The organism is Achromobacter veterisilvae (assembly GCF_037619525.1).
In the GTDB taxonomy this organism is placed as follows: domain Bacteria; phylum Pseudomonadota; class Gammaproteobacteria; order Burkholderiales; family Burkholderiaceae_B; genus Achromobacter; species Achromobacter veterisilvae.
Map to the genome: position 1 here is coordinate 5,255,655 of NZ_CP148753.1, position 54,502 is coordinate 5,310,156.

A 54,502-nucleotide genomic window follows, 5' to 3' on the forward strand; every position below is an offset into this window, starting at 1 on the left:
CCGCTGGCGTACAGCCGTTGCGTGATTTCGTAGCTGCGTTTCTGGATCGCCGCATTGGCGCGGGCGATCCGCAGCCGCGCCTCGGCGGTGCGCAGCGTGAAGTAAGTGTCGGCCACCTGGGCATGCAGCAGCACTAGTACGTCTTCACGATTTGCCTGGGCCTCGAAATACGCCGCGTCGGCCGACTCGATGGCGCGGCTGAATCGTCCCCAGAAATCCAGCTCCCATCCGATGTCGAAACCCGCGCTGTACTGCCAGAAGCTGCCCGGCCGCGGATTGCCTTCAGCCGAACGCGAGGACCGGCGCATGTACAAGGCGTCGGCGCCGGCCACCTGGACCTGCGGATAGCGGCCGCTGCGGGCGATGCCCAACTGGGCGCGGGCTTCCATGATGCGCAGGCCGGCGATCCGCAGCCCGCCGTTGCCGGCGTCGGCCTGGGCGATCAGGTATTCGAGGACCGGATCGTCGAAGATCCGCCACCACTGGCGGGCATCCGGCTGCATGGCCGCGCGGCTGGCTTGCTGGAGCGCCGGCGTGTTCCAGTTTTGCGTCCAGGCTTCGCGCTGGGGCTCGAAGTCGGGCCCGAGTTGCACGCAACCGCTGAGGCAGAGAACGCCGATCAGCGGCAGCCGATTCGAACAAGTCCGCAGCGACATCGGGTATCCGGTCGGTCGAGAGCCTAACCGCTACGGTCCAGGCCGCGTCCCGGCCATGGCCGGGCACGCCGCGAGGACGCCTGTGGACCCGGGCCGGCGCCATCCGGCAGGGACTGCCGGCCGCGCGCAAGCCCCGGGCGGTCGAAATCGAAAGAGGCCTGTTCTCCTTGGCGCAATGCCGCCGCTGCATGATGGAAGTCCCGTGCCAACCGATTCTATTGAGCTTTCCTGCTTCTCGCCAGAGGGGCTTGCGCGAAGCCCCCATGTACAACGCCGGCCGCTTGGCGCTACAGTCGGAATCACGCCACGACACGCAGGTTTCCCAAGATTCCCCGCAGTGCATTCTGGAGTGCCATCATGAACGCTCGGAAGAAGGCAGCAGGACAGGAAAAGCAGCCGGCGCAAACCAAGCTGTCGGCCAAGGCATACGAAAAAGAACTGGCGCGCCTGCACGTCGAGCTGGTCAAGCTGCAGGAATGGGTGGTGCGGACAGGCGCCAAGGTCTGCATCCTGTTCGAAGGCCGCGACGGCGCGGGAAAAGGCGGCACGATCAAGGCGATCACGGAACGCGTGAGCCCCCGCGTGTTCCGCGTGATCGCCCTGCCCGCGCCGTCGGACCGCGAGAAAACACAGATGTACATGCAGCGTTATCTTCCGCACCTGCCCGCGGCCGGCGAGATCGTGATCTTCGATCGTAGCTGGTACAACCGCGCGGGGGTCGAGCGCGTGATGGGGTTCTGCACCAAGGAAGAGGCCAAGGTCTTCCTCCGGGCCGTTCCGCTCATGGAGCGCGCCATCATCGGTTCCGGGGTCCTGCTGCTGAAGTACTGGCTGGAAGTCAGCGAAGAGGAACAGGCCCGCCGGCTGCAGGCCCGCATCAACGACGAGCGCAAGGTCTGGAAACTCTCCAGGCTGGACCTGGATTCGTACAGCCGCTGGTACGACTACTCCCGCGCGCGCGACGATATGTTCCTGGCGTCCGACACCGACCTGTCGCCGTGGTACGTGGCGCAGTCCGACGACAAGAAGCGGGTGCGCCTGAACATCATCAGCCATTTGCTCGCGAGCATTCCATACGAGCCCCTGCCCCGTGCCAAGGTCAAGCTGCCGAAACGGCAGAAGGCGGGGGATTACCGCGAGCCCAACCGTCCGCTGCGGCACGTTCCCGAGCTGTTCTGAACGGAACCGCGCGCGCCATGGCCTGGCCGCCATTACCTAGGAGATACGATCATGGCTGAACTACTCATCAACCATGTGGAGGAAAGCACCACCGACGAAGAGATCAGGAGCTTCCTCATCAAGTACGGCTTTCCTTCGTTCGACCGCATCGAACGCGTTCCCGGCACCGGCGAGCGCCCGGCCGTCCTGGTGGTCTTCCACGATTGCAGCGCCGCGGCGCTGCGCACCCTGCTGCCCCGCATCCATCAGGTCTTCTGGAAGAACCACACGATTTCGGCGCTGGTCATGCGGGACCCGATACCCTGAAGCCGCGCGGCGTCCGCGCCGCCTCCATAACCATGAACGCAGCGCCAGTACTCGCGGGTCCGGCGCCCGCCCTGCCTAGAATGAAAAGAAAACGCGCGGGGCAGACGCCGCCTGGACAGGCCGCGCAACGCGTTGCGCTTCCTTGTTCTTTTCGGCGGGATACCTATGCTCGAAGCCATCGAGACGTTCCATTGGGGCGCCATATTCCAGATCGTCCTCATCGACATCCTGCTCGGCGGCGATAACGCCGTCGTGATCGCGCTGGCCTGCCGCAATCTGCCGGCCCGGCAGCGGATCCGCGGCATACTCTGGGGCACCGCGGGCGCGGTCCTGCTCCGGGTGCTGCTGATCGCCTTCGCGCTCGTGCTGCTGGACATCCCCTTCCTGAAGGCCCTGGGCTGCCTCCTGCTGGTATGGATCGGCATCAAGCTGCTGGCGCCGGAAGAAGACGCGCACGGCAACGTCGCCGGAGGCGCCACCGTGCTGTCGGCCATCAAGACCATCATCCTGGCCGATTTCGCGATGAGCCTGGACAACGTCATCGCCATCGCGGGCGCCGCCCAGAACACCCAGGCCGACCATCAGCTTTACTACGTCATCTTCGGCCTGTGCGTGAGTGTGCCCATCATCGTGTGGGGCAGCACCCTGGTCCTGAAGCTGATCGACCGCTTCCCCGTGGCCGTCACGTTCGGCGCGGGGCTGCTGGGCTGGATCGCGGGCGGCATGCTGATCACCGACATCTTCATCGTCGAGCGCTGGGGCCAGCCCGCCCCCATGCTCAAGATGGGCGTCGAACTGGCGGGCGCCCTGCTGGTCATCGCCGCGGGCAAGTGGCTGGCGGCGCGCCGGCGGCGCAACCGCCCGGCCGATGGAGAGCCGGCGTCGACTTCGTAACGGGATGTGCATATCGAGGGTTTTCCCCGAGACCGGGCGTGTCGATTTCCGGTCCACTGGTACGTCGTGTCAGTACGCACAACTTCCCGAAAGGCGGACTCACCATGACTACCGGCACTGTCAATCTCCATCGCGTCATGCGCGCGGCGCCCGAGCGCATCTACCGGGCATTCCTGGAACCCGACGCGATCGCGCGCTGGCTTCCTCCCTATGGCTACACCTGCCTGGTCCATCAACTGGATGCGAAGGTCGGCGGCCTGCACAAGATGTCGTTCCGCAACTTCGGCACCGGCCACAGCCACGACTTCGGCGGCGAATACCTGGAACTCGTCCCGAACGAGAAAATCCGCTATTCGGACCAGTTCGACGATCCGGGCCTGCCCGGCCAGATGCAGACGACCGTCACCTTGCGGCAGGTCTCCTGCGGAACGGAAATCAGCATCCGGCAGGAAGGCATCCCCGAGACGATTCCCGCCGAGATGTGCTACCTGGGCTGGCAGGATTCGCTGGAACAATTGAAGCGCCTGGTCGAACCCGAGATCCCGGACTGAACGCGCGGCATGCCTGCGGGGCGAGACGCTAGCGCCGGCGCGGCTTCTTCGCGGGCGCGGCCGCCCCGGCCAGCAGTTCCTGCACCAGTTCGATCACGCGCTCGGCGGTCGGCGACAGCGTGCGGCGGGCCCGGTGGATGATGCTGTGGGTGAGCGGGCCGGTGGCCGGATACGCCAGCGGCAGCGGCACGAGCAGGCCCTGCGCCAGTTCGGCCGCGATGGCCTCGCGCGTGCAGAAGAGCACGACGTCGCTGCCCAGGGCCACGTCCCGCAGCGCGGCGACGCTGTCGCATTCGAAGGCGATGGGCAATTCGTCGTGCCGCGCCACCTGGTAGAGGCGGGCCAGGTATTCGCGCGCCCGCGGCGGCAGGTCGGTGGCGGCCAGGCGGTATTGCCCGAGCGCGGCGCGCAGCCTGGGCTTGGCCACGCCCTGCAGCGGATGGCCCGCGCGCGTGAACAGGCCGCCATGCTGGGGCGGCAGGGGCCGGACCGCGAAGTCGTCCGGCGGCGGCAGGCTGTGGGTGACCGCCACCGCGAAATCCAGCTTGTCCTGCAGCAGCTTGTCGAGCAGGCGCTGCCAACTCTCCACTTCCACGTGCACGCTCAACCCCGGATGCTCGCGCGCGATGCGCACCAGCAGCGGCGACAGGAACCCGGCCGCCGGAAACACGCCCACCCCCAGGTTCACGCGGCCGGTGTCATGGCCTCGGATCAGTTCGGCTTCGCGGCGCAGGTCGCGGGTTTCCCCCAGGATGCGCTGCGCGCGCTCCAGCACCGTGCGCCCGGCCTGCGTGGGCGCGACGCCGGTGGACGCCCGGTCGACCAGCACCAGGCCCAGGGAGTCCTCCAGCGCCTGGATGCTGCGCGTCAGCGCGGACTGCGTCAGGTGCAGCCGCTGCGCCGCGCGCGAAAAGTGTTTTTCCTCCACGAGCACCGCGAAGTGCTGGAGCGACCGGATCGAGAGGCTCATGCATTTTTCTCATCAAGATTCGGCTAAATATGCATTTGATTCCGATCAATGGCAAGACTAAAACAGCTTGCCAGGACGGGAAATCCCTCCGCCGCGCAGGTTGCGCGGCAAGAAAAACACCGCCCGATGGCGCACCCCGACCAGAGCAATGCGCGACATTGCCTACCCCCAGGAGGAGACAACATGGACCGCAAGTCGTTTTTAAGGTTGTTGGGCAAAGGCGGGGCTGCGATGCTGGGCGCCCTGGCCTGTCTTTCGGCGGGCGCCGCGCCCGCCACGCAGGCCCCGCCGTGGCCCGGCGGCGGCAAGCCCATCCGGATGGTGGTGCCGTTTCCAGCCGGGTCCGGTTCGGACGCGCTGGCGCGCATGCTGGCGATGAAGGTCACGCAGCGGACCGGCGCCCCGGTGATCGTGGACAACAAGCCTGGCGCGGGCACCATGATCGGCGCGCAGGAAGTGGCGCGCGCCAATCCCGACGGCTACACCCTGCTCTACACCATCGTCGTCACGCACACCCAGAACCCGCATCTCTACAAGAAACTGCCGTACGACCCGGTCAAGGACTTCACGCCCGTCCTGCAGGTGGTGCGCTCGGCGACGGTGCTGGTCGCCAACAAGGATGCGCCCTTCTCGACGACGGCCGAAATGATCGACTACGCCCGGGCGAATCCCGGCAAGCTGAACTTCGCCTCGTACAGCCTGGGCTCCACCTCCCATCTCAATGGCGAGATCCTGAAGCAGCAGACCGGCATCGACATCGTGCACGTGCCGTACAAGGGCACGGCCGACGCCAGCCGCGCGCTGCTGGCCGGCGAGGTGCAGGTCTACTTCGACGGCACGGCGACCGCCGTGGAGAACGCGCGCGCCGGCAAGGTCAAGCTGCTGGGCCCCGCCACCGACCGCCGCCTGAGCGTGCTGCCGGACCTGCCCACCCTGAAGGAACAGGGCATCGCCGGCCTGGACATCGTCGGCTGGCAAGGCATTTTCGGGCCCGGCGACATGCCGCCCGCGCTGGCCGAGCGCGTGGCCCAGGTGTTCCGCGAAGCGCTGGACACCCCGGAGGTGACGCAGAGCATCGTGTCGCAAGGCAACGAAGTCAGCGGCGCGGGACCGAAGGAGTTCTCGCAGATCGTCCGGAAGGACAGCGACCGCTGGGGCGCCGTGATCCGGCGCATCGGCCTGGTCCTCCAGTAATCCCGCGCGAGTTCAAAGGAGAGCGCAATGCATGATCTGGTCATACGCGGCGGCACGATCGTCGATGGTTCGGGCCAGCCCCGCCACACGGGCGACCTCGCCATCGACGGCGGCCGCGTCGTCCAGGCGGAAGGCAAGGCCGGCGCCGCCCGGCGCGAGATCCGGGCCGACGGCTGCCTGGTGGCGCCGGGCTGGGTGGACATCCATACCCACTACGACGGCCAGGCCACCTGGGATCCCTACCTCAGCCCGTCCACCTGGCATGGCGTCACCACGGCCATCATGGGCAATTGCGGCGTGGGCTTCGCCCCCGTGAAGCCCGACCGCCGCGACTGGCTCATCAAGGTCATGGAGGGAGTGGAGGATATTCCCGGCTCGGTGCTGTCCGAGGGCATCCAGTGGGATTGGGAGACCTTCCCCGAATACCTCGACGCGCTGGACCGCCGCCCCAAGGCGCTGGACGTGGGCGCGCAGATCCCGCACAGCGCCGTGCGCGCCTATGTGATGGGCGAACGCGCCATCCACCACGACGAAGCCTCGCCAGCCGACCTGATCGCCATGCGCGAGGTGGTGCGCGAAGCGCTGCTCGCCGGGGCGGTCGGATTTTCCACGTCCCGCACGTTCCTGCACAAGTACGACGACCGCAAGTATCCGCCCGGCACCTTCGCCACCGGCGAGGAAATCACCGCGCTCGGATCGGTCATGGGCGAGGTGGGCCACGGCGTATTCCAGATGACGGCGAACCATCCCGCCATGGAGGGCGAAATGCCCTGGCTGGAACAACTAGCCCGCCACAACCGCCTGCCCGTGCTCTTCAACCTGCAGCAGACCGACGCCGCGCCCGACGTGTGGAAGCAGATCGTGCTGAACCTGGACCGCGCGCACCAGGAGGGGGTGCCGCTGCTGGCGGGCATCAGCGGACGGCCGCTGGGCATCCTCTTTTCGTGGCAGAGTTCCCTGCACCCGTTCATCGCGCACCCGAGCTACCAGGCCCTGCACGCCCTGCCCTTGCCGGAAAAGCTGGCCCGGCTGCGCGATCCCGAAACGCGCCGCCGCATCATGAACGAACAGCGCGGCCTGCTCGACCGCCGCGCCGAAACGCTGTTCAGCAGCTTCCACAAAATCTACCGCCTGGGCAGCGATCCCGACTACGAGCCGCTGCCCGAGGAAAGCGTGGCCGCCATGGCGCGGCGCAGCGGCCGCCCGCCGCTGGAGCTCGTCTACGACCTCATGCTGGAGAACGATGGCCAGGCCATCCTCTACTACCCGTCGTTCAACTATTCGTACGAAAACCTGGACCATCTGCACCAGTTGATGCAGCACCCCAATACGGTGAACAGCCTTTCCGACGGCGGCGCGCACTGCGGCTACATCTGCGACGTCAGCATGCCGACGTTCATGCTCAGCCACTGGACCCGCGACCGCCGCCGCGGCCCGCTGCTGGACCTGGAGCACGTGGTCAAGCGCCAGACGCGCGACACCGCCAGCGTCTACGGGCTGCTGGACCGCGGCCTGCTGCGCCCGGGCTACAAGGCCGACGTCAACGTCATCGACCCCGGCGCGGTGAAAGTGCATTGCCCCGAAATGGTGTTCGACCTGCCGGGCGGCGGCCGCCGCCTCATCCAGCGCGCCGACGGCTACCTCGCCACGCTGGTCGACGGGCTTCCCATCTTCGAGGACGGCGCGGCCACCGGCGAACTGCCCGGCAAGCTCCTGCGCGGCGCGAGGCGGCAGGATGCCTGACAGCCGCAACGCGCCGGACGGCGCCCTCTGGTCCAGTCCCTTGGCCGGGGCCTGCCTCGACCGCCTGTTCCTCCAGGCCAGGACCACGCGCGCCTGGCAGGAACGCCCCGTGGCGCCGGCCCTGCTGCACGAGCTGTACCGGCTCATGGGCATGGGCCCGACCTCGGCCAACTGCCAACCCGCCAGGATCGTGTTCGTGCAGAGCGCGGCCGGGAAAGCGGAGCTGCTGCCGCTGCTGGACGCGGGCAACCGCGAGCAGACGCGGCTGGCGCCGGTCACCGCCGTGCTTGCCTGCGACCTGCATTTCCATGAACGGCTGGACTTCCTCTATCCGCACCAGCCGCAGGCCCGCGGCTGGTTCACCGGCAGCCCGGCTTCCACGCGCGATGCCGCGCTGCGCAACGCCAGCCTGCAGCACGGCTATTTCATCATCGCCGCCCGCGCGCTGGGCCTGGATTGCGGCCCCATGGGAGGCTTCGACGCGGACGCCGTAACGCGGCGCTACTTCCCCGGCGGACGCGCGGAGGTCAGCTTCCTCTGCAACCTGGGGTATGCCGCCGCCGCACCCTTGCGCGGCAGGCTGCCGCGGCTGCCGTTCGACGAGGCCTGCGCGATGGCCTGAGGCCCGGTTGCCGCCTAGGGGGCAGCCGATGCGGCGTGGGAGTTCCTCCATCCGGCCCCATCCAGGCGGCCGATGGACGAACGGCGAAATATGCCCCACCCTGGCGGGCAGGAAGAAATAGACATGTTCGCGTCTCGATTCTCACAGCGGCGCGGCAAGCGCGCCGGGACGCGCTCAAGGTCGGGGAGTCGAGATGAACATCCTGCTGGCGTTCGCGCCCTTCATCGTGTTTGTCATCATCGAAAGGGCTGTCGGGGCGCTGGAAGGATTGGCCGCGGGCGCCTTCGTGTCCGCGGGGCTGGTGCTGCGCGACTGGCTCAACCCGGAACGCCGCCTGAAGCTCCTGGAAACCGGCACGCTCCTGCTGTTCACAGGACTGACCGTGTACGCGCCGATGGCCGACGGCGAATCCTGGACGATCGCCGAAACGCGCCTGCGGGTGGATGGCGGGCTGCTGTTCCTGGTGCTGCTGAGCATCGCGCTGCGCCGGCCCTTCACCCTGGAATACGCGCGCGAAAAAGAACCCGACTACGTCTGGCGGAGCCGCCGGTTCATGCGCATGAAATATGCGGTGGCCGCCGCCTGGGCGCTGGCGTTCGCGGCCATGGCGGCGACCGATGCCCTGCTGGCGCACCATCCCCGGCCGCCGCAGGCCATCGTGATCGCGGTGACGGTCGCCGCGCTTGCCGGGGCCATGAAATTCACCGCTTGGTATCCGGACCGGGTGTGGGCTACAACATCGAGGTAGCTCTCGCAGGAGACCCCGGTGAAGCCCTTGGGAAATCACGTCGAAGTCACGCTGGCCACGCAAGCCGACGACGCGCTGGTCGCGGCTTTCGCGCGGCTGCTGCCGCAACTGTCCAGGACCGCCCCGCTGCTGTCGCGCGAGGCGCTGGACGAGATCATCCGCGCGCCCTCCAACCACGTGTTCATCGCCGCCATGGGCGAGGACCGGCGCATCGTCGGCACGCTGACGCTGGTGCATTTCCGCATCCCCACGGGCGTGCGGGCCTGGATCGAGGACGTGGTGGTGGACGAACAGGCGCGCGGAATGAAGGTCGGCATGGCGCTGACGCACGCGGCCATCGTCAAGAGCCGCGAACTGAACGCAAGGACGCTGGACCTGACGTCCAATCCCGGCCGGCTGTCGGCCCACCATTTGTACGAATCGGCGGGCTTCGCGATGCGCGATACCCGGGTGTACCGCTACCAGGGCTGAACCGGCACTACTGGTAGTGGTAGCGCTCGCGGTATCCCACCGGCGACATGCCGCAGTACTTGCTGAAAATATCGCGGAAAGCCTTGGTGTCGTTGTAGCCGACCTCGTACATAACTTCCGCCACGCTCTTGCGCGAGGTTTCCAGGCGCTGCTTGGCGGCTTCCACGCGCACGCGCTGCACGTATTCCACGATGCTGTTGCCGGTGGCCTGGCGAAAGCGCCGCTCCAGGGTGCGCCGGCCCATGGCGTGGCGGCCGGCCAGTTCCTCGACCGTGATCTTTTCCGTGTAGCGGCCTTCGATGTAGTCCTGCACCGCGCGCACGACCTCGTCGGCATGGGCCTTCTGCCCCATGAACACCGAGAACGGCAATTGGCTCTGGCGGCTCCAGTCGAGCTGGAAGTACTTGGCGCACCAGATGGCTGTGTCGCGGTCGGTGTACTTCTCGATCAGGTGCAGCACCAGGTGCGCGGCGGAAAACGCGCCGCCGCTGGTGTAGACGCCGTTGTCCGCCATCACGACGCGGTCGCTGACCCAATGCACGCTGGGGAACAGATTGGCATACAGGTTCTGCGCGACCCAGTGGACGACGGCCTGCTGCCCGTCCAGGATGCCGCCCGCCGCGAGCAGCGCGGCGCCCATGCACAGGCTGGCCACCTCCCCGCCCTCGCGGTGATGCCGCGACAGCCACTCGATGAGCTCTCGGTTGGACAGCACGGCGTCGGACACCGAGCCCAGCAGCGGCGGAGCGATGCAGATGTCGACGCCGCGGGCGTCGGCCAGCACCATGTCGGCCTGCACGGTGATGCGGCCGTCATCCAGCCTGACCTCGCGCGTCAGCGCCAGGGTGCGCACCTGGAACCTGGGCTCGCGCCCGCGCGCGGCCAGGTATTCGTTGGCGACCAGGAAGCCGTGCCTCGCGGTTTCCAGCGACGCGATATTGGCCCCCAGCGGCAGCAGGAACGCGATGTTTTTCATCCCGCAAAGCATACGCCTGCGGGCTGTCGCAATCCACCCTCAAGATTGTCGCAATCGCCTATCTGAAACCGCGCCCGATCCCGATACAGTGGCACTACCGGAACCAGATCCGGGTTGCGCGGCGGACGGCCAGCGGGGCGAGCCCAAGCGCGATAGAACAACGCGGACCAAAGGAGTCAACGATGGAAAAGTACATAGACGGTTACCTGTTGAGCGTCCCCAAGGCCAATCTCGATACCTACAAGAAGATGGCGCAGCAGGCCCAGGCGGTGTGGCTGGAGCACGGCGCGCTGGACTATCGCGAAGGCGTGGCGGACGACATCGACGGGGAAGGCTTCGGCTCGTTCACCGCCGCGGCCGGCGCGCGCGACGGCGAGACCGTCGTATTCGCGTGGATCCTGTACGCCAGCAAGGCGGAGCGGGACCGCATCAACGCCAAGGTCATGTCGGATCCCCGCCTGAAGGACATGGCCTGCGAAGGCGTATTCGATTTCAAGCGCATGTGCTGGGGCGGATTCAGCACCTTGGTGGGCAATTAACCGAGGCGGCCGGAAATTCCATCCGCGCCTCTCTTCAACCGAACCTCCCGGAGACTCGATATGAGCACCCCTGCGACCAGGACCATTCCCGAAGGCATGCACACGCTGACCCCGCACATCGTGTGCGAGGGCGCGTCGGACGCCATCGCCTTTTTCAAGCAAGCCTTCAATGCCGAGGAACTCGCGCGGCTTCCCGGCCCCAACGGCAAGATCATGCACGCGGCCGTGCGCATCGGCGATTCCGTCCTGATGCTGATGGACGATTTCCCCGAATGGGGCAGCCTGGGCGCGAAGGCGCTGAAAGGCACGCCCGTCACTCTGCACCTGTACGTGGACGACGTCGACGCCGCCATGAAGCAGGCCGTGGCGGCGGGCGCGCAGGTGACGATGCCCGTGGCGGACATGTTCTGGGGCGACCGCTACGGCCAGGTGGTGGATCCGTTCGGGCACCGCTGGTCCATCGCCACGCACAAGCTCGACCTGACGCCGGAGGAAATCCAGCGGAACATGGCGGCAATGGGCGAAATGGAAGGCTGCGGCGACCCGTCCAGGAAGCAGCCGGGCTAGTTCACGCTAGGACTGCGGGTACGGCCCCAGGAAATCGAGCTTGCCGATCTGCACGCCGGCCTGCCGCAGGATGCCGTAGGCCGTCGTGACGTGGAAATAGAAATTGGGCAGCGCGAACGTCAGCAGATAATCGTCGCCCTGGAACTCCTGCCTGAAGTCGCCGAAGGCGAGCGTGATCTTGCGGCTTTCGGCGCCTTCCAGCTTGTCCGCCGACACGCCCCGCAGGTATTCGATCGTCGCGGCGATGCGCTGCTGTAGCTGCTCGAAGGTGGTTTCCTCGTCGGCGAACTTGGGCGCCTCCACCTGGGACAGGCGCTGCACCGCGAACTTGGACGTGTCGCTGGCGCGCTGCACCTGCCCGGACAGCGGATACATGTCGGGCGCGAGGCGGGCATCGATGAGGCCGGCAGGATCGGCGCCCGCCGCGGCGGCGTGGGCGGCGCCCTTTTCCAGCAGGGCGGCCAGGACGGTCAGGCCGCGGATGAAGACAGGCACGCAAGCCTGGTACATGGACAGGGGCATGGCAATGATTCCCGAAAAGGCATGGCGGCCGGCGCACGGCGCGCCGGTCCATCGAGCATACGCCTATATCCGGGCGCCGCGCGCCCGTCAGCCGGCCGGCCGGCGCTGCCCCTGGAAGAAACGCCAGATCAGCGCCGACGCGTCGGGCCCGCTGCGCGCGTGATACCGGATGGACGCGTCGCCTCCGCTCCAGGCATGTTCCAGCCGCGTGATCTCGCACAGGCGCAGCACGGTGTTCTGGCCGCGCAGCATGTCCACCCGGCGATAGGCCTTTTCGGTGCCCAGGCCCAGCACGTGTTCGACGGGCGCGCTTTCCGGCGGCAGGCCGTTGAGCGCCCGGAACTGTTCGAACAACTGCCGGGCGTTGCGCGGCGCCACCGCCGGATCCAGTTGCCCTTGCAGGATCAGGGCGGGCATGCCGAGGCGGAACACGGCCGGATCCGACACGCGCTCCACCAGCGGAAGCAGCGGCTTGAGGGTGCCGCGCCGCATGATGCCGATGCCGCTGGCCGCGCTGTGGGCATCGCCCACCACCGGCCCCGAATGCATGGCCACCGCGGCGACCAGTTCCGGGTGCCGCAGGGCCACCAGCGCGGCCATGCCGGCGCCGGCGGACAGACCGGCGACGTAGATGCGTTCCGGGTCCAGCCCGAACCTGGCCGACTCCGACCGGATCAGCGCGGCGATCAGATCGGCCTCCGCGCCCCCGTGCGCATCGTCCGGCTGGAACCAGCGCCAGCAGCGCTGCACCTGGCGCGCCAGGGACTGCTGCGGGTACAGCACCATGAAACCGCCCGCATCGGCCCATTGGTTCATGCGGGAGCCGCGGGCGAACGCCTGGGAGGTCTGCCTGCAGCCATGCAGCATCACCACCAGCGGCATGCCTGCCGCCGGCGCGGAAACGGGCGTATAGCGGGAGAAACCGAGGCGGTGGCCCCGGCTGTCGGAGAATTGCCTGGCGGCCTCCCAGCGGCCGCCGCCCAGCGAGGGAACCGCGGGCGCCGCGGACTTGGCGGCCTGCCTGGCGGCGACGGTCGCCTTGCGCCGGGTCGCGCTGCGCCGTTTGGCGGCCTGCGGAGCGGCCGCGCGCAGCGCCGCGCGCTGAAGCCTGCCGAATTTCTTTGCGGTTTTGAAGAACAAACTGGTAAAACTGCGCGCCATTCTAGGCCTCGGCCAGTAAACCCGTTGAGCGTGACACCGCATGGAATGTATCACACCGTAACTATCCGCCAGCGGCATCCCGGGCCTCGGGGCAGGCCCGGGTTTGCACAAGATCAAACCGTCCCCGCATCGCGCGCGCAAAAAGCGGCGGCGGCCTTGAGGCGGCGGCGCAAAGCGCCTATGGTGGTGGCTTCCAGCCAACAAGACGCATTCATGTTTCCCGACGACAGACCCCAGACCCTAGGCGAAGAAATCGCCAATACCATCAGCCATGGCGTCGGCGCGGCCGGCGCCGTGGCGTCGGCGCCCATCCTGATCATAGCCGCGGTGCGCCAGGGCGACGCCGCCTTCATCGCGGGCGCCGCGGTCTTCGCGGCGTCGATGTGCCTGCTGTACCTGGCGTCCACCATTTACCACGCCTTGCCCCGCAGCCGCGCCAAGCAGTTCTTCAACGTGCTGGACCACTCGGCCATCTACCTGCTGATCGCCGGCACCTATACGCCGTTCGCGCTGGGCGCCCTGCGCGGCCCCTGGGGCTGGACCCTGTTCGGCTTGGTCTGGGGCATGGCCCTGCTCGGCGTCGGACTGAAAGCCAGCAAGCGGCTCAACCGGCCCGCCGTCTCCACGGGCCTGTACCTGGCCATGGGCTGGCTGGTGCTCATCGCGGTGAAGCCCCTGATCGAACGCGTGCCCACCGGCGGCCTGTGGTGGCTGGTGGCGGGCGGGCTGGCGTACACGGGCGGGGTGGCGTTCTTCGTGCTGGACAACCGCTGGCGCTACAGCCACTTCGTGTGGCATCTGTTCGTGCTGGCCGGCACCGTCTGCCACTTCTTCGCGGTGCTCTGGTACGCGGCCTGAGGCCGCTAGCCCTGGCGCAGGTACTCCGTGGGCGGGCGGCCCAGCACGCGCCGGAACATCGTGGAAAACGCGGCCGGGCCCTGGTAGCCGAAATCCAGCGCGATGGCGGTGACGGGCGCGCCCGAAGCCAGCCGCGACAGCGCCAGCACCACGCAGGCGCGCTGGCGCCATTCCGAAAACGCCATGCCGGTCTGCTCGCGGAAATGGCGGCTGAAAGTGCGCGGGCTCATGTGCAGGCGATCGGCCCAGGCCTGCGGCGCGGCGCGCGCGTCGGGCGCGGCGATGAACGCCCGGCACAGGGCCGCCAGGCGTTCGTCGGGCGGCAGCGGGATATGCAGGGGCAGCACCGGGGCGCGCTCGACCTCGTGCAGCAGCAAGGCCGCCAGCGCGCCGTCCCGCCCGGCGCGGTCGTAGTCGGCGGGCATGTCCACCGCGTCCATCAGCAACTGCCGCAGCAGCGGCGACACCTCGATCACTTCGCAGGCCCGCCCGTCCGCGCGCGCCGCCCCCGGTTCGATGTAGGCGCTGCGCGTGCTGACGCCCAGCATGCGGACCTCGTGCGTCACGCCCGCCGGGATCCACACGGCGCGCTGCGGCGGCACCACCCAGTTGCCGTCGCGGGTGGCGACCTGCATGACGCCCGTGGCGCCGTACAGCAACTGGGCCCGGCGGTGCGCGTGGGCGGGCAGCAGTTGGCCGGGCGGGTAGTCGTTGCCGATGGCGACGACGGGGCGGTCCAGGTGGTCGTAGCGGTCGATGTGGGCGTTGCGCATGGCGCTTGCGCCGCCTGCGGGCGGCGGATGCTGTGGCCGAAATGCGAACATTATTGTCCGATCCTCGAAAGCGAGCCAGCCCCCACGGCCGTATCGTGACGGTTTCCCTGGAAGGACGGGCGGCATGGTTTATCTGGTTCTGGCTTTTTTCGGTTGCCTCAGCGGCGTGACGACCGTGCTGTTCGGCTTCGGCGGCGGCTTTGTCGTGGTGCCCGTGCTATACGGCGTGCTGACCGCGACCCACGGCGCGCAGGACGCCATCGGGCAATCGGCCATGCACATCGCGGTGGCCACCTCCACCTGCGTCATGATCGTCAATTCCGTCGCGGCCACGCGCAAGCACCAGCGCGCGGGCAACATCCTGCGCGCCTATGTCTGGCCGCTGGCGGCCTTCATCGCGGCGGGCGCCCTGCTGGGCGCGCTGGCCGCCACCTGGGCCAGCGGCGGGCTGGTGCGCAACGCCTTCATCGCCTACCTGGGCGTGACCATCCTGGACTGCCTGCTGCGCCAGGGCTTCATGGCGCAGGGCGACGCGCGCCCGCGCCCCCTGGGCCCGGGCGTGCTGGTGGGCGGCGGCGTGGCCATCGGCGCGATCGCCGCGTTCCTGGGCGTCGGCGGCAGCGTCATGACGGTGCCGCTGCTGCGGCGCCGGGGCCTGCCCATGTCCAAGGCGGCCGCGATGGCCAATCCGCTGACGCTGCCCGTCGCCATCGCCGGGACGCTGGCCTACATGGCGGCGGCCCGCGGCCTGTCCGAGGCCCTGGCGCCCTGGATCGTCGGCTATGTGGACCTGCTGGCCTTCGCCGCGCTGGCGCTGGGCTCGCTGGCGGGCATCCGCCTGGCGGCGCCGCTGATCCCCCGCATCCCCGACCGCCTGCACGCCCGCGTCTACGTGCTGCTGCTGGCGCTGGTGATGCTGAGCATGCTGGCCGTCTAGGCCCCGCAAGCCGAACACCTAAGGAAACATCGCGGCCAGCAGCGACTACGAAAGCGCGCAAAACGTTTCCGGCCCGCCCGCGGGGCCGCCCTCCCGGGCCGCGCGCGCGTCCCGTGGCCTGCCGACACAGGAAAACACATCGCGAAACTTGCCCCTGGACCGGCCGGCTCGTCATCATGGCCAGACATTCAACCGGAACAAGGAGGTTTCATGCAGCGTTCCACTTACGCATTCCTATCCGCCGCCCTGCTGACGACGGTGCTGTCCGGTGCCCCCGCCCTTGCCCAACAGGCCGGCCAGGCGCAGCAGCAGATGGCGCCCCCGGCCGCGGTGCAACCGACCGACCAGCAGCTACAGCGCTACGCGGCGGCCTCGCAGAAGATATCCGGCGTCGTGGACGAATACCGTCCCAAGGTCGACGCCGCCAAGACGGACGAAGCCAAGCAGAAGGTCGTCCAGGAAGCGGACGCCAAAATGGTGCAACTGGTCCGCGCGGACGGCCTGAGCGTCGAGGAATTCAATGGCATCGGCCAGGCCGTGCAACAGGATCCCCAGCTCAAGCAGCGCGTGATGAACCTGAGCAAGGGCGGCCCCGCCGCCCAGTAATGCCGCCGCAGCCCCCCGCCGCGGCAAGCGCCACCCGCCCTCGGGCGCGTGGCGTCTTTTTTTGGTTATCCTACTTCCGTTTCCTTCCCGAAAGCCCTGTCCAAGGAGCGCGGAATCTTGACCCCGGATCTCACTCTCTATGACCTGGCGGGCGCCGACCCGTCGCTGCGCTTCAGCCCGCACTGCTGGAAGACGCGCATGGCGCTGGCCCACAAGGGCCTGTCCGCCGACACCGTGCCCTGGCGCTTCACCGAGAAAGAAGCGATCGACTTTTCCGGCCAGAAGCTGGTGCCGGTGCTAGTGCACGGCACGCACGTGGTCAGCGATTCATGGCAGATCGCCTGTTACCTCGAGGACACCTTCCCCGAACGGCCTTCGCTGTTCGGCGGCGCGGGCGGACGCGCGCTGAGCCTGTTCGCGAATTCCTGGGCCGACACCACGCTGGTGCCGCCCCTGGCCCGCCTGCTGCTGCCCGGCATCCATGGCCTGATCCACGACAAGGACAAGGACTACTTCCGCGCGACGCGCGAAAAGCGCTTCGGCAAGCTGGAGGACCTGCCCGCGGGCTACGAAGCGCAGATCGCGGCGCTGCGCGCGGCGCTCCTGCCGCTGCGGCAGACGCTGGCCAGGCAGCCCTGCCTGGCGGGCGAGCGGCCCGCCTACGCGGACTATGCGGTATTCGGCATGTTCATGTGGGCCCGCTGCACCAGCCCCCTGGAACTGCTGGCCGCGGACGACCCCGTCCATGCCTGGCGCGAGCGGCTGCTGGACGCCTTCGGCGGCATGGCGCGGGCCGCCCCCACAGGGCCGTTCTGACCGGCGCGGACGGCTAGAGGGTTTTCATCATGTCGGCCCCCACCTGCTGCAAGGTGGCGACAAAGCGTTTCGCGGCGGCCGACAAAGAGCGCTGCTCTTTCACCAGGATGCCGATTTCGCGCGTGGCCGCGGGCGATTGCAGCGCCACGCTGTGCAAGCGGGTGGTGTCCATCAGGCGCAGGGCCAGCTTGGGCACCGCCGCGATGCCCACGCCGGCCGCCACCATCGCCCCGACCACCGAAATGTTGTCCGCGACATAGTTGGCTTCCGGCGCCTGGCCGGAGGCCGCCAGGATCCTGTCCGTCAGCAATCGGATGCTGCTGGCCGGGCCGCTGGCGATGAAGGGCCGATCCGAAAAGGCGCTCCAGTCCACGGTCTTCCTGCGCGCCAGCGGATCGTGGCGCGGGCAGATCAACACGAAGTGCTCTTTGAGCAAAGGACTGAAGGCGACTCCCTGGGCAGGCACCGAGGGCGCGATGGAAAGGCCGATGTCCGCGCTGCCCTCCGCGACCGCCCGCGTCACCTGGCCGGCGGACACCGCCTGGATGACCAGGCGCACCTGGGGGTGGAATTCCTGGAAGGCCTGCGCCGCCTGCGGCAGAATGGCCGCCGCCACCGAAGGCAGCGCGCTGATGCTCACGCTGCCCCGCCGGCCCGCGATGAATTCGGACAGGTCGCTCAGCGAGTCGCGAAACTCCGAGAGCATTCTTTGGGCGATGGGCACCAGCTCGGCGCCGGCGTCGGTCAGCGAGACCCCGTGCCGGTCGCGATCGAACAGCTTTGCATTGAGCTTCTGCTCGGCCGCCTGCACCCGCCGGCTGAGCGCCGGCTGCGATATGCTGGCCCGCTCGGCCGCGGCGCGGAAATTGAGGGTGTCCGCCACCAACAGCACGGCTTCCAGTTCAGAGATGGTCAGTGTGAGTCTATTCACCGTGATGCGCATTGGTTATCACCGAGATATGAATATATCATTTTGAGCATTAAGAAAATATCTTCATACTGATCTCAAAGGTCCTTGCCCCCGTCCAGGCGGCGCAACGGCGGGGCTTTCCGAGACGGCACGCAGGCAACCCTGCGCAGATGGAGATGGAGCATGAAAGATCCCCGCACGCGGCTTCGCGTAGGAGTGGGCGCGGGCATGGCGGACGACCGCGTGGGGCCGGCGATCGCGCTGCTCGAGCAATGCGAGCTGGACTACCTGGTGTGCGAATGCCTGGCCGAGCGCACCATTGCGCGCGAAACGCTCGCGCGCCAGCATGACGACAAGCTGGGCTTCAATCCCATGCTGGCCGAACGCATGCGCAGTTTCCTGCCCTTGTGCCGCGAAAAAGGCGTGCGGCTGGTCTCCAACATGGGCGCGGCCAATCCGGTCGGCGCCGCGCAAGCCGCGCTGGCCATCGGCCGGTCCCTGGGTTGGCAGGACCTGAAGTGCGCCGCGATCGTGGGCGACGACGTCGCCGACCGCCTGCGCGGGCATCCCGAGCTTCAGCTCCGCGAGCGCAAGCTCCCGCTGGAAGAGATACTGCCCAGGCTGGCTTCCGCGAACGCCTACCTGGGCGCCGACACGGTGCGCGACGCACTGGCCACCGGCGCGCACGTCGTGCTGTCGGGCCGCGTCGCGGACCCCTCGCTGTTTCTGGGCGTGGCCATGCACCACCATGGCTGGGCCCATGACGATCTGCCGCGCATGGCGGCCGGCACCATCATGGGACATCTGCTGGAATGCTCGGCCCAGGTGACCGGCGGATACTTCGCCGACCCGGGCAGGAAGGAAGTGCCGCGGCTGGCCGAGCTGCCCTATCCCTACGCGGATATCTACGGCGACGGCGAACTCCACATCGCCAAGCCCGACGGATCCGGCGGCCGGCTCGACCGCATGACCTGCACCGAGCAGGCGCTCTATGAAATACACGACCCGCGCGCCTATATCACGCCGGACTGCGTGCTCAGCCTGGACGGGCTCTCGTTCGAGGAACTGACGCCCGACCGCGTCGCCGTGCGCGGCGCGAACGCCCGCGCGCGCACCGACACCTACAAAGTCGTCGTGGGCTATGCCGATGGCTGGATAGGCGCCGGCGAAGTGGCGTACGCCGGCCTCAATGCCGTGGCGCGGGCGCAACTGGCCGCCCGGATCGTCCAGGAACGCTTCAGGCTCGACGGCGGCACGGCCACCGAATTCCAGGTCGATCTCATCGGCATGAGCAGCCTGCATGGCGACCGCCCGCGGGCCTCGTCCGAAGACCCTTACGAAGTCCGCCTGCGCATTGCGGCGCGCTGCCCCGACAAGAAGAGCGCCCACCTGCTGGGCGACCATGTGCGCCAACTGAATATGCAAGGCCCCTACGGCGCGGGCGGCCCGGTCAACCTGGGCGCGAAGGAAGTCATCGCGGTGGACTCGGTCCTGATTCCCAGGAACTGGGTCACGCCCCAAGTGATCACGGTAGGAGCATAGGCATGGGAACACTGGTTTACGACTTGGCCCACGCGCGTTCCGGCGACAAAGGCAATACCTCGAACGTCGCGGTCATCGCCTACGACGAATCCGCCTGGCAAGTGCTGCGCAGGGAATTGACGGCCGAGCGCGTGAGGCAGGCCTATGCGCACCTGGGAGCGGGCCCGGTGCAGCGCTACGAGATCGAAAGCCTCAGGGCGCTCAACTTCGTCATCCAGGACGTGCTGGCCGGCGGCGTGACGCGGTCCCTGCGGCTGGATCCCCATGGCAAGGCGCTCAGTTCGCTCATCCTGGGCATCGAACTGCCCGGCAACCCTCAGTAATCCTGGAAATCCCGAGGTGTATCCATGTACCCACCCGCAGAGAATCTCGGCACCGACGTCTACGCCCGGCTGCCCGACTCGCTCTACCTGACCGACGAGCCCTCTTCCTGGCTGGCCGCGCGCCACGTCAAGATGCATTCCTTTCTGGAAGGGCCGTCATTCGACCGCGCAGGCAATCTGTGGTGCGTGGATCTTGCGCACGGACGCATCCTGCGCGTGGACCCGGCGGGAAACTTCGAGGTCGTGATCCGCTACGAAGGCGAACCCAACGGGCTGAAGATCCACCGCGACGGCCGCATTTTCGTGGCCGACCACCTGCATGGCCTCATGCTGCTGGATCCGCGGGCACGGACGATCAAGCCCTATTTGCAGCATGCGATGCGCGAGGGCCTCAGGGGACTGAACGATCTGTTCTTCGCGTCCAACGGCGACCTGTACTTCACCGACCAGGGCGAAAGCGCGCTTGAAAATCCGACCGGACGGGTCTTCCGGCTGCGCGCCGACGGCAAGACCGTGGACCTGTTGATGGACGGCCTGGCCGGGCCCAACGGGCTGGTGCTCAATCGGGCCGAGAACGTGCTCTACGTCGCCATCACGCACGACAACGCGATCTACGCGCTGCGGCTGGAGCCGGACGGCAGGATGAAAAAGGCCAGCCGCTACATCCAGTTGTCGGGCAGCACGGCGGGGCCCGACGGCCTGGCCATCGACGAGGCCGGGAACCTAGCGGTCGTGCATGCCCAGGCCGGCACTGTCTGGCTTTTCAGCCCGCTGGGCGAACCGCTGTACCGCATCCGTTCCTGCGCGGGCCTGCGCACCACCAATGTGGCGTTCGGCGGCCCCGACCGCCGCACGCTGTACATCACCGAAGCGGAACAGGGCGTCATCCTGCGCGCCCAGATGCCGCAGCCCGGCAAGCTCATGTATTCCCACACGAATTAAAGCCAACGCATCGGCAAGGAGACAACATCATGACGATATCCAGACTGCTCGCGGGCCTGGCCCTGGGGGCGACCGCCACCTTCGCCGCCGCCCAGACGGCCGCGCCATCCTATCCCGACCGGCCTATCCGCCTGATCGCCACCTATGGCCCGGGAAGCTCCATCGACATCATCGCCCGGCTCGTCGCGAAGTCCCTGTCCGAGCAGATGGGCCAGCCGGTCATCGTCGAAAACAAGCCCGGCGCGGGCGGCGACCTGGGCACCGACATCATCGCCAAGTCGCCCAAGGATGGCTACACCATCGGCTTCGCGTCCGCCGGGCCGATCACCGTCAATCCGAACGTCCGCAAGCGCATGCCCTACGATCCGGCCAAGGACCTCGCGCCCGTCGCGCTGGTGGCCACCGGACCCAATGTGATCCTGGTCAATCCCTCGCTGCCGGTGAACACCCTTCAGGAATTGATCGGCTACATCAAGGCCAACCCGGACAAGGTCAGCTACGCCTCGGCCGGCATGGGCACCAGCAATCACATCGCGGGCGAACTGTTCCAGCACTACTCGCACACCAAGATATTGCACGTCCCCTACAAGGGCAACAGCGACGCCGTCACCGACACGCTGGGCGGGCGCACGCAGATGGTCATCAGCGGCCTGCCTCCCATCCTGTCCTTCGTCAAATCCGGCAGACTGCGCGCCTTGGCGGTGGCCGACGTGAAGCGCTCCCCCATGCTGCCCGACGTGCCCACGATCGCCGAGGCGGGCTTGCCGGGCGCGGAAAGCGTGGCGTGGTACGGCATCGTGGCGCCGGCCGGCACGCCGGTGGAAATCCTGGATCGCCTGAACGCGGAGATCGCCAAGGCGGTGCACGATCCCGACGTGCAGCAGAAGTTCGCCACGCTGGGCATCGCGGCGGCCTCGGACAGCCGGCAGGAGTTCGGCAAGCGCATGGCGGACGAATCCGCCCGCTTCAAGGAACTGTTCTCGCAGATCGACCTGGTCATGGACTGACCGGGCCACACACACACCGAACAAGGTAACCGGATGCCACGCACTGTTCTCATCACTGGCGCCAGCGGGCTGGTCGGCACCGCCGCCATCGACGCGTTCCTCGATGAAGGCTGGGAAGTCATCGCCGTTTCCCGCCGGCGCCCCGAAGTCTTCAGCCAAAAGCCGTTCACCCATTTGTCGGTGGACTTGCGGGACGCCGACGCCAGCCGCGCCTGCTTCAGCGCGCTGGCCCAGGTGACGCATGTGGTGTATGCCGCCGTCTACGAAAAGCCCGGCCTGATCGCGGGCTGGCAGGACGCCGACCAGATGTCCACCAATCTGGAGATGATCAAGAACGTCATCGAGCCGCTGGGCCGGGCCGCCCGGCTGCGGCACGTGACCCTGCTCCAGGGCACGAAGGCCTACGGCGTGCACCTGCATCCCATCCGCATTCCCGCGCGGGAGCGCGAGCCGCGCGACGATCATCCGAACTCCTATTGGTTCCAGGAGGACTACATCAAGGAGAAGGCCGCCGAGCTTGGATTCGGCTGGACCATCTTCCGCCCCGCCATCGTGGTGGGGCCCAATGTGGGGGTGGCCATGAATACCGTGCCCATCATCGGCGTCTATGCGTCGCTGTGCCGCGCGGAAGGCCAGCCGTTCTGCTATCCCGGCCACATCGCCTTTCCCCGCGAAGCCGTGGATGTGCGCCTGATCGGCAATGCCGCCGCGTGGGCGGCGGACACGCCCGCGGCCTGGGGCGAACATTACAACCTGACCAACGGGGAAGTCTTCAGTTGGCGCGATCTCTGGCCCGGCCTGGCGGATTTCTTTCACCTCGAATCCGGCCCGGACCGGCCGGTCCGGCTGGCGCAATACCTGCCCAGCCGCGCGCAACGCTGGTCGGAACTCGTGCGGGAGCACGGCCTGAGGCCCCTGAGCATGGACGAGATACTGGGGCAGTCCCATTTTTCGGCGGATGCCCGGTTCGGCTACGGCCTGAAGGAAATGCCCCCGCCGGCTTTTGTCAGCACAGTCAAGATCAAGCAGGCGGGCTTTACCCAGACCTTCGACACGGAGCGATCCGTCAAGCACTGGCTGGGCGTGCTCATGGACCGGAAGATCATCCCCCGGGCCTGAGGCACCGCGCGGGCCCGGCGGAAGATCAGGCCTTCAGCCGGTAGCCCGTCTTGAAAATCCAGCGCACTCCCAGCAGGCAGGCCAGCAGGAAACCCAGCGTCATGCCCACGCTGATGCCCACGCTGACGTCGGCCACCCCGTAGAACGCCCAGCGGAAGCCGCTGACGAGGTACACGACCGGATTGAACAGCGTGACGGCCTGCCAGAACGGGGGCAGCATCTTGATGGAATAGAAGGTGCCGCCCAGGAAGGTCAGAGGCGTGATGATCATCAGCGGAATGATCTGCAGCCTTTCAAAGCCGTCGGCGCAGATCCCGATGATGAAGCCGAACAGGCTGAACGTCACCGAGGTAAGCACCAGGAACGCCAGCATCCAGACCGGATGCGCCACGTGGAAGTCCACGAACAGCCGCGCCGTGGCCAGCATGATCAGCCCCAGGACGATGGACTTGCTGGCGGCGGCCCCGACGTAGCCCATGACGATCTCCACATAGGAGATGGGCGCCGAGTGGATTTCGTAGATGGTCCCGGAAAAGCGCGGCATGTAGATGCCGAAGGACGCGTTGGCGATGCTCTGCGTCAGCAGCGACAGCATGATCATGCCCGGCACGATGAAGGCGCCGTAGCTCACGCCGTCGATCTCCACCATGTGCGAGCCGATGGCGGAGCCGAACACCACGAAATACAGCGACGTGGAAATCACCGGCGACAGCACGCTCTGCATCAGCGTGCGCCACGCGCGGGCCATTTCGAACAGGTAGATAGCGCGGATGGCGTAGAAATTCATGATTGACCGTGCACCAGGCTGACAAAGATATCTTCGAGCGAGCTTTCCGATGAATTCAGGTCCGTGAATTCGATCTCCAGCCTGCCCAGCTCGTGCAGCAGCCGCGAAATCTCGCCGCCGCCCTGGTTGTCGTAGGTATAGACCAGCCTGTGGCCGTCGGCCGACAGGTCCAGTTGGAAGCCTTCCAGCACCGTCGGGATGCCGGGCAGCGGCGACTTCAGGGTCAGCGCCAGTTGGCGCTTGCCCAGCTTTTTCATCAGCGCGTGCTTTTCCTCGACCAGGATGATCTCGCCCTTGCGGATCACGCCGATCCGGTCGGCCATTTCCTGGGCTTCCTCGATGTAGTGCGTGGTCAGGATGATGGTGACGCCGCTTTCGCGCAGCCGCCGCACCATTTCCCACATGCCGCGCCGCAATTCGACGTCCACCCCGGCGGTGGGCTCGTCCAGGAACAGGATGGCGGGCTCGTGCGACAGCGCCTTGGCGATCATGACCCGGCGCTTCATCCCGCCCGACAGCGCCATGATGCGGCTGTCCTTCTTGTCCCACAGGGACAGGTCGCGCAGCACCTTTTCGATGTAGGCGTGGTCGGTCGGCTTGCCGAACAGGCCGCGGCTGAAATTGACGGTATTCCAGACGGTCTCGAACGCGTCCGTGGAGATTTCCTGCGGCACCAGCCCGATCTTGGCCCGCGCCGCGCGGAACTCGGACACGATGTCATGGCCGTCGGCCAGCACCTTGCCCGCGGTGGGGTTGACGATGCCGCAGATGATGCTGATCAGCGTCGTCTTGCCCGCGCCGTTCGGCCCGAGCAGGGCGAAGATTTCGCCGCGCCGGATATCCAGGTTTACATTCTTGAGCGCCTGGAAACCCGAAGCGTACCGCTTGGATAAGTCCTGGATTGAAATGACCGGTTGCACGCACGCCCCCAACTTGATCGACAGCCAGGGATTTTACCCGTCACACCGCTGCCGCTTGTTTGGCGGGGCGGAACAGTGTGTTTTGGAAATAGCTGGCGGAGGCAGCGGCGGCGCGCGGGGCAGGCAAGTGTCAGACACCTGCGCCTGAGGCGGCGGGGCGCGGCGCAGGCAAGTGTCAGACACCCCGACGAGATGACGGAACGGTTTGCAAAGGTGTAGCCGGGTGTCTGACACTCGGGGGAGACGGCATTGCCGCCCCGATTGGTGTCAGACACCCCGATGCGCTGCTTCAAGCCCGTAGCTCCTTGCCGTACGGGTGTCAGACACCTGCGCCTGAGGCGGCGCGCGGGGCAGGCAAGTGTCAGACACCCATACGAGATGACGGCACGGCTTGCAGAGGTGTAGCCGGGTGTCTGACACCCGGGGGAGACGGCATTGCCGCCCCGATTGGTGTCAGACACCCCGCTACGCTGCTTCAAGCCCGTCGCTCCTTGCCGTACGGGTGTCAGACACCTGCGCCTGAGGCGGCGCGCGGGGGTAGGCAAGTGTCAGACACCCCTACGAGATGACGGCACGGCTTACAGAGGTGTAGCCGGGTGTCTGACACCCCCGGGGGAAACGCTATCGCCACCCCGATTGGTGTCTGACACCCCGATGCGCTGCTTCAAGCCCGTCGCCCCTTGCCGTACGGGTGTCAGACACCCGCGCCTACAACGGACGGCGCGCGCTGCTGCGCCGTATACTTACGCGTTGCGCGTACCGCGCCGTTTTTGCACCAGAGGTTTACCCGTGAGCGTCCTGCCCGCCTGTCCGAAATGCCAGTCCGAATTCACCTATGAAGACAGCGGCGTCTACATCTGCCCCGAATGCGCGCACGAATGGCCGCCGCAGGCGGCCGAAGCCGCCGAGGAAGCCCGGGTCTACCGCGATTCGGCCGGCAACGTGCTTCAGGACGGCGACACCGTCACCGTCATCAAGGACCTGAAGCTCAAGGGCTCCGGCGGCGTGATCAAGATGGGAACCAAGGTCAAGGGCATCCGGCTGGTCGATGGCGACCACGACATCGACTGCAAGATCGACGGCTTCGGCCCCATGAGCCTCAAGTCGGAATTCGTCAAGAAGGTCTAGGGCCCCGGGCGCGTGGCGGAAACCCGCCGCGCGCCGCTACAGGTCTTCGTCTTCCTCGGGCTTGGGCATCAGGTAGGCCGTGAGCGTGCTGGACAGTCCGGCCATCACCCACAGCACGAAGAACGACACGGTGTAGAAGCCCGTGCGCCCTGTCGGAACGTGGCCGAAGATCGCCACGTCCAGGGGGTCGATCAGGGCGAATATCAGCGCGCTCCCCGCCGCGGCCGCCAGGAACGACGGCCACAGTATCCACATCAACGATCGCAAGCCCATCTGTGCACTCCCCCGTTTACGGATTGGCGTTCGGCGCGGCCTGCTCGATGACCAGGCCGCGCTTGACGACGCCCTCCTGGATCGGCTGGTTGCTGAAGTTCGTGAACGCGAAATAGATCGTGACGAAGCAGCCGACCATGGCCGCGAAGGGCCCGGCCATCAGGATCCAGGGCCAGGGTTCACGGTACCAGGGTTTGGCGGGCTTCGCGGGTTGGGCGGCGTTCATGGACATATCCTTTTCAGTGCTTACTCGGGGACGTAGAAGCTGGCGGCTTCGTCGGTTTCGATCTGGCGGTTCTCGCCGTCCTGGCCGCGCGCGCGCAGCGTGATGGCGTGGGCGCCGGGCTGCGAACCGGCCGGGGCGCGGATCACCATCGGCACCAGCTTGTTGGCCGCGGGCTCCACGTCGACCGTGTCGGAACCCTGCTGGCCGGCCAGCACGGCCAGGCCCGCCATGCCCTCGGCCGACAGGCGCAGGTGCATGGGCTGGTCGGACGTGTTGATGATCTGGAGCCGGTAGACGTTCTCGATCAGGCCTCCGGCCACCTCGCGTCCCAGCGCGCCACGGTCGCGGATGACGTCGACGCGCAGGGGGTTGCGCATGGCCAGCGACACGACGAACGCGACCGCCAGCCCCAGGATCAGCGTGCCGTAGATCAATACGCGCGGACGCAACAGGTGGGACCGCGCGCTCTTGGCGGACAGGCCGTCGAGCATCGCGCGTTCCGAGGTGTACCGGATCAGCCCCGGTTCGTACTGCATCTTGTCCATGACCTGTTCGCAGGCGTCGATACAGGCGCCGCAGCCGATGCACATGTATTGCAGGCCGTCGCGGATGTCGATGCCCGTCGGACAGACCTGCACGCACAGGCTGCAATCGACGCAATCGCCCATCCCCGCCGCCTTGTGGTCGATCTTGCGCGAGCGCCCGCCCCTGGGGTCGCCGCGGCGCTTGTCGTAGGTGACCACGAAGGTGTCCGGGTCCACCATCACGCTCTGGAAACGCGCGTAGGGGCACATGTACTTGCACACCGATTCGCGCATAAAACCGGCGTTGCCCCAGGTGGCGAAGCCGTAGAACAGCATCCAGAACCACTGCCACGGCCCCAGTTGCAAGGCGTAGAGTTCGTGGCCCAGTTCGCGGATGGGCGCGAAGTAGCCGATGAAAGTGGAGCCGGTCCACCATGCCAGCGCGATCCACAGGAAATGCTTGGTCAGCTTCAGGCGCGCCTTGTGCCAGGACCATGGCGATTCGTCCAGGCGGATGCGCGCGACGCGGTCGCCTTCGACCTTGCGCTCGATCCACATGAAGATTTCGGTGTAGACGGTCTGCGGACAGGCGTAGCCGCAGAACAGGCGCCCCGCCACCGCGGTGAACAGGAACAGCGCCAGCGCGGAAATGACCAGCAGCACCGCCAGGTAGACGACGTCCTGCGGCCACAGCACCAGGCCGAAGAGATAGAACTTGCGCGCGCCCAGGTCGAACAGCACCGCCTGGCGCCCGTTCCACTGGAGCCAGGGCAGGCCGTAGAAAATCAGTTGCGTGGCAAAGACAAACGCGATGCGCCAGCGGGCGAAGATGCCGCTGACGGATCGCGGATAGATCTTGCTGCGCACACCCGCCAGCGTCTGTTCCAGGGTCTCCTGGCCGGGACGCGGCGGCCTCACATGCGGCCGCCAGGGCGGCGGGTCACCGCCAGGCGAATTGCCGACGCTTGCGGTTGACCCATCTTCCATTTGCTGCTCCCTGCTGTAAGTCCAATCGATATGGGGGCGCTTTCGCGCCCCTATCCAAGCGCCGCGGATGCCTTTACTTCGCCGCCTCGGCCGATGCCTGGGGCGCCGCGTCGGGCTTGTTCGACAAGCCCCAGACCCATGCCGTCAGGATCTTGATCTGCTCGGGCGACAGGATGTCCTGGTGCGCGGGCATGCGGTTGTCGCGGCCGTCCAGAATCGTCTTCACGATGGTGGCCTCGGAACTGCCGTAGAGCCAGACGTCGTCCGTCAGGTTGGGCGCGCCCAGCGCCTGGTTGCCCTTGCCGTCGACGCCGTGACAGGCGACGCAGAAGTTGGCGAACTCGCGCTTGCCGCGGAACACGCGGACCGGATCGGCGGTCAGGCCGGACAGCGAACGCACGTACTGCGCGATGTCGCCGGCCGTCTTGGCGTCGATCGCCGCCTTCCACGGAGGCATCACGCCGATGCGACCCTGGGTGATGGTCTGCGTGATGGCTTCCGGAGAGCCGCCGTGCAGCCAGTCGCCGTCCGCCAGGTTGGGGAAGCTGGGGCCGCCCTTGGCGTCGGAGCCGTGGCACTGCGCGCAGGTATTCAGGAACAGGCGCTGGCCGATTTCGCGGGCGCCCGGATCCTGGGCGATCTGCGGAATGTCCATGGTCTCGAAACGCGCGTAGATCGGGCGGACGGCCTCGGCCATCTTGGCCTGCTGCTGCGCGACTTCCTGCGTGCTGCTGTAGCCCAACTGGCCCTTGTACTCGCCCAGGCCGGGCATGAAGAACAGGTAGCCCAGCGCGAAGGCGCAGGCCAGCAGGTACATCCAGGTCCACCAGCCCGGCACCGGGTTGTTGAGCTCGGTCAGGTCGCCGTCCCAGACGTGGCCCGTGTCCTCGACCTGGCCGTTGGCCGGCTTGGTGTTGAGCCAGCGGCGCTGCGTGTACAGCAGCCAGACGCACCAGAGCACGCCGCCCACGGCGACGATCGAGATGAAATACCCCCAAAAGCCATTAACGAAATCGCTCATGACCGATTCGCTCCATCTTGTTGTCCCGGCCCGAATTCATCGGGCAGTGCGAACGGCAGCATGGCCGATTCGCGGTTGGCGCCCTGGCGGCCGCGCGAGCAGGCCCACCAGACGATGCCGAAGAATGTCGCCATCGAGATGGCGGTGACGATTGCGCTCAGGTAGCCCAGCATGATCAGCCTCCCGTGGCGGCCGGCGCGGCCGGCTGCTCGGCGGACTGGGCCGCCTTCTTGGCCGCTTCCGCCTGTTTCGCCTGCTCGGCCTGCTTGGCCTTGCGCATGCCGACGCCCAGGCCCTGCAGGTAGGCGACCAGCGCGTCTTCCTCGGTCTTGCCTTCGATGGCCTTGGGCGCGGCGGCGATTTCCTCGTCCGTGTAAGGCACGCCCAGCGTGCGCAGGGCGCGCATGCGCTGGTCCACGTTCTCGCCGGTGATGACCGTCTTTTCCAGCCAGGGATAGGCGGGCATGTTGGATTCCGGCACCACCTTGCGCGGATCGCGCAGGTGGATGCGGTGCCAGTCGTCGGAGTAGCGTTCGCCCACGCGCGCCAGGTCGGGACCCGTGCGCTTGGAACCCCACAGGAACGGATGGTCGAAGACCGATTCCGCCGCGACCGAGTACGAACCGTAGCGCTGCACTTCCGCAGCCAGCACCCGCACCTGCTGCGAGTGACAGCCGACGCAGCCTTCGCGGATATAGATGTCGCGGCCCATCAGCCGCAGCGGGCTGTAGGGCTCGACGCCCGCGACGGTCTGGGTCGTGCTGTGCTGGAAGAACAGCGGAACGATCTGGACCAGGCCCGCGAAGGACACCACCAGGATGCTGGCGATGATCATCCAGCCGATGTTCTTCTCGAGCGTTTCGTGAGAAAAGAAGCCGTGTTGCTTGTTGGCCATGATGTCCTCGTCAAACAGTGGCCGGCACGGCGGTCACGGGGACCGACGGACGCGCGGCATGGGGATCGTCCAGGGGAATGGCGGGGTTGACCGGGCGCGCGCCGCGCACCGTCATCCACACGTTCCAGGCCATGACGAACACACCCGACAGGAACAGCGTGCCACCCAGCAGGCGGATCAGGTAATACGGGACCCGCGTCTTCAGTTCTTCGACGAAGCTGTAGACCAGCGTGCCGTCGCTTGCGGTGTCGCGCCACATCAGGCCTTGCTGCACGCCGGCGATCCACATGGCGGCGATGTAGAGCACCACGCCGATGGTCGCGATCCAGAAGTGCAGTTCGATGGCCTTCACGCTGTACATCTTTTCACGGCCGTAGAGGCGCGGGATCAGGTAGTAGAGCGAGCCGAAGGAAATCATGGCGACCCAGCCCAGCGCGCCCGAGTGGACGTGGCCGATGGTCCAGTCCGTGTAGTGCGACAGCGCGTTGACGGTGCGGATCGACATCATCGAGCCTTCGAAGGTAGACATGCCGTAGAACGACAGCGCCGTCACCATGAACTTCAGGATCGGATCGGTGCGCAGCTTGTACCAGGCGCCCTGCAGGGTCATGATGCCGTTGATCATGCCGCCCCACGACGGCGCCAGCAGGATCAGCGAGAACGTCATGCCCAGCGACTGGGTCCAGTCGGGCAGCGAGGTGTACAGCAGATGGTGCGGGCCCGCCCACATGTACGTGAAGGCCAGCGCCCAGAAGTGGACGATGGACAGGCGGTAGGAATAGATGGGGCGGCCCGCCTGCTTCGGCACGAAGTAGTACATCATGCCCAGGAAGCTGGTGGTCAGGAAGAAGCCCACGGCGTTGTGGCCGTACCACCACTGCACCATGGCGTCCTGCACGCCCGCGTACGCGGAGTAGGACTTCCACAGCGTGACCGGCATCTCGATGTTGTTGAAGATGTGCAGGATGGCGATCGTGAGGATGTACGAGCCGAAGAACCAGTTGGCCACGTAGATGTGCTTGGACCGGCGCTTGATGATGGTGCCGAAGAACACGATGGCGTAGGCCACCCAGACCAGCGTGATCAGGATGTCGATGGGCCATTCCAGTTCGGCGTATTCCTTGCTGCTGGTGAAACCCATGGGCAAGGTGATGGCGGCGGCGACGATGACGATCTGCCAGCCCCAGAACGTGAACGCGGCCAGCGGGCCACAGAACAGGCGCGCCTGACAGGTGCGCTGGACCACGTAGTACGACGTCGCGAACAGCGCGCTGCCGCCGAACGCGAAAATGACCGCGTTGGTGTGCAGCGGGCGCAGGCGGCCGTACGACAGCCACGCCGTGTCGAAGTTCAGTTGCGGCCAGATGAGCTGCGCGGCCAGAAAAACGCCCACGGCCATGCCGACGATGCCCCAGACTACCGTCATGAGCGCGAACTGCCTCACGACCTTGTAGTTGAAGGTATCGGCCTTGCTTGCGATTGCGGCGCAATCGTTCATCACCTTCCCCTAAAGAGAAACAAATAGATCCAGGCTGTAATGATGGGGGTTGGCGCGTAAACGGACGTTGATATGGATCAAACCCTACTGGCCGTGCAGGGGAACACGCGGTCGGCGCAACGGACCAATGCCGCCGGCGCGACGGAAAACGCGGCCGCGGGCGGCCTCAGCCGCGGCCGGCGGGCCCGCTGTCGTCGTCGCGCAGGATGGCTGTGCCGGCTTCGTCGGTATCGTCGTACTGGCCGTTGAAGACGGCCCACCAGAGGGACACGCCGATGACCAGCACGAACAGCAGGGACAGGGGCAGCAGCAGGTAGAGGATGGTCATGGAGACGCTTCCAGCGCGGTGCCGGGAGGCAGGTCGCCGGACCAGTCGCGGCGGCACAGGCGCCAGGAGTTGTAGGCGACCGCCAGCGACGACACCAGCATGGTGATGGCGGCCAGCCACGGCGTGACCCAGCCGGCCAGCGCCAGCGGCGTCATGAGCAGGTGCCAGACCACCGAGCCGTGGAGGTTCTGGCGGGCCTTGCGCCGCGCCTCGGCCAGCAGCGCGTCGAGCGCGGCGTCGGGCATGTTGGGATGGGCGGCCAGCGCGGAGTGCGCCGAAGCCATGGCGGTGGGCACCGCCATCGACATGGCGCAGGGACAGCTCATCACCAGCAAGGCCACCATCACGGGGATGCTGTGCGTGGGGTCGATGTAGGCCCAGGCGGCCGCGGCGGCGAGCGCCAGCGCGACCTGGACCATGACGAAGCGCGAGGCCAGGCGGTCGGCGCGGGCGCCGAGTTCGAGGCGCTGCGCCTCGATGCGTTCATGGCGCAGTCCGCCGGCCGCGCCGCCGAAGGACTGGCGGGCGCACAGTTCGAGGTAGCGCGCGGTCAGCAGGAAGGCCACGAACATCGTGACCGAATCGAAATAGACCTCGCCCCGGCCGGTATAAGTGGCGTGGACGCTGGGAATGAAGGCGGCGACGATGCCCAGCGCCACCGGCACGTCCATGCCGGCGCGGCCCTGCCGCAGGTTGCCGCCCGCGTGGCGCCAGATGGGCCACGCCGAATACAGGACCACCGGAACGGTCAGCGCGAAGCTGGCCCAGTTCATCAGCACGATGGCCCAGTCCAGGGTTTCCAGGGCGTCCGCCGGTATGCCGTCATTGCGCAGGTAGCCGGGCCAGGCGAACATCATGACCTGCATCATCGCCAGCCACGCCAGCGACAGGCGCACCAGCGCATGGCGGCGCTGCTGGCGGTCGGCCTGGGACAGGCCGGCCGGGACGGCGAAGATCGATTTTGCTCGCATGCGCCGATGGTAACCAGCGCGGCGAGCCCATGCCTTGATCTGAATCAAGGCGCCCGGTCCGGCTTGCCGGACCCCCGTCCCCGGGCGTCCGCCGGAATCAGGGGCGCTGCCGGCCCAGCACGCCGGCCACGGCCCGCGTCAGGCTGGCCAGGTCGTCCTCGCCGATGGTCAGCGCCGGGGTCAGGTAGACCACGTTGCCGAACGGCCGCACCCAGACGCCGGCCTCGACCAGGCGCCGCTTGAGGGCCTCGCGGTCGGCGATGCCGTCCAGCTCCACGACCCCGATGGCGCCCAGCACCCGCACGTCCCGCACCCAGTCCAGTTCGCGGCACGGCTCCAGCCCCGCCGCCAGGCCGGCGGAGACGGCGCGGGCCTGTTCCAGGCGCGGCTCGGTCTCGAACAGGTCCAGCGAGGCGTTGGCCGCCGCGCAGGCCAGCGCGTTGCCCATGAAGGTGGGGCCGTGCATCAGCGCGTGGGACGGGTCGTCGGACCAGAAGGCGTCGAACACCCGGTTGCTGGCCACCGTGGCGGCCAGCGGCAAGGTGCCGCCGGTCAAGGCCTTGGACAGGGTCAGGATGTCGGGCCGGATGCCGGCCTGTTCGAACGCGAACATCGTGCCCGTGCGTCCGAAGCCGGTGAAGATTTCGTCGAAAATCAGCAGCAGGCCGTGCCGGTCGGCCAGGCGGCGCAGCCGCCGCAGCACTTCCGGATCGTGCAGCAGCATGCCGCCCGCGCCCTGCACCAGCGGCTCGACCAGGATGCCGGCCAGACGCTCGCCGTGGAGGTCGAGGTGGGCTTCGAGCGCGGCCAGTTCGGCCTCGCCGCGCGGCAGGTCGACGATGTCGTGTTCGGCCAGCATGCCCCGGTACAGGCTGTGCATGCCCTCCTCCGGATCGCACACCGCCATGGTGCCGAAGGTGTCGCCGTGGTAGCCGCCCCGGAACGCCAGGAAGCGGCTGCGGCCGCGCTCGCCCTGGTTCAGCCAGAACTGCAGGGCCATCTTCATGGCCACCTCGACCGCCACCGAGCCCGAATCCGTATAGAAGACGCGGTCCAGCCCCGGCCCGAGCAGGCCGGCCAGCCGGCGCGCCAGGGTCAGCGCCGGTTCGTGGGTCAGCCCGCCGAACATCACGTGCGGCATGGCGTCCAGTTGCGCGCGCACCGCCTGCGCGATGTGGGGGTGGTTGTATCCGTGGCAGGCGGTCCACCAGGAGGCCACTCCGTCGATCAGGCTGCGGCCGTCGGCCAGTTCGAGACGGCTGCCGCGGCTGCGCGCCACGGGCAACGGCGGCGTCGCGGTCTTCATCTGGGCATAGGGAAGCCAGATGTGGGGTTGGCCCCGGGCCACCCAGTCGGGCGTGTGCATGGATCACCTCCTGAAAGCCGGCGCAGGCCGCGCCCGCGCCGGCGCGTCCGGGCAAGGGCGGCTTGCGCCTCCACTACAATGGCCCGCATTCTACGGCCTGGCGCGGACACCCCCGCCCGCCCGGCCGCCGCAGGGCAGATCGATGTCAAAGCTGGATTCGCTATTTTCCTCCGAGTTGGCGCGGGCCGAAACGCGCCGCGTGCGCCGCCGCCTGCGCACGGCCACCGCCGCCGCCCCCGGGCGCATCGTGCTGGGCGGCGCGCCCGTCCTGAATTTCTCCAGCAACGACTATCTCGGGCTGGCCCGGCATCCGCTGCTGGTCGAGCGCGCCCGCGAATGGGCGGCCCGCCACGGCGCCGGCGCCCAGGCCTCGCGCTTGGTCTGCGGCAACCTGGACCTGCACGAACAGGTGGAAGCCAAGCTGGCCCGGCTGAAAGGCACGGAAGCCGCGCTGCTGCTGGCCTCGGGCTGGCAGGCCAACGCCGCCGTGCTGCCCGCCCTGCTGCGCGCCGCCGCCGGCCAGGGCGACGTCGAGCTCTACGCCGACAAACTCAACCACGCCAGCCTGCATCACGGCTGCCAGGCGGCCGGCGCCCGGCAGATCCGGTTCCGGCACAACGACCTGGACCACCTGGAAAGCCTGCTGGCGGCGCGGGCGGAAGCGGCGGCGGGCAAGCCCGTTGCCCGCTTCATCGTCACGGAAAGCGTGTTCAGCATGGACGGCGACCGCACCGACGTGGCGCGCCTGGCCGACCTGGCCGACCGCTACCAGGCCTTCGTCTACCTGGACGAAGCGCACGCCACCGGCGTGCTCGGCCCCGGCGGCATGGGGCTGGCCGGCCTGGCGCCAGGGCGGATCGACCTGGCCATGGGCACGTTCAGCAAGGCGCTGGGCGGATTCGGCGCCTACGTGGCCGGCTCGCGCGCCTTGTGCGATTACCTGGTCAACGCGTGCTCCGGCTTCATCTATACGACGGCGCTGCCGCCCGCGGTGCTGGGCGCCATGGACGCCGCGCTGGACCTGGTGCCCGCGCTGGACGCCGAGCGCGCCCGGCTGGCGGCCGCCGGCGACCGCCTGCGCGCCGCCCTGCGGGAGATGGGCCTGGACACCGGCGCCTCGTCCACCCAGATCGTGCCGGCCATCGTGGGCGACGAAGCCCGCGCCCTGGAGATGGCGTCCGGGCTGGAACGGCGCGGCCTGCTGGCCGTGGCGATCCGCCCGCCCACCGTTCCCGCCGGCACCAGCCGCCTGCGCGTCACGCTGAGCGCCGCTCACCGAGACGCCGACGTCTCGCGGCTGATCGACGGCTTCGCCGCCGTGCTGGCGTGATGCGCGGGTCCTCCATGGCGGCGCCGGCCGCGCGCCCCACCCTGCTGTTCGTCCACGGATGGGCCTTCGACGCCTCGGTCTGGGCGCCCTTGCGCGCCGAGCTGCGCAACTGGCCGCAGGCGGTCTTCGACGCAGGCTACTTCGGTCCGGCGCAGGAGCCGGACCTCGCCGGACCGGCCATCGCCATCGGCCACTCGCTGGGCGCGCTGCGCCTGTTGCGCCGCCTGCCGCAAGACTGCGCGGGACTGGTTTCCATCAACGGATTCCCGCGCTTCACCGCCGGGCCCGGCTTCGAGGACGGCGTGCCGGCCCGCATGCTGGACCGCATGGGGAAGCGCCTGTCCGCGGACCCCGCGGCGGTGCTGCGGGACTTCCGCCTGCGCTGCGGCGCGGCGGAGCCCTTCGGCGAACCCCGGATCGAGGCGCTCGGCCGCGACCTGCGGGCGCTGCGCGACGACGACCAGCGCGCCGCGCTGGCCGCGCTGCGCGTGCCGCTGCTGGTCCTGGCGGGCGGGGAAGATCCCATCGTGCCGGCCCCGATGACCCGGGCGGCCTTCGCGGATCGTCCCGCCGGCGATCTGCATTGGCGCGAAGGCGGCGGCCACCTGCTGCCGGTCTCGGACGCGCCCTGGTGCGCCGGGCACATCCGCGCCTTCATTGCCCGCGTGGCGCCCGGGGCATGACGCAGGCGCCGCGCAACGCCCGGGTCGGCGCGCGCTTCGGCGCGGCCGCCGGCCGCTACGACGAGCATGCCCCCGTGCAGCGCATCGCGGCCGAACGCCTGGCCAGCGATATCGCCCTGCTGCCCCTACCCCGGTTTCCGCGCATCCTGGAGGTCGGCTGCGGCACCGGCCTGCTGACCCGGGCGCTGGCGCGCCGCCTCGGATCCGCCGACTGGACGGTGACGGACATCTCCCCCGGCATGCTGGCGGCGGCGCAGCGCCACCCGCCCTTGCCCGGAACGTCCCGCTACCAGTTGCTGGACGGCGAGCACCCGCTGGGGCTGCCCGGCGGCTACGACCTGATCTGCTCCAGCCTGGCGGTGCAATGGTTTTCCGACCTGAACGCCGGCCTGGGCCGGCTGGCCGCGATGCTGGCCCCGGGCGGCTGCCTGGCGGTGGCGACGCTGGCCGACGGCACCTTCCGCGAATGGCGGGCGGCCCATCTCGCGGCCGGCCTCGGCGCGGCCACGCCGCCCTATCCCGCCGCCGCCGCCATCCGTCCGGACATGGGCAATCTGGCGGGTGGCGTCCGGAGCGAGCGCCTGATACATAATCATCCTGACGGCCTGCATTTCCTGAAAGGCCTGAAAGGCATAGGCGCCACCACGCCCGCCCCAGGAAGCCGGCCGCTCAGCGCGGCCGGGCTGCGGCGTGTGCTGGCGGCGTTCGACGAACAAGGAGCCTCGGTGACGTATCACCTGGCCTACGGTATGTGGAAGAAAAACAACCAGCGCCCCACCGGGGTTTTCGTGACCGGCACCGACACCGGCATCGGCAAGACGCTCGTCTCCGCGATCCTGGCGCGCGCCTGGAACGCCGACTACTGGAAACCGGTGCAAACCGGCGTGTCCGAGGAACCGGGCGACACGGAAACCGTCGCGCAACTGGCCGGGCTTCCGCCCGAACGCCTGCACCTGCCGGCCTATGTGCTGCAGGCGCCGCTGTCGCCCTGGGCGGCGGCCACGCTGGAAGACGCCGTGGTCGACGCGACCAGCATCGTTCCGCCCGCCACCCAGGCGCCGCTGATCGTGGAAGGAGCTGGCGGGCTCTACGTGCCCATCGACGACACGCACATGATGATCGACCTGATCGCGCGGCTGGGGATGCCCGTGGTGCTGGCGGCGCGCAGCGGCCTGGGCACCATCAACCACACCCTGCTCAGCCTGGAGGCGCTCAAGCGCCGGGGCGTGCCCGTGCTGGGCGTCATCATGAGCGGCCCGCTCTCGGCGGGCAACAAGGAAGCCATCGAGCGCTTCGGCAACGTGCGCGTGCTGGCCGAGATTCCCCCGCTGTCCAAGGTCGATGCCGAGACGGTCGCGGCCCTGGCGCGGGGCATCCCTCCCTTGGACGATTGCCTGGCCGCGCTGGGCGGCGCTCCGGCGGTCGCGGGCTAGCCTGCCGCGGACGATTCCACCGCCGTCACTATCCAGGCATCCGGCCGGATGCTGGATTTCTTCAAGACCTGTGAATGGGATTCGGCAATGCCGCGTGACAGCTACAACGACCTGCTTGCGTTCATCCAGGTGGCACAGCAAGGCAGCTTCACGCGGGCGGCCGCGCAAATGGGCGTGTCTCCGTCCGCCCTCAGCCATGCCATCCGGGCGCTCGAAGCCCGCCTGGACGTCCGCCTGCTGACCCGCACCACGCGCAGCGTCTCCGTCACGGAGGCAGGCGAACGGCTGCTGGCCAGCGTTGCGCCGCACTTCGAGGACATCGACGCCGAACTGGCGGCGGTGAGCGAATTGCGCAAGAAGCCATCGGGACTGGTCCGCATCACGGCGGCGGAATTTCCCGCCACGTACCTGATATGGCCCAAGCTGTCCAAGGTTCTGCCGGATTATCCCGACATCGCCGTGGAGGTGACGGTGGACTACAACCGCACCGATATCGTCTCCGAACGCTATGACGCGGGAGTGCGCCTGGGCGACGAGATCGCCAAGGACATGATCGCGGTCCGCATCAGTTCCGACATGCGCATCGCGGTGGTTGGTTCGCCCGCCTACTTCGCGGGCAGGCCCCCGCCGAAGAAACCCCACGACCTGGCCGAGCACAACTGCATCAACCTGCGTCTGCCCACCCACGGCGGACTCATGGTCTGGGATTTCCGCAAGGGCAAGCGCGAACTCAAGGTGCGCGTGACCGGGCAGTGGATCTACAACAGTATTTCGCCCATCGTGCGCGCGTCGCTGGCCGGGCAGGGCCTGGCCTTCGTGCCCGAGGACGCGGTGGCCGAGCACATCGCCGAGGGCCGGCTGGTCCGCGTGCTGGACGACTGGTGCCAGCCCTATACCGGCTACCACCTTTACTACCCCAGCCGTCGGCAATCGTCGGGGGCCCTGGCCGTCATCGTCGAAGCCCTGCGGCATCGGGAGCCTCCCCGCAAGCCCGGCAAGACTGCGAAACCGAAGCGCCCTTCGGCATCGTAGGCGCGTCCGCGCGCCCGTTCCCGTATTGCTGAATTCAATTCAAAACCGAATGCGGGATTTTGGACTTAATCAAAACAGTCCGGCCCTCTAAGATTTCCTTCGTCAAGACAGATCGGGCGCAGGCCATCCACATGCTCATGAAGCACGCGGGGTCTGTGTGGATCACAGGAAGGAAATCCCATGAGAAAGAACCTCATCGCCGCGGGCGCGTCGATCATGATGATGGGCGCGTCTTCAGCGCACGCCCAAGGCATCCGGATCGCCCCCGCGGGCACGACCCCCACCGCCCTGGGCCCGGCGCGGAACTTCAGCGGCCACGTGGCGGTGGACATCAAGTCGGCGGGCGACAGCGGCAGGCACGGCAGTGTCGGCATGGTCGATTTCGCGCCCGGGGCGCGCACCGCATGGCACACCCACCCGGTGGGCCAGTTGCTCATCGTCACCGACGGCCAGGGCTGGGTGCAGGAAGACGGCCAGCCCCGGCGCGAGATCAAGGCGGGCGATACGGTCTGGATCGAGGCCGGCGTCAAACACTGGCATGGCGCGGCACAGGCCAACGGCATGCGCCACCTCGCCATCGCCTACATGAAGGACGGCAAGAGCGCGGACTGGAAAGAGTTGGTGAGCGATGAGCAATACAACGCCCGCTAAGCGCGGCGCCGTCGCGCTCGCATTCGCCTTGGCCGCGCCATCCGGCCTTGCCGCCGCACAATCCCCTGGCGTTCAGGAACCGCGTGCCATGACGACTACCCAGCCGGCCTCGGACACCTTGTCCGCCAGGCAGCAGGCCATTCCCCTGATCGCGTCTTTCATGGCCGCGAGCGACATGCCCAGGCTCAATACCGCCCTGAACCAGGGCCTGGACGCCGGGCTGACCATCAGCGAGGCCAAGGAAATCCTGGTGCAGCTCTACGCCTACGCCGGCTTCCCCAAGAGCCTGAACGCGCTGGGTGAACTGCTGACGGTGGTGGACGCGCGCAGGCAGCGCGGCCTCCAGGACGCGCCGGGGCGCGAACCCAGCCGGCCCGTGCCGACAGGCGATGCGCTGCTCGCGGCCGGTACCGCCAACCAGACGAAGATTTCCGGCGCGCCGGTCAGGAACGCAGTGACGGACTTCGCCCCGGTCATCAACCAGTATCTGCAAGCCCACCTGTTCGGCGACATCTTCGAGCGCGACAACCTCGATTGGCAAAGCCGTGAACTGGCCACGGTCGGGGCGCTGGCCGCCATGCCTGGCGTGGAGCCGCAGTTGCGCTCGCACATGGCCGCCAGCATGCGCGTGGGCCTGACGGCCGCGCAATTGCGCCAGTTGACGCAGGTCCTGGCCGAGCGCGGCGACGCGCAGGCGGCCAAGCGCGCGAGCGAGGCGCTGACACAGGCGCTTGCCGCCGCCCCGCGGCACCCATCCCACTTGCAAGGAACCCTCCCATGAAACGCACCGTCCTGAAGGCCACCCTCATGGCCGCAATCGTCGGCGGCTCCGGCGGCCCGGCGCTCGCCGAAGACTACCGGCAGAACCCGTTCACCCTGGCCTACGGCGGCGCCATCGCGAAGAACGAACCGGGCAAGGTCAACATCCACCCTGTCAAATACAGGCTGGGCGGCCTGGACATTGCCGCCAACGTCTATACCCCGGCCAACTACGATCCGAAGAAAAAGTATCCCGCGATCGTCGTGGCCCATCCGAACGGCGGCGTGAAGGAACAGGTCGCGGGCCTGTATGCGCAGCGCTTGGCCGAACAGGGCTACATCACGATCGCGATGGACGCGGCGTACCAGGGCGGAAGCGGCGGCCAGCCGCGCAACGTAGACAAGCCCGCCTATCGCACCGAGGACATCCACGGCGCGGCGGATTTCATCACCCGGTATGCGGGCGTGGATGCCGAGCGTCTTGGCCTGCTGGGCATCTGCGGAGGCGGCGGCTACTCGTTGGCGGCGGCGAAAACCGACAAGCGCTTCAAGTCGGTGGCGACGCTGAGCATGTTCAACTCGGGACGCGTTCGCCGCAATGGCTTCGAAGACTCGCAACTGAACACCATCCAGGATCGCTTGCGGCAGGCTTCCGAGGCGCGTGCGCAGGAAGCGGCGGGCGGCAAGGTTCCCTATGTCGGAGGCGGCGCCGCGGCGACCGATGCGCAGATCGCCGCGATGCCGTTCGAGATGTACCGCGAGGGCACCGTCTATTACGAACGCACCCACGGCCATCCCGACTCCGGCGCCTACCCCAATTCCGGCGGCGCCTACACGGTGAGCAGCTTGCTGGACCTGATGCGCTGGGACGCCACGGACCAGATCGACCTGATCGACCAGCCGTTGCTGATGATCGCAGGCGGCAAGGCCGACAGCCTGTACATGAGCGAGGATGCGTTCGCCAAGGCCACCGGCGCGAAGGACAAGGAGCTGTTCAAGATCGACGGCGCCACGCACATCGAGACCTACTGGGTTCCCAAGTACGTGGATGCGGCGATGGGCAGGCTGACGGCGTTCTACGCGAAGAATCTGTAGCGCTGGCTGGATTCATTCATCCGAAAAAAAAGGGTGCCCGAAGGCACCCGAAATCCACCCTACAACAGCAACTACAACTGCATAACTCTCCTGCGATGCTTACGCGGCCTTCTGGGCCTTGCCGTGCTCGAACTGGGCTTCCTCGGTGGAGCCCGTCAGCGCGGTGGTCGAGGACTGGCCGCCTTCGATCGTCTGCGTGACGGCGTCGAAGTAGCCCGTGCCCACTTCGCGCTGGTGCTTCACGGCGGTGAAGCCGAGGTCGGCGGCGGCGAATTCCTTCTGCTGCAGTTCGACGAAGGCGCTCATCTGGCGGCGGGCGTAGCCGTGGGCCAGTTCGAACATGCCGTAGTTCAGCGCGTGGAAGCCGGCCAGCGTGATGAACTGGAACTTGTAGCCCATGGCGCCCAGCTCGCGCTGGAACTTGGCGATCGTGCCGTCATCCAGGTTCTTCTTCCAGTTGAACGACGGCGAGCAGTTGTACGCCAGCAGCTTGCCCGGGAACTGGCGATGGATGGCCTCGGCGAACTTGCGGGCGTATTCCAGGTTGGGCGTGGACGTTTCGCACCAGATCAGGTCGGCGTAGGACGCATAGGCCAGGCCGCGCGAGATCGCCTGGTCGATGCCGGCGCGGGTGCGGAAGAAGCCTTCCACGGTGCGCTCGCCGGTGATGAAGGGACGGTCGTTCTCGTCCACGTCGCTGGTCACCAGGTCCGCCGCGTCGGCGTCGGTGCGCGCCAGCAGCACGGTGGGCGTGCCCATCGTGTCGGCCGCCAGGCGGGCGGACACCAGCTTGGCAACGGCTTCGCGGGTGGGCACCAGCACCTTGCCGCCCATGTGGCCGCACTTCTTCACGGAGGCCAGTTGGTCTTCGAAGTGCACGCCGGCGGCGCCCGCCTCGATCATCGCCTTCATCAGTTCGAAGGCGTTCAGCACGCCGCCGAAACCGGCTTCGGCATCGGCCACGATGGGCGCGAAGAAATCGATGTAGCCCTCGTCGCCGGGGTTCTTGCCTTCCATCCACTGGATCTGGTCGCAGCGGGAGAGCGAATTATTGATGCGGCGGACCACCTGCGGCACCGAATTGGCGGGGTACAGGGACTGGTCGGGGTACATCTCGCCGGCCAGGTTGGCGTCGCCGGCGACTTGCCAGCCGGACAGATAGATGGCCTTCAGGCCGGCCTTGACCTGCTGCATGGCCTGGTTGCCGGTCAGGGCGCCCAGCGAATTCACGAACGGCTCGCTGTGCAGGAGTTCCCACAGGCGGGTGGCGCCGCGGCGCGCCAGCGTGTGTTCCACGCCGATGGAGCCGCGCAGGCGGATGACGTCCTCGGCGCTGTAGTCGCGCTTGATGCCTTGCCAGCGGGCGTTCTCGGCCCAGTCCTTCTGCAGATTGCGGATTTCGGTTTCGCGGGTGCTCATGGTGATGCTCCTGGTCAGTGATGGGAAAGACTTCAAAAGATTCGCGTCTTGCATTGCGTGAATCGTTGGACAAAGTCTATGCCTCTGCTGCAGAGCAAGGTGAGCCGATGTCTTATAGAAGACGAAAAATATTACTCATTAATATCAATAAGTTATAAACATCATTCCGTATTACGAAACGCAATTGTCGTCTGTGAAATGGGCTGGCGCTGCTGCGCAGCAGGCACTTTCATATGGCGAAGGTTACATTTCACAATGCGGAAAATGACGCACTTTCCGACCGCCTACAATGCGTCCATTCCCCCTGCTTTCGTGATTCCGCCATGACTTTGTCCCACGGCCCGCTCGGCCAGAGCGTGTCCTACGTCTCGCAATACGACCCGACGCTGCTCTTTCCCATCGCGCGCTCGCATAATCGGGCGGCCTTGAACCTCGCGGCCGGCAAGCTGCCGTTCACGGGCGTGGACTTGTGGAATGCCTATGAGTTGTCGTGGCTGGACGCCAAGGGCAAGCCCCGCATCGCCATGGCCACGTTCTCGGTGCCGGCCGACAGCCCCAACATCATCGAGTCCAAGTCGTTCAAGCTCTATTTGAATTCGTTCAACCAGACCCGGCTGGTCAATTCGGCCGCGTTGCGCGGCCGACTGGAACGCGACCTGAGCGCCGCGGCGGGCGCTCAGGTCGGGCTGGATTTCTTCCTGCCCCAGCGCTTCTCCGAATTGCACATGGGCGAACTGGACGGCATCTATATCGATAAGCTCGACATCGAGATCGACACCTACGAGCCGGCGCCGGAATTGCTGCGCACCCGGCCCGGGGATACCGTCGAGGAAACGCTGGCGTCGCGCCTGCTGAAGTCGAACTGCCCCGTGACGGGGCAGCCGGACTGGGCCAGCGTGCAGATCCGCTACCGCGGCGCGCCGATAGACCGCGAATCGCTGCTGCGCTATATCGTGTCGTTCCGCCAGCATGCGGAATTCCACGAACACTGCGTCGAACGCATCTTCACCGACATCATGCGGGCCTGCCGGCCCGAGCAACTGACCGTCTATGCTCGCTATACGCGCCGCGGCGGCCTGGACATCAATCCGTGGCGCAGCAATTTCGAGGCGGCGCCCACGGCGGACCTGCGCACCGTCCGCCAGTAGGCGCCCCTCCCCGCGAGCCCCTTACTTCAGGAAGGGTTCGGGCCGCGGCGTGTCGTCTTCGGACGGCGGCAGCACCGGGTACTGGATCGCCGGCTGGTCGCCCGTCAGCGTCTTCAGGAACGCCACGATCTGCGCGTTCTCGTCCGGCGTGAAGGTCCGGCCCAGTTGCAGCCGCCCCATCACGTCCACCGCCTGCGTCAGCGTGGCGGCCTCGCCGTCATGGAAGTACGGATAGGTCAGCGCCACGTTGCGCAAGGTGGGCACCTTGAAGTTGAAGCGGTCGGCGTCCTTGCCCGTGACCCCAGCGCGGCCTTCGGCCTTGTTGTCCGTCTGGTAGGGCGCGACCAGGCCCATCTTCTGGAACGAATTGCCGCCCACCGCCACGCCGTTGTGGCAGGCGACGCAACCGCTGTTCTTGAACAGCTCGTAGCCGGCCAGCTCGCGCACCGTCAGCGCCTTCTTGTCGCCGCGCAGCCATTGGTCGAAGCGCGAATTGGGCGTCACCAGCGTTTCCTCGAACGCGGCCAGCGCGCCGGTCACTTCCTCGATCGTGATTCCGTCCTTGCCGAAGACCCGCTTGAACTCCGCCCGGTAGCCGGGGATGGAATTCAGCACCTGGATGGCCAGTTCGTGCGTGGACGCCATTTCCATGGGATTGGCGATCGGGCCGCCCGCCTGCTCGCGCAGGTCCTTGGCGCGGCCGTCCCAGAACTGGGCGATGTTCAGGCTGGAATTGAGCACCGTGGGCGAATTGATCGAGCCCTGCTGCCATTTATGGCCGATGGAGGCCTTGAGGTTGTCCGAGCCGCCCATGGCCAGGTTATGGCAGGAGTTGCAGGAAATCGCGCCGGACCGCGACAGGCGCGGATCAAAGAAGAGCTTCTTGCCCAGCTCCACCTTGGCCGGTTCCTTGACCACGGCCGGCTCCACCGGCTGTATCGGTTCGTCCGAGGCCGCCGCGGCCAGATTGTTCCAACAGCCCAATGCGATCCCTGCCGCCAGCAATATGCTTGCCTTACTCATTTTCTTCTCCTGGGTAATAACCTTTTGAGTTGCATGGTCATTACATCAGGCTGAAGCCGGCCAGGCTTTGCGTCGCATCAAATGGCCGCCAGGGTCGCGGCCGGCGTGTTCAGGAACGGGCGGCGGCTCCGCTGGCCGCGGCGGGTTCCGCCCGCCGCGCCTGCACCGCGATCCACTGCGCCAGAAGGGCCGCCGCGGCGAACGCCACGCCCGCGCCCACCCAGGGGCCCTGGCGCATGCCGGCATCCAGCAGCAGGCCGAAGGCCAGCGGCCCCAGGGCCGAACCCACGTCCATGCCGGAATAGACCAGCCCGTAGACGGAGCCCGTGGAGCCCTTGGGCGTCACGCGGCGGATCAGCATGTCGCGCGAAGGCGCCGCCACGCCGGAGCAGAAGCCGGCCAGGCCGACCACGGGCGCGGCCAGCACGGCCGGCACCAGGCCCAGCGCCAGCACCACCAGGGTCAGGCCCGCCAGGATCAGCGCCACCATGACGGTGCGCTCCGTGCGCGGGTTGGCCGACACGAGGAAACCGCCGGCGGCCATGCCGACGGCCGAAGCCACCATATAGCCCGACAGCGCCGAGCTGGCGGCGACCTTGGACAGGTCGTACAGTTGGCCCAGCAGCGGGATGGTGTAGTTCTGCACCGACGACAGGGCGATGGAGGTGCAGGCGAAGAACAGGAACGCGCCCCACAGGGCCGGCTTGGACAGCAGCGTGCCCAGCGTGGCCAGCACGCCTTCCTGCGGCTTGGCGGCCGGCCTGGCGGCGGGCTTGGCGGCCTCGGGCCCGGCCGGGCCTTCCTGCGGCAGCGGGCCGCCGAGCAGGTCGCGCCCCAGCACGGTCAACAGCAGCACCAGCGCGACCAGGCCGGCCGCGCTGTAAGCCGCCACCCGCCAGTCGGCCAGCAAGGTGATGGTCGTCATGAACACGGGCGTGAGCGCCCAGCCCAGGTTGCCCGTCAGCCCGTGCGCGGAAAACGCGTGGCCCAGCCGCGGCGCGGTGATGCGATGGTTGATGATGGAATAGTCGGCCGGATGGAAGACGGAATTGCCGATGCCGCCCACCACGGCCGCCGCGATCAGCATGGCGTAACCGTTGGCCGACCCGATCAGCAGCCCCGACAGCACGAAGCACGCCAGCCCGAACCACAGCACCGGCCGCGCGCCGATCCGGTCGACGACGAATCCCGACGACGCCTGCCCGATGCCGGACACCACGTAGAAGGTGGAAACCAGCAGCCCCAGGCGGGCGAAGTCCAGCCCGAAGGCGTTGCCCAGGGAAACGTAGAGCGACGGCAGGACCAGTTGGAAAAAGTGCGAGGAAGCGTGGGCCACCCCGATCAGCAGGATGATCTTCCAGTCGCGCCGGCGGACGGAGGCGTCCATGGCCAAAGTATTCGCAGCGGTGTTCATCGCAAAAAAGGCCGCGGGCGGCGGCAAGGTGCGCGGCGCCTGCGGCGCCTTGCGGGTTGTCTCCGGCGGCGTCCGGAGCCGGACGCCGCATTCTAGGTATCGCGGGGCGGACCCCGGTAATGCAAAACCGACTACAGGGCCTTTTCGCGGATGGCGGGCCAGGCGCGCTGCAGGTAATACAGCATCGACCACACCGTCAGCACCGCCGCGACGACGATCAGCACGTCGCCCAGCAGCTTGGTGCTGACGCCGTAGACCGGCTGGTTATACAGCAGGCACGGAATCGCGACCATCTGCGCGGCCGTCTTGAATTTACCCAGTCTGTGCACCGCCACGCTGGCGCTGGCGCCGATCTTGGCCATCCATTCGCGCAGGGCGGAAATCGTGATTTCCCGGCCGATGATGATCAGCGAGATGAAAGCGTCGACCCGGCTGAGATCCAGCAGGACGATCAGCGCGGCGCAAACCATCAGTTTGTCGGCCACGGGGTCCAGGAACGCGCCGAACGCGGACGTCTGGTTCCAGCGGCGCGCCAGCCATCCGTCGAACCAGTCCGTCAAGGCCGCGATGATGAAGGCCCAGGCAGCCAGGGTGTCGCGCATGGGAACGGACATCCAGCTATCGGGCAGGTAGAACAGCCCGACCACCAACGGAATCATGGCGATGCGCAGCCATGTCAGGATAATGGGTACGTTAATTGGCATAGTGTTCGTATGCTAACAGCAAGAGGAGGTCCCCCCCCGAAGCGCCGGAGGCGCTTCCCCCCCAGGGGGGCGCCTCTGCGGACCGGCGGAGCCGGATCCGCGCGGCCTGGCTTGGGGGAGTGGTTGTGTGCGTAGAGGTTGCCTCGAAGGGATATGCGGGAGCGACGGATGTTGAACCGTCTCCGCAAGAATGGCGTGGGGGCCCACCTTACCGCAGCGCTTCGTAGATGCGGATGGCGAGGTCCTGGGAGATGCCGTCCACGGACGCCAGGTCTTCGATGCTGGCGGAGGCCACGCCGGAGAAGCCGCCGAAGCGGGCCAGCAGGCGCTGGCGGCGGCGGGCGCCGACGCCTTCGATTTCCTCCAGGCGGGACACGTTGCGCGCCTTGGCGCGGCGCGCCCGCATGCCGGTGATGGCGAAGCGGTGGGCCTCGTCGCGCACCTGGGCGATCAGCATCAGCGCGGCCGATTCGCCGCCCAGCGCGACCGGCGGACGTTCGTCGGCGAAAACCAGGGTTTCCAGGCCGACCTTGCGCCCTTCCCCCTTGGCCACGCCCACCAACGTCTGCACGTCCAGGCCCAGCTCCACGAACACCTTGCGCGCCACTTCCACCTGGCCCTTGCCGCCGTCGATCAGCACCAGGCCGGGCATCGGCGCTTCGCCGTCGGCCACCTTGGCGAACCGGCGGGTCAGCACCTGGCGCATGGCGGCGTAGTCGTCGCCCGGCGTAATGCCGGCGATGTTGTAGCGGCGGTAAAGCGAAGGCTGCATGTCGTGGTGCTCGAACACCACGCAGGACGCCTGCGTCGCCTCGCCGGCCGTGTGGCTGATGTCGAAGCATTCGATGCGCAGCGCGTCCAGGGCCGTTTCGTCCGTATCCAGTTCCAGCGCCTCGGCCAGCGCCAGCGTGCGGGCCGCGCGGGCCCCGGATTCGGTCAACGCGCGCGCCAGGGCCATCTCGGCATTCTTTCCGGCCTGTTCCAGCCATGCCCGGCGAGTGCCCTGTGGACGCGTCAGCACCCGCGAGGGCCGGCCGCCGGCCTGCTCCACCAGCAGGTCGATCAGGCCTGAATCCGGCAGCGCGTGCGAACAGACCAGCACGGGCGGCAGCGCGTTGTCGGTGTAGTGCTGGGCCACGAAGGCTTCCAGCACCTGCGGCGCCGCCTCGCCCTCGGCGTGCGAGGGGAAGAAAGGCTTGTCGCCCAGGTGGCGGCCGCCGCGCACCATCGCCAGGTTCACGCAGACCTTGCCGCCGGCGATCGCCACCGCGATGATGTCGGTGTCCTCGCCGCTGACGTTCTCCATGGTCTGCTGGTGCAGCACGCGCGCCAGCGACCCCATCTGGTCGCGCAGCGCGGCGGCCTCCTCGAAGCGCAGTTCGCTGGAAGCCTGCAGCATCCGGCTCTCGATCTCGCCCATCACGTCCTTCGCTTCCCCGTTCAGGAAGCGCACGGCGCGCCCCACGTCGCGCTCGTATTCCCCGGCCTCGATGGCGCCCACACAGGGCGCCGAACAGCGGCCGATCTGATGCAGCAGACAGGGCCGCGAACGGTTGGCGAAGACCGTGTCTTCGCAGGTGCGCAGGCGGAACACCTTCTGCAGGATCTGGATGGTCTCGCGCACGGCCCAGGCATTGGGAAACGGGCCGAAGTACTGGCCGCGCTTGTTGGTGGCGCCGCGGTAATAGGCGATGCGCGGCCAGGCATGGCCGGTGATCAGCAGGTACGGGTAGGACTTGTCGTCGCGGAACAGGATGTTGTAGCGCGGCTTCAGGCTCTTGATGAGGTTGTTTTCCAGGATCAGCGCTTCGGCCTCGGAGCGCGTCACGGTCACTTCCAGCCGCGCCACCTTCGCCACCATCTGGGCGATGCGGGGGCTGGCCAGGTTCTTCTGGAAATACGACGAGACGCGCTTCTTCAGGTCGCGCGCCTTGCCGACATACATGACCTCCCCGGCCGCATCCAGGTGCCGGTACACGCCCGGCAGGTGCGGCAGGTCAGCCAGGAACGATTTGAGATTGAAGTCGTCGGGCATTCTGGTAACGGGTTTCGGCCTGCAGGGTGTCCCAGTCCGGCGCGTCGAAGCGCGGCATCAGGCGGCGGATGCGGGCCACGGACTCGGGCGGATGCTCGAACTCCAGGCGCGACAGCAGTTCGTCCGCCAGGTCCGGCCGGTTGCATACCAGCACCATATCGCATCCGGCGCCCAGCGCGGCCTTGGCGCGGGCCAGGATGTCGCCCGCCACCGACGCCCCTTCCATCGTCAGGTCGTCCGAGAACACCACCCCGTCGTAACCCAGGCGCTTGCGCAGGATATCCCGCACCCAGCGCTTGGAAAAACCGGCCGGATGGCGGTCGACCTTGGGATAGATCACGTGCGCGGGCATCACGGACGGCAGCACGGCGTCGCCCAGCCAGGCGTACGGCGCGCCGTCTTCCTCCAGGATACGCGCAAGCGGCCGCTCGTCCACGGGAATCTCGTGGTGCGAATCGGCCTCCACGAAGCCATGCCCCGGGAAATGCTTGCCGCAGGCCGACATGCCGGCCAGTTGCAGGCCCTGGATCAGCGCGCGCGACAGCATGGCGACCACGCGCGGATCGCGGTGGAAGGCGCGGTTGCCGATCACCTTGCTGACGCCGTAGTCCAGGTCCAGCACGGGGGTGAAGCTCATGTCCACGCCGCAGGCCCGCAGTTCCGCCGCCAGCACGTAGCCGGCCTCGGTCGCCAGGCGCATGGCCAGGAGCGGATCCCGGTCCCACAGCGCGCCCAGCTCGCGCATCGGCGGCAGCGGCGTGAAGCCGTCTTCGCGGAAGCGCTGCACGCGGCCGCCCTCGTGGTCCACCAGGATCAGCAGCGGCTCCTTGCGGGCCTTGTGGATCTGGCGAGTCAGGGCGGTCAACTGGCGGCGGCTTTCGAAATTGCGGGCGAAAAGAATCACGCCGCCGACCAGCGGATGGCGCAGGCGCTTCTTTTCTTCCTTCGTCAGCGCGTATCCCGCCACGTCGACCATCACGGGGCCGGGCGGCAGGACCGCCCTGGATTTCTTCTTGGCCATGTCAGGGTGTCCTTCTGTCTAAGTCTGGCAAGCCGGCCGGCGGGCAGCGGGCGCGGAACCCGCGGCTCAAGGCTTGCGTTCGACCACCACGTAGGCGGCGGCCATGTCGGATTCGTCGGTAATGGAAACATGGGCCGCGCCGAAGCGCTGGACGTACCAGTCCAGCAGTTCGGGCGCGATCACCAGCACGGGCCGTCCGCCGGGCGCGTTCAGCGTCTGCACGCGCCGCCACGTCATGGGCATGCGCATGCCCAGCCCGATCGCCTTCGAAAACGCCTCTTTGGCGGCGAAGCGCGTCGCCAGGAAACGCAGGCCGCGCGCCGGATCACGGGCGCGGCGGGCATGGAACTTCTGCAGTTCCTCGGCGCCCAGGATCTTTTCGGCGAAGCGGTCGCCATGGCGCGCCAGCGCGCGCTCGATCCGGTCGATGCGCAGCAGGTCCATGCCGATGCCGGCGATGGCTCCCGCGGGCGGCGCGGCGCGAGGGATGTCAGACATGGCGCAGGCGGGCCTGCACCATCAGCGCCTTCATGTCGCGCACGGCCTTCTCCCAGCCGTCGAACACCGCCTGCGCCACGATGGCATGGCCGATATTGAGTTCGGAAATGCCGTCCAGCGCGGCCACCGGCGTGACGTTGCCGTAGTGCAGGCCGTGCCCGGCGTTCACGCGCAGGCCATGGCGCAGCCCTTCCGCCACCGCCAGGCGCAGGCGCTGCAGCTCGGCCTGGGCGGCCTCGCCTTCGGCTTCCGCGTAGGCGCCCGTGTGCAGTTCGATCACCGGCGCGCCAGCCTTGGCCGCCGCCGCGATCTGCACCGGGTCCGGGTCGATGAAGAGCGACACGCGGATGCCGGCTTCGGTAAGCAGGGCCACCGCGTCCGACACCGGCCCCATGGCGCCCGCGACCTCCAGGCCGCCCTCGGTCGTAAGCTCGGTGCGCTTTTCCGGCACCAGGCAGACGTCGCTGGGCTTGACCGCGCAGGCGATCTCGAGCATTTCCGGCGTGACCGCGCATTCGAGGTTCATGCGCGTGCGCAACTGCGGACGGATGGCGTAGACGTCCGCGTCCTGGATGTGGCGCCGGTCTTCGCGCAGATGCAGCGTGATCAGGTCGGCGCCGGCGTCTTCCGCGCGCAGCGCCGCGGCGACTGGATCCGGATAGGCCGTGTGGCGTTGTTGCCGCAGCGTGGCGACGTGATCGATGTTTACACCAAGTTCCATCATTGCACTTTCGTTGTTTCTTCCCAGCCGCCGCCCAGGGCCTTATAGAGTTCGACGCGGTTGATCAGCGCCGCCAGGCCGGTCTGGACCAGCGAGAGCTGGGCATTGAAAAAGTCCACCTGGGCGGTCTGCACCTGCAGGTAGCTGTCGATACCGTTGGTATAGCGCAGATTCGACAGTTCCAGCGTGCGCGCGGACGAATCCTGCAGCGCGCGCAGCGCGTCGAGCTGGGCCCCGTAGGTGGCTTCGCCCGCCAGCGCGTCCGACACTTCCCGGAACGCCTGCTGGATGGACTGTTCGTACTGCGCCACGGCGATATTGTCGCGCGCCTTGGCCAGGTTCAGCCCTTCGCGGATGCTGCCGCCGGCGAACAGCGGCGTCGTGATCGACGGCGAAAAGCTCCAGTACCCCTGGCCGCCCTTGAACAGGTCGCCCAACGAGGGGCTGGCCACGCCCAGGAGGCCGGTCAGCGAGATCGTCGGGAAGAACGCCGCGCGCGCCGCGCCGATATTGGCGTTGGCGGATTTGAGCTGGTTTTCGGCCGCCAGGATGTCCGGACGGCGTTCCAGCAGGTCGGACGGCAGGCCGGCAGGCACGGCGGCCAGCAGTTGGTCGCGGCCGAACGTCGCCGGCGCCGGCAGGTCCTGTGGCAGGGGTACGCCCACCAGCAGCACCAGGGCGTTCGTCGCCTGGGCCTGGGCGCGGGCCAGTTGCGCCAGGTCGGCCGAGGCCGTGTCCAGCAGCGTCTTGGCCTGGTTCAGGTCCAGTTCCGAAGCCACGCCGCCGTCGAAGCGGCGCTTGACCAGGTTATAGGATTCCTGGCGCGAGGCCAGGGTGCGCTGCGTCAGATCAAGCTGGACCTCGGCGGCGCGCAGGTTGAAATACGATTGCGCGACCGAGCCGACCAGCGTGATCTGCACGCTCTTTTGCGCCTGTTCCGTCGACAGGTACTGCTGGTACGCCGCCTCGGACAGGCTGCGCAGCCGGCCGAACAGGTCGATCTCGAACGTGGTCAGGCCGATGCCGGCCTGGTACGAACTGCTGATCGAGCCGGCGCCCGGCGTCCGCATGTCGGGGGGCAGGTGCTGGCGCTGGCCCTGGATGCCGGCGCCGATGCTGGGCCATTGCGCGCCGCGCTGGACACCGTACTGGGCGCGGGCCTCTTCCACGCGCTGCACCGCCACGCGCAGGTCGCGGTTGTTCGCCAGCGACAGTTCGATCAGGCTCTGCAGGCGCGGATCCCGGAAGAACTCGCGCCAGCCCAGGTCGGCCGCGGGCGTGCCGTCCTGCGGCATGACGCCGGTAGACGGCTGCATGCCCAGCGACGTCGGCTTGGCGTAGCCGCCATATTGCACCTTGGGCTGGTCGGGCCACAGGCCCGACACCGGCGCGTCGGGACGCTTGTAATCGGGCGCCAGCGAGCAGCCGGCCAACGCCACCGCCACAAAAGCGGACAAGGCGGTCTGTTTGAACTTCAGGGCTTTCATTCCTTGCCCTCCTGGCCACCGTTGGGTTGTGCGGGGGGTTGCGCGGCTTCCGGCGCCGTCTCTCCGGCGGCCTTCTTGGCGGCCTGTTCTTCCTCGAAGGCGCGCAGTTCGGCGCCCAGCAGGCGGGGCCGGGTCTTGAACAGCCCCAGCACCACCACGAAGAAGGTCGGCACGAAGATCACCGCGAACGGCGTGGCGGCCAGCATGCCGCCCAGCACGCCCAGGCCCACCGCCTTCTGGCTGGCGGCGCCCGCGCCGGTCGCCATCGCCAGCGGGACCACACCCAGGATGAACGCCAGCGACGTCATCAGGATGGGACGGAACCGCAGCCTCGCGGCTTCCACCGCGGACTCGTAAAGACCCATGCCGCGCGCGTACTGGTCCTTGGCGAATTCCACGATCAGGATGGCGTTCTTGGCCGCCAAGCCGATCACGGTCACCATGCCCACCTGGAAGTACACGTCGTTGGACATGCCCAGCGCGCTGATCAGCGCCACGGCGCCCAGCATGCCCAGCGGCACCACCAGCATCACCGAAATCGGGATGGCCCAGCTTTCGTACAGGGCGGCCAGCACCAGGAACACGACCAGCAGCGACAGGCCCATCAGGATGGGAGCCTGGTTGCCGGCCTGGCGTTCCTGGTAGGACAGGCCGTTCCATTCGTAGCCGAAGCCCTGGGGCAACTGCCCGACCAGGCGTTCCATCTCGGCCATCGCCTCGCCCGTGGTGTACCCCGCCGCCGCGTCGCCGCTGATGCGCATGGACTCGTAGCTGTTGTAGCGCACCACCTGCACCGGGCCCTGCTTCCACTCCGCCTTGACGAAGGTGGACAGCGGCACCATGCCGCCCTGGGCGTTGCGTGCGTTGAGCTGCAGCACGTCATTGAGCTGCATGCGGTACGGCGCGTCGGCCTGCACCCAGATGTTCTGCATCCGGCCCAGGTTGGGGAACTTGCTCAGGTAGGCGGAACCGACCGCCGTGGAAATCAGCGAGGCGGCCTCGTTGAAGTCCACGCCCAGCGCGGCCGCCTTGTCGCGGTCGATCGTCAGGCCAAGCTGGGCGCCCGGCCCGAGGCCGGTGATCCGCACCTGCGACAGCACCGGGCTCTTCATGACCAGGCCCATCAACTGGCCAGTGGCCGCCGCCAGGCCGGCGGAACCCGCCGAGCCGCGATCCTGCAGGCGGAAGTCGAAGCCGGTGGCGTTGCCCAGGGACGAAATGGCGGGCGGCACCAGGGTGAACACCTGCGCGTCATGGATGCCCATCAATTGCTTCTCGAAGGCCTGGAAGGCGATCGCGCCCGCGGAATCCTGACGCGCCTTGCGCTCGCTGAAGTCCTTCAGCGTGACGAACGCGATGGCGGCGTTCAGGCCGTTGCCGTTGAAGCTGTAGCCCTGCACGGCGATGACGTTCTCGACCGCCGAGACGCCCGAGAAATATTTCTCGACCTGCTCGATGACCTCGACCGTGCGGTTGGCGGTGGCGCCGGTGGGCAGTTCGATGTTGCTGACCACGTAGCCCTGGTCTTCCTCGGGCAGGAAGGACGAAGGCAGGCGCAGGTACAGCCAGCCCAGCAGGATCACCAGCACCAGGAAGGCCAGCATCATGCGGCCGCCCTTGTGCAGGATGCGCGACACCCAGTTCTGGTAGTTGTGGGTGGTGGCGTCGAACTTGCGGTTGAACCAGCCGAAGAAACCCTTCTTGTCCTCGTGGTGTCCCTTGGGCACCGGCTTGAGGATGGTGGCGCACAGCGCCGGAGTGAAGGTCAGCGCCAGCAGCGCGGAGAAGAAGATGGACACGGCCATCGCGATCGAGAACTGGCGATAGATCACGCCCACCGAACCGCTCATGAAGGCCAGGGGCAGGAACACCGTCACCAGCACCAGCGTGATGCCGATGATGGCGCCGCTGATCTGCGGCATGGCCTTCTTGGTGGCTTCCTTGGGCGGCAGGCCTTCCGTGGACATGATCCGCTCGACGTTCTCCACCACCACGATGGCGTCGTCCACCAGGATCCCGATGGCCAGCACCATGGCGAACATGGTCAGCACGTTGATGGAGAAGCCGAGCGCCAGCATCACCGCGAACGCCCCCAGCATGGCCACCGGCACCACCAGGGCCGGGATCAGGGTGTAGCGGACGTTCTGCAGGAACAGGTACATCACCAGGAACACCAGCACCATGGCTTCGACC

The 54,502-nt window shown here is 67.6% G+C and carries 58 protein-coding genes (2 of these 58 only partly in view); 29 read left to right on the top strand and 29 right to left on the bottom strand.

Annotated features, from left to right (window positions below; genetic code table 11):
• Window positions 1-656, bottom strand: partial view of a TolC family protein gene (locus WHX56_RS24380; protein ID WP_338879239.1) — the 5' portion only. The gene continues 889 nt to the left of window position 1, outside the view; 656 of the gene's 1,545 nt are visible here — the first part of the coding sequence; the start codon lies at window positions 654-656; its stop codon lies beyond the left edge, outside the window.
• Window positions 657-1,013: 357 nt separating this feature from the next.
• Here WHX56_RS24380 and ppk2 point away from each other — a divergent pair, with 357 nt between their 5' ends.
• The 4 genes from ppk2 (at window position 1,014) to WHX56_RS24400 (ending at window position 3,586) form a co-directional block, all read left to right on the top strand.
• Window positions 1,014-1,835 (top strand): polyphosphate kinase 2, encoded by an 822-nt coding sequence (gene ppk2 / locus WHX56_RS24385; RefSeq protein WP_129239961.1) that lies wholly within the window; start codon window positions 1,014-1,016, stop codon window positions 1,833-1,835.
• 51 nt (window positions 1,836-1,886) lie between these two features.
• Window positions 1,887-2,141 carry an RNA-binding protein gene (locus tag WHX56_RS24390; protein WP_129239960.1) on the top strand — a complete coding sequence of 85 codons (255 nt, stop codon included), beginning with the start codon at window positions 1,887-1,889 and terminating at the stop codon, window positions 2,139-2,141.
• A gap of 165 nt (window positions 2,142-2,306) precedes the next feature.
• Entirely contained in the window at window positions 2,307-3,035 is a 729-nt protein-coding gene (locus tag WHX56_RS24395) for a TerC family protein (protein WP_287756520.1), read from the top strand.
• A 104-nt stretch (window positions 3,036-3,139) separates the two neighbouring features.
• On the top strand, window positions 3,140-3,586 hold the full coding sequence (locus WHX56_RS24400; protein WP_287756519.1) for an SRPBCC family protein: 447 nt from the start codon (window positions 3,140-3,142) through the stop codon (window positions 3,584-3,586).
• Window positions 3,587-3,614: 28 nt separating this feature from the next.
• Here WHX56_RS24400 and WHX56_RS24405 read toward each other — a convergent pair whose 3' ends face one another.
• A complete protein-coding gene (locus WHX56_RS24405) occupies window positions 3,615-4,556 on the bottom strand; it encodes a LysR family transcriptional regulator (RefSeq protein WP_129239957.1) in 942 nt (313 codons plus the stop codon).
• Between the two features lie 183 nt (window positions 4,557-4,739).
• On the opposite strand from WHX56_RS24405, the gene WHX56_RS24410 reads away from it, so the two are divergent.
• The 5 genes from WHX56_RS24410 to WHX56_RS24430 all read left to right on the top strand — a co-directional run bounded on the left by WHX56_RS24410 (window position 4,740) and on the right by WHX56_RS24430 (window position 9,334).
• The gene (locus WHX56_RS24410) at window positions 4,740-5,750 is read left to right on the top strand and encodes a Bug family tripartite tricarboxylate transporter substrate binding protein (protein ID WP_129239956.1); all 1,011 of its coding nucleotides are present in this window, start codon (window positions 4,740-4,742) and stop codon (window positions 5,748-5,750) included.
• Window positions 5,751-5,777: 27 nt separating this feature from the next.
• Complete coding sequence (locus tag WHX56_RS24415; RefSeq protein WP_338879240.1) at window positions 5,778-7,493, top strand: N-acyl-D-amino-acid deacylase family protein; 1,716 nt, start codon at window positions 5,778-5,780, stop codon at window positions 7,491-7,493.
• Window positions 7,486-8,115 carry a malonic semialdehyde reductase gene (locus WHX56_RS24420; RefSeq protein ID WP_338879241.1) on the top strand — a complete coding sequence of 210 codons (630 nt, stop codon included), beginning with the start codon at window positions 7,486-7,488 and terminating at the stop codon, window positions 8,113-8,115. The genes WHX56_RS24415 and WHX56_RS24420 overlap by 8 nt, the downstream gene beginning before the upstream one ends.
• Before the next feature lie 193 nt (window positions 8,116-8,308).
• On the top strand, window positions 8,309-8,863 hold the full coding sequence (locus WHX56_RS24425) for a hypothetical protein (protein WP_129239953.1): 555 nt from the start codon (window positions 8,309-8,311) through the stop codon (window positions 8,861-8,863).
• Between the two features lie 18 nt (window positions 8,864-8,881).
• Window positions 8,882-9,334: a GNAT family N-acetyltransferase gene (locus tag WHX56_RS24430; RefSeq protein WP_129239952.1), complete on the top strand. Its 453-nt coding sequence runs from the start codon at window positions 8,882-8,884 to the stop codon at window positions 9,332-9,334.
• Between the two features lie 7 nt (window positions 9,335-9,341).
• On the opposite strand, the gene WHX56_RS24435 is transcribed toward WHX56_RS24430, so the two are convergent.
• Entirely contained in the window at window positions 9,342-10,322 is a 981-nt protein-coding gene (locus WHX56_RS24435) for a GlxA family transcriptional regulator (RefSeq protein ID WP_129239951.1), read from the bottom strand.
• Window positions 10,323-10,492: 170 nt separating this feature from the next.
• Here WHX56_RS24435 and WHX56_RS24440 point away from each other — a divergent pair, with 170 nt between their 5' ends.
• Both WHX56_RS24440 and WHX56_RS24445 read left to right on the top strand, forming a co-directional pair.
• Entirely contained in the window at window positions 10,493-10,849 is a 357-nt protein-coding gene (locus tag WHX56_RS24440) for a DUF1428 domain-containing protein (RefSeq protein ID WP_338879242.1), read from the top strand.
• 60 nt (window positions 10,850-10,909) lie between these two features.
• Window positions 10,910-11,416, top strand: a complete 507-nt coding sequence (locus WHX56_RS24445; RefSeq protein WP_129239949.1) for a VOC family protein — start codon at window positions 10,910-10,912, stop codon at window positions 11,414-11,416.
• A 6-nt stretch (window positions 11,417-11,422) separates the two neighbouring features.
• On the opposite strand, the gene WHX56_RS24450 is transcribed toward WHX56_RS24445, so the two are convergent.
• The gene (locus WHX56_RS24450; protein ID WP_129239948.1) at window positions 11,423-11,938 is read right to left on the bottom strand and encodes a DUF1993 domain-containing protein; all 516 of its coding nucleotides are present in this window, start codon (window positions 11,936-11,938) and stop codon (window positions 11,423-11,425) included.
• Window positions 11,939-12,025: 87 nt separating this feature from the next.
• Window positions 12,026-13,078, bottom strand: coding sequence for a PHB depolymerase family esterase (locus WHX56_RS24455; RefSeq protein ID WP_338879243.1), 1,053 nt, complete (start codon window positions 13,076-13,078; stop codon window positions 12,026-12,028).
• Window positions 13,079-13,312: 234 nt separating this feature from the next.
• Between WHX56_RS24455 and trhA the strand changes: the two genes are divergently transcribed.
• Window positions 13,313-13,957 carry a PAQR family membrane homeostasis protein TrhA gene (gene trhA / locus WHX56_RS24460; protein ID WP_129239946.1) on the top strand — a complete coding sequence of 215 codons (645 nt, stop codon included), beginning with the start codon at window positions 13,313-13,315 and terminating at the stop codon, window positions 13,955-13,957.
• 5 nt (window positions 13,958-13,962) lie between these two features.
• Here trhA and WHX56_RS24465 read toward each other — a convergent pair whose 3' ends face one another.
• Window positions 13,963-14,730, bottom strand: coding sequence for an AraC family transcriptional regulator (locus WHX56_RS24465; RefSeq protein WP_129239945.1), 768 nt, complete (start codon window positions 14,728-14,730; stop codon window positions 13,963-13,965).
• A 124-nt stretch (window positions 14,731-14,854) separates the two neighbouring features.
• On the opposite strand from WHX56_RS24465, the gene WHX56_RS24470 reads away from it, so the two are divergent.
• The 3 genes from WHX56_RS24470 to WHX56_RS24480 all read left to right on the top strand — a co-directional run bounded on the left by WHX56_RS24470 (window position 14,855) and on the right by WHX56_RS24480 (window position 17,089).
• Window positions 14,855-15,667, top strand: coding sequence for a sulfite exporter TauE/SafE family protein (locus WHX56_RS24470; RefSeq protein ID WP_129239944.1), 813 nt, complete (start codon window positions 14,855-14,857; stop codon window positions 15,665-15,667).
• Between the two features lie 210 nt (window positions 15,668-15,877).
• A complete protein-coding gene (locus tag WHX56_RS24475) occupies window positions 15,878-16,273 on the top strand; it encodes a DUF4168 domain-containing protein (protein WP_129239943.1) in 396 nt (131 codons plus the stop codon).
• Window positions 16,274-16,390: 117 nt separating this feature from the next.
• Window positions 16,391-17,089 carry a glutathione S-transferase family protein gene (locus WHX56_RS24480; RefSeq protein WP_129239942.1) on the top strand — a complete coding sequence of 233 codons (699 nt, stop codon included), beginning with the start codon at window positions 16,391-16,393 and terminating at the stop codon, window positions 17,087-17,089.
• 13 nt (window positions 17,090-17,102) lie between these two features.
• Here WHX56_RS24480 and WHX56_RS24485 read toward each other — a convergent pair whose 3' ends face one another.
• Complete coding sequence (locus tag WHX56_RS24485) at window positions 17,103-18,020, bottom strand: LysR family transcriptional regulator (protein ID WP_244234982.1); 918 nt, start codon at window positions 18,018-18,020, stop codon at window positions 17,103-17,105.
• A gap of 162 nt (window positions 18,021-18,182) precedes the next feature.
• On the opposite strand from WHX56_RS24485, the gene WHX56_RS24490 reads away from it, so the two are divergent.
• The 5 genes from WHX56_RS24490 to WHX56_RS24510 are packed head-to-tail and all read left to right on the top strand — an operon-like array spanning window position 18,183 to window position 22,932.
• Window positions 18,183-19,541: an acyclic terpene utilization AtuA family protein gene (locus WHX56_RS24490; RefSeq protein WP_338879244.1), complete on the top strand. Its 1,359-nt coding sequence runs from the start codon at window positions 18,183-18,185 to the stop codon at window positions 19,539-19,541.
• Between the two features lie 2 nt (window positions 19,542-19,543).
• Window positions 19,544-19,864 carry an AtuA-related protein gene (locus WHX56_RS24495; RefSeq protein ID WP_129239939.1) on the top strand — a complete coding sequence of 107 codons (321 nt, stop codon included), beginning with the start codon at window positions 19,544-19,546 and terminating at the stop codon, window positions 19,862-19,864.
• A gap of 24 nt (window positions 19,865-19,888) precedes the next feature.
• Window positions 19,889-20,806: an SMP-30/gluconolactonase/LRE family protein gene (locus WHX56_RS24500; protein WP_129239938.1), complete on the top strand. Its 918-nt coding sequence runs from the start codon at window positions 19,889-19,891 to the stop codon at window positions 20,804-20,806.
• 29 nt (window positions 20,807-20,835) lie between these two features.
• Window positions 20,836-21,813: a tripartite tricarboxylate transporter substrate binding protein gene (locus tag WHX56_RS24505; protein ID WP_129239937.1), complete on the top strand. Its 978-nt coding sequence runs from the start codon at window positions 20,836-20,838 to the stop codon at window positions 21,811-21,813.
• 33 nt (window positions 21,814-21,846) lie between these two features.
• A complete protein-coding gene (locus WHX56_RS24510; protein ID WP_129239936.1) occupies window positions 21,847-22,932 on the top strand; it encodes an SDR family oxidoreductase in 1,086 nt (361 codons plus the stop codon).
• Between the two features lie 25 nt (window positions 22,933-22,957).
• Here the strand turns inward: WHX56_RS24510 and WHX56_RS24515 are convergent, their stop codons facing one another.
• The gene (locus WHX56_RS24515) at window positions 22,958-23,719 is read right to left on the bottom strand and encodes an ABC transporter permease (RefSeq protein ID WP_129239935.1); all 762 of its coding nucleotides are present in this window, start codon (window positions 23,717-23,719) and stop codon (window positions 22,958-22,960) included.
• The gene (locus WHX56_RS24520) at window positions 23,716-24,639 is read right to left on the bottom strand and encodes an ABC transporter ATP-binding protein (RefSeq protein ID WP_338879245.1); all 924 of its coding nucleotides are present in this window, start codon (window positions 24,637-24,639) and stop codon (window positions 23,716-23,718) included. Before WHX56_RS24520 ends, WHX56_RS24515 begins: the two co-directional genes overlap by 4 nt.
• 789 nt (window positions 24,640-25,428) lie before the next feature.
• On the opposite strand from WHX56_RS24520, the gene WHX56_RS24525 reads away from it, so the two are divergent.
• Window positions 25,429-25,767 carry a zinc ribbon domain-containing protein YjdM gene (locus WHX56_RS24525; protein ID WP_338879246.1) on the top strand — a complete coding sequence of 113 codons (339 nt, stop codon included), beginning with the start codon at window positions 25,429-25,431 and terminating at the stop codon, window positions 25,765-25,767.
• 36 nt (window positions 25,768-25,803) lie between these two features.
• Here the strand turns inward: WHX56_RS24525 and WHX56_RS24530 are convergent, their stop codons facing one another.
• The 10 genes from WHX56_RS24530 to WHX56_RS24575 all read right to left on the bottom strand — a co-directional run bounded on the left by WHX56_RS24530 (window position 25,804) and on the right by WHX56_RS24575 (window position 33,856).
• Complete coding sequence (locus WHX56_RS24530) at window positions 25,804-26,040, bottom strand: hypothetical protein (RefSeq protein WP_129239932.1); 237 nt, start codon at window positions 26,038-26,040, stop codon at window positions 25,804-25,806.
• 16 nt (window positions 26,041-26,056) lie between these two features.
• Window positions 26,057-26,266 (bottom strand): FixH family protein, encoded by a 210-nt coding sequence (locus WHX56_RS24535; protein WP_129239931.1) that lies wholly within the window; start codon window positions 26,264-26,266, stop codon window positions 26,057-26,059.
• A 20-nt stretch (window positions 26,267-26,286) separates the two neighbouring features.
• The gene (ccoG, locus tag WHX56_RS24540) at window positions 26,287-27,777 is read right to left on the bottom strand and encodes a cytochrome c oxidase accessory protein CcoG (protein ID WP_129239930.1); all 1,491 of its coding nucleotides are present in this window, start codon (window positions 27,775-27,777) and stop codon (window positions 26,287-26,289) included.
• Between the two features lie 73 nt (window positions 27,778-27,850).
• Window positions 27,851-28,798 (bottom strand): cytochrome-c oxidase, cbb3-type subunit III, encoded by a 948-nt coding sequence (gene ccoP / locus WHX56_RS24545; RefSeq protein WP_338879247.1) that lies wholly within the window; start codon window positions 28,796-28,798, stop codon window positions 27,851-27,853.
• On the bottom strand, window positions 28,795-28,971 hold the full coding sequence (locus WHX56_RS24550; protein ID WP_129239928.1) for a cbb3-type cytochrome oxidase subunit 3: 177 nt from the start codon (window positions 28,969-28,971) through the stop codon (window positions 28,795-28,797). The genes ccoP and WHX56_RS24550 overlap by 4 nt, the downstream gene beginning before the upstream one ends.
• 2 nt (window positions 28,972-28,973) lie before the next feature.
• Entirely contained in the window at window positions 28,974-29,693 is a 720-nt protein-coding gene (ccoO, locus tag WHX56_RS24555) for a cytochrome-c oxidase, cbb3-type subunit II (RefSeq protein ID WP_129239927.1), read from the bottom strand.
• Window positions 29,694-29,703: 10 nt separating this feature from the next.
• On the bottom strand, window positions 29,704-31,191 hold the full coding sequence (ccoN, locus tag WHX56_RS24560) for a cytochrome-c oxidase, cbb3-type subunit I (RefSeq protein WP_129239926.1): 1,488 nt from the start codon (window positions 31,189-31,191) through the stop codon (window positions 29,704-29,706).
• Window positions 31,192-31,357: 166 nt separating this feature from the next.
• Window positions 31,358-31,519: a cbb3-type cytochrome oxidase assembly protein CcoS gene (gene ccoS, locus WHX56_RS24565; RefSeq protein ID WP_129239925.1), complete on the bottom strand. Its 162-nt coding sequence runs from the start codon at window positions 31,517-31,519 to the stop codon at window positions 31,358-31,360.
• A complete protein-coding gene (locus tag WHX56_RS24570) occupies window positions 31,516-32,490 on the bottom strand; it encodes a hypothetical protein (protein WP_338879248.1) in 975 nt (324 codons plus the stop codon). The genes ccoS and WHX56_RS24570 overlap by 4 nt, the downstream gene beginning before the upstream one ends.
• Before the next feature lie 97 nt (window positions 32,491-32,587).
• Entirely contained in the window at window positions 32,588-33,856 is a 1,269-nt protein-coding gene (locus WHX56_RS24575; protein WP_338879249.1) for an adenosylmethionine--8-amino-7-oxononanoate transaminase, read from the bottom strand.
• 142 nt (window positions 33,857-33,998) lie between these two features.
• Here WHX56_RS24575 and bioF point away from each other — a divergent pair, with 142 nt between their 5' ends.
• The 7 genes from bioF to WHX56_RS24610 all read left to right on the top strand — a co-directional run bounded on the left by bioF (window position 33,999) and on the right by WHX56_RS24610 (window position 40,839).
• Window positions 33,999-35,186 (top strand): 8-amino-7-oxononanoate synthase, encoded by a 1,188-nt coding sequence (bioF, locus tag WHX56_RS24580; protein WP_287755494.1) that lies wholly within the window; start codon window positions 33,999-34,001, stop codon window positions 35,184-35,186.
• Window positions 35,186-35,869 (top strand): alpha/beta fold hydrolase, encoded by a 684-nt coding sequence (locus WHX56_RS24585; protein WP_422393618.1) that lies wholly within the window; start codon window positions 35,186-35,188, stop codon window positions 35,867-35,869. The genes bioF and WHX56_RS24585 overlap by 1 nt, the downstream gene beginning before the upstream one ends.
• The gene (bioD, locus tag WHX56_RS24590; protein ID WP_338879250.1) at window positions 35,866-37,302 is read left to right on the top strand and encodes a dethiobiotin synthase; all 1,437 of its coding nucleotides are present in this window, start codon (window positions 35,866-35,868) and stop codon (window positions 37,300-37,302) included. Before WHX56_RS24585 ends, bioD begins: the two co-directional genes overlap by 4 nt.
• Before the next feature lie 87 nt (window positions 37,303-37,389).
• The gene (locus WHX56_RS24595; protein ID WP_129239920.1) at window positions 37,390-38,334 is read left to right on the top strand and encodes a LysR family transcriptional regulator; all 945 of its coding nucleotides are present in this window, start codon (window positions 37,390-37,392) and stop codon (window positions 38,332-38,334) included.
• A gap of 180 nt (window positions 38,335-38,514) precedes the next feature.
• Entirely contained in the window at window positions 38,515-38,985 is a 471-nt protein-coding gene (locus tag WHX56_RS24600; protein WP_338879251.1) for a (R)-mandelonitrile lyase, read from the top strand.
• Window positions 38,963-39,766, top strand: coding sequence for a carboxymuconolactone decarboxylase family protein (locus WHX56_RS24605; RefSeq protein ID WP_338879252.1), 804 nt, complete (start codon window positions 38,963-38,965; stop codon window positions 39,764-39,766). Before WHX56_RS24600 ends, WHX56_RS24605 begins: the two co-directional genes overlap by 23 nt.
• 26 nt (window positions 39,767-39,792) lie before the next feature.
• Window positions 39,793-40,839: an alpha/beta hydrolase gene (locus WHX56_RS24610; protein ID WP_287755499.1), complete on the top strand. Its 1,047-nt coding sequence runs from the start codon at window positions 39,793-39,795 to the stop codon at window positions 40,837-40,839.
• A 99-nt stretch (window positions 40,840-40,938) separates the two neighbouring features.
• Here the strand turns inward: WHX56_RS24610 and aceA are convergent, their stop codons facing one another.
• Window positions 40,939-42,258 carry an isocitrate lyase gene (aceA, locus tag WHX56_RS24615; RefSeq protein WP_129239916.1) on the bottom strand — a complete coding sequence of 440 codons (1,320 nt, stop codon included), beginning with the start codon at window positions 42,256-42,258 and terminating at the stop codon, window positions 40,939-40,941.
• A 323-nt stretch (window positions 42,259-42,581) separates the two neighbouring features.
• On the opposite strand from aceA, the gene queF reads away from it, so the two are divergent.
• Complete coding sequence (gene queF / locus WHX56_RS24620) at window positions 42,582-43,406, top strand: NADPH-dependent 7-cyano-7-deazaguanine reductase QueF (protein ID WP_287755498.1); 825 nt, start codon at window positions 42,582-42,584, stop codon at window positions 43,404-43,406.
• A gap of 21 nt (window positions 43,407-43,427) precedes the next feature.
• On the opposite strand, the gene WHX56_RS24625 is transcribed toward queF, so the two are convergent.
• The 9 genes from WHX56_RS24625 to WHX56_RS24665 form a co-directional block, all read right to left on the bottom strand.
• On the bottom strand, window positions 43,428-44,429 hold the full coding sequence (locus WHX56_RS24625; RefSeq protein WP_129239914.1) for a cytochrome-c peroxidase: 1,002 nt from the start codon (window positions 44,427-44,429) through the stop codon (window positions 43,428-43,430).
• A 109-nt stretch (window positions 44,430-44,538) separates the two neighbouring features.
• Window positions 44,539-45,843, bottom strand: a complete 1,305-nt coding sequence (locus WHX56_RS24630) for an MFS transporter (protein WP_129239913.1) — start codon at window positions 45,841-45,843, stop codon at window positions 44,539-44,541.
• Window positions 45,844-45,974: 131 nt separating this feature from the next.
• The gene (gene pgsA, locus WHX56_RS24635) at window positions 45,975-46,547 is read right to left on the bottom strand and encodes a CDP-diacylglycerol--glycerol-3-phosphate 3-phosphatidyltransferase (protein ID WP_129239912.1); all 573 of its coding nucleotides are present in this window, start codon (window positions 46,545-46,547) and stop codon (window positions 45,975-45,977) included.
• A gap of 208 nt (window positions 46,548-46,755) precedes the next feature.
• Window positions 46,756-48,582, bottom strand: coding sequence for an excinuclease ABC subunit UvrC (gene uvrC, locus WHX56_RS24640; protein ID WP_129239911.1), 1,827 nt, complete (start codon window positions 48,580-48,582; stop codon window positions 46,756-46,758).
• The gene (gene nagZ / locus WHX56_RS24645; protein ID WP_338879253.1) at window positions 48,545-49,603 is read right to left on the bottom strand and encodes a beta-N-acetylhexosaminidase; all 1,059 of its coding nucleotides are present in this window, start codon (window positions 49,601-49,603) and stop codon (window positions 48,545-48,547) included. Before nagZ ends, uvrC begins: the two co-directional genes overlap by 38 nt.
• A gap of 66 nt (window positions 49,604-49,669) precedes the next feature.
• Window positions 49,670-50,101 carry a holo-ACP synthase gene (gene acpS / locus WHX56_RS24650; RefSeq protein WP_129239909.1) on the bottom strand — a complete coding sequence of 144 codons (432 nt, stop codon included), beginning with the start codon at window positions 50,099-50,101 and terminating at the stop codon, window positions 49,670-49,672.
• Window positions 50,094-50,825 (bottom strand): pyridoxine 5'-phosphate synthase, encoded by a 732-nt coding sequence (gene pdxJ, locus WHX56_RS24655; protein ID WP_338879254.1) that lies wholly within the window; start codon window positions 50,823-50,825, stop codon window positions 50,094-50,096. The genes acpS and pdxJ overlap by 8 nt, the downstream gene beginning before the upstream one ends.
• The gene (locus WHX56_RS24660; protein WP_129239907.1) at window positions 50,822-52,309 is read right to left on the bottom strand and encodes an efflux transporter outer membrane subunit; all 1,488 of its coding nucleotides are present in this window, start codon (window positions 52,307-52,309) and stop codon (window positions 50,822-50,824) included. The genes pdxJ and WHX56_RS24660 overlap by 4 nt, the downstream gene beginning before the upstream one ends.
• A protein-coding gene (locus WHX56_RS24665) for an efflux RND transporter permease subunit (RefSeq protein ID WP_338879255.1) crosses the window boundary here: on the bottom strand, window positions 52,306-54,502 show its 3' portion. It continues 1,031 nt past the right edge of the window; only the last 2,197 of its 3,228 coding nucleotides appear in the window; its start codon lies off the right edge, out of view — the gene reads right to left on this strand; the stop codon is at window positions 52,306-52,308. The genes WHX56_RS24660 and WHX56_RS24665 overlap by 4 nt, the downstream gene beginning before the upstream one ends.

Excerpts from the sequence above, each read along its gene's own strand:
- bioF (WP_287755494.1), top strand. The coding sequence starts at position 33,999 with ATGTCAAAGCTGGATTCGCTATTTTCCTCCGAGTTGGCGCGGGCCGAA.
- WHX56_RS24570 (WP_338879248.1), bottom strand. The coding sequence starts at position 32,490 with ATGCGAGCAAAATCGATCTTCGCCGTCCCGGCCGGCCTGTCCCAGGCC.
- WHX56_RS24475 (WP_129239943.1), top strand. The coding sequence starts at position 15,878 with ATGCAGCGTTCCACTTACGCATTCCTATCCGCCGCCCTGCTGACGACG.
- WHX56_RS24535 (WP_129239931.1), bottom strand. The coding sequence starts at position 26,266 with ATGAACGCCGCCCAACCCGCGAAGCCCGCCAAACCCTGGTACCGTGAA.
- WHX56_RS24515 (WP_129239935.1), bottom strand. The coding sequence starts at position 23,719 with ATGAATTTCTACGCCATCCGCGCTATCTACCTGTTCGAAATGGCCCGC.
- WHX56_RS24395 (WP_287756520.1), top strand. The coding sequence starts at position 2,307 with ATGCTCGAAGCCATCGAGACGTTCCATTGGGGCGCCATATTCCAGATC.
- WHX56_RS24630 (WP_129239913.1), bottom strand. The coding sequence starts at position 45,843 with ATGAACACCGCTGCGAATACTTTGGCCATGGACGCCTCCGTCCGCCGG.
- ccoO (WP_129239927.1), bottom strand. The coding sequence starts at position 29,693 with ATGGCCAACAAGCAACACGGCTTCTTTTCTCACGAAACGCTCGAGAAG.
- WHX56_RS24510 (WP_129239936.1), top strand. The coding sequence starts at position 21,847 with ATGCCACGCACTGTTCTCATCACTGGCGCCAGCGGGCTGGTCGGCACC.
- WHX56_RS24410 (WP_129239956.1), top strand. The coding sequence starts at position 4,740 with ATGGACCGCAAGTCGTTTTTAAGGTTGTTGGGCAAAGGCGGGGCTGCG.
- WHX56_RS24550 (WP_129239928.1), bottom strand. The coding sequence starts at position 28,971 with ATGCTGGGCTACCTGAGCGCAATCGTCACCGCCATCTCGATGGCGACA.
- nagZ (WP_338879253.1), bottom strand. The coding sequence starts at position 49,603 with ATGGCCAAGAAGAAATCCAGGGCGGTCCTGCCGCCCGGCCCCGTGATG.
- ccoS (WP_129239925.1), bottom strand. The coding sequence starts at position 31,519 with ATGACCATCCTCTACCTGCTGCTGCCCCTGTCCCTGCTGTTCGTGCTG.
- uvrC (WP_129239911.1), bottom strand. The coding sequence starts at position 48,582 with ATGCCCGACGACTTCAATCTCAAATCGTTCCTGGCTGACCTGCCGCAC.
- ccoN (WP_129239926.1), bottom strand. The coding sequence starts at position 31,191 with ATGAACGATTGCGCCGCAATCGCAAGCAAGGCCGATACCTTCAACTAC.
- pdxJ (WP_338879254.1), bottom strand. The coding sequence starts at position 50,825 with ATGATGGAACTTGGTGTAAACATCGATCACGTCGCCACGCTGCGGCAA.
- trhA (WP_129239946.1), top strand. The coding sequence starts at position 13,313 with ATGTTTCCCGACGACAGACCCCAGACCCTAGGCGAAGAAATCGCCAAT.
- WHX56_RS24400 (WP_287756519.1), top strand. The coding sequence starts at position 3,140 with ATGACTACCGGCACTGTCAATCTCCATCGCGTCATGCGCGCGGCGCCC.
- aceA (WP_129239916.1), bottom strand. The coding sequence starts at position 42,258 with ATGAGCACCCGCGAAACCGAAATCCGCAATCTGCAGAAGGACTGGGCC.
- WHX56_RS24500 (WP_129239938.1), top strand. The coding sequence starts at position 19,889 with ATGTACCCACCCGCAGAGAATCTCGGCACCGACGTCTACGCCCGGCTG.
- WHX56_RS24390 (WP_129239960.1), top strand. The coding sequence starts at position 1,887 with ATGGCTGAACTACTCATCAACCATGTGGAGGAAAGCACCACCGACGAA.
- WHX56_RS24610 (WP_287755499.1), top strand. The coding sequence starts at position 39,793 with ATGGCCGCAATCGTCGGCGGCTCCGGCGGCCCGGCGCTCGCCGAAGAC.
- bioD (WP_338879250.1), top strand. The coding sequence starts at position 35,866 with ATGACGCAGGCGCCGCGCAACGCCCGGGTCGGCGCGCGCTTCGGCGCG.
- WHX56_RS24600 (WP_338879251.1), top strand. The coding sequence starts at position 38,515 with ATGAGAAAGAACCTCATCGCCGCGGGCGCGTCGATCATGATGATGGGC.
- WHX56_RS24425 (WP_129239953.1), top strand. The coding sequence starts at position 8,309 with ATGAACATCCTGCTGGCGTTCGCGCCCTTCATCGTGTTTGTCATCATC.
- ccoG (WP_129239930.1), bottom strand. The coding sequence starts at position 27,777 with ATGGAAGATGGGTCAACCGCAAGCGTCGGCAATTCGCCTGGCGGTGAC.
- WHX56_RS24625 (WP_129239914.1), bottom strand. The coding sequence starts at position 44,429 with ATGAGTAAGGCAAGCATATTGCTGGCGGCAGGGATCGCATTGGGCTGT.
- WHX56_RS24405 (WP_129239957.1), bottom strand. The coding sequence starts at position 4,556 with ATGAGCCTCTCGATCCGGTCGCTCCAGCACTTCGCGGTGCTCGTGGAG.
- WHX56_RS24530 (WP_129239932.1), bottom strand. The coding sequence starts at position 26,040 with ATGGGCTTGCGATCGTTGATGTGGATACTGTGGCCGTCGTTCCTGGCG.
- WHX56_RS24415 (WP_338879240.1), top strand. The coding sequence starts at position 5,778 with ATGCATGATCTGGTCATACGCGGCGGCACGATCGTCGATGGTTCGGGC.
- WHX56_RS24495 (WP_129239939.1), top strand. The coding sequence starts at position 19,544 with ATGGGAACACTGGTTTACGACTTGGCCCACGCGCGTTCCGGCGACAAA.
- ccoP (WP_338879247.1), bottom strand. The coding sequence starts at position 28,798 with ATGAGCGATTTCGTTAATGGCTTTTGGGGGTATTTCATCTCGATCGTC.
- WHX56_RS24505 (WP_129239937.1), top strand. The coding sequence starts at position 20,836 with ATGACGATATCCAGACTGCTCGCGGGCCTGGCCCTGGGGGCGACCGCC.
- WHX56_RS24585 (WP_422393618.1), top strand. The coding sequence starts at position 35,186 with ATGCGCGGGTCCTCCATGGCGGCGCCGGCCGCGCGCCCCACCCTGCTG.
- WHX56_RS24440 (WP_338879242.1), top strand. The coding sequence starts at position 10,493 with ATGGAAAAGTACATAGACGGTTACCTGTTGAGCGTCCCCAAGGCCAAT.
- WHX56_RS24575 (WP_338879249.1), bottom strand. The coding sequence starts at position 33,856 with ATGCACACGCCCGACTGGGTGGCCCGGGGCCAACCCCACATCTGGCTT.
- WHX56_RS24450 (WP_129239948.1), bottom strand. The coding sequence starts at position 11,938 with ATGCCCCTGTCCATGTACCAGGCTTGCGTGCCTGTCTTCATCCGCGGC.
- ppk2 (WP_129239961.1), top strand. The coding sequence starts at position 1,014 with ATGAACGCTCGGAAGAAGGCAGCAGGACAGGAAAAGCAGCCGGCGCAA.
- pgsA (WP_129239912.1), bottom strand. The coding sequence starts at position 46,547 with ATGCCAATTAACGTACCCATTATCCTGACATGGCTGCGCATCGCCATG.
- acpS (WP_129239909.1), bottom strand. The coding sequence starts at position 50,101 with ATGTCTGACATCCCTCGCGCCGCGCCGCCCGCGGGAGCCATCGCCGGC.
- WHX56_RS24420 (WP_338879241.1), top strand. The coding sequence starts at position 7,486 with ATGCCTGACAGCCGCAACGCGCCGGACGGCGCCCTCTGGTCCAGTCCC.
- queF (WP_287755498.1), top strand. The coding sequence starts at position 42,582 with ATGACTTTGTCCCACGGCCCGCTCGGCCAGAGCGTGTCCTACGTCTCG.
- WHX56_RS24595 (WP_129239920.1), top strand. The coding sequence starts at position 37,390 with ATGCCGCGTGACAGCTACAACGACCTGCTTGCGTTCATCCAGGTGGCA.
- WHX56_RS24660 (WP_129239907.1), bottom strand. The coding sequence starts at position 52,309 with ATGAAAGCCCTGAAGTTCAAACAGACCGCCTTGTCCGCTTTTGTGGCG.
- WHX56_RS24435 (WP_129239951.1), bottom strand. The coding sequence starts at position 10,322 with ATGCTTTGCGGGATGAAAAACATCGCGTTCCTGCTGCCGCTGGGGGCC.
- WHX56_RS24605 (WP_338879252.1), top strand. The coding sequence starts at position 38,963 with ATGAGCAATACAACGCCCGCTAAGCGCGGCGCCGTCGCGCTCGCATTC.
- WHX56_RS24470 (WP_129239944.1), top strand. The coding sequence starts at position 14,855 with ATGGTTTATCTGGTTCTGGCTTTTTTCGGTTGCCTCAGCGGCGTGACG.
- WHX56_RS24490 (WP_338879244.1), top strand. The coding sequence starts at position 18,183 with ATGAAAGATCCCCGCACGCGGCTTCGCGTAGGAGTGGGCGCGGGCATG.
- WHX56_RS24465 (WP_129239945.1), bottom strand. The coding sequence starts at position 14,730 with ATGCGCAACGCCCACATCGACCGCTACGACCACCTGGACCGCCCCGTC.
- WHX56_RS24445 (WP_129239949.1), top strand. The coding sequence starts at position 10,910 with ATGAGCACCCCTGCGACCAGGACCATTCCCGAAGGCATGCACACGCTG.